This window comes from Pseudomonas sp. TYF_14, from assembly GCF_043105275.1.
GTDB lineage: Bacteria > Pseudomonadota > Gammaproteobacteria > Pseudomonadales > Pseudomonadaceae > Aquipseudomonas > Aquipseudomonas alloputida.
Window position 1 is genome coordinate 1 of sequence record NZ_JBICLK010000019.1, and the last position, 57,671, is coordinate 57,671.

Sequence of the window (57,671 nt, forward strand, 5' to 3'; positions counted from 1 at the left end):
ATCATCCGGCCCCTGCGCTACGCTCCGGGGTTCCCTCGCTCCGGGCTTGCTCCCGGGAGGACCGCGCTGCAGGCCCCATCCTGGGGCCCAGCGCTTGACGGGCATCCATGCCCGTCACCTCCCTTCGCAAGCCCTGCGCTCGGCCTCCTGAAGTCGCAATCCGCGGCGCCTGGGCTATCGCGCGCTTAGAAGCAAAATCAAAAGCCGAAGCGAGAGCGAGAGCGAGAGCGAGAGCGAGAGCATCGGGATCTTGCCTTGATTTTAGCTCAATGCCCCGCCGATGCCGGGCCCGCCTTAGCGGTAAAGGGCGGCTTGGCGAACCACACCAGCAGAATCAACCCGGCAAACACCCAGCTCATCAAGGTGAAGTAATCCACCGTCGACATCATGTAAGCCTGCCCGTTGAGTATCTGCTCCAGCTGCGCATAACTCTGCGGGCTGGCCCCGCCCAACTGCTCAAGGGTATGCCGCGTCGTCGGGTCGAACTGGCTGATGTGCTCGCTCAGGTAGGCATGGTGCTGATCCGCCCGACGAATCCAGATCCAGGTGGTCAACGAAGCCGCAAAACTCCCGCCCAAGGTTCGCAGAAAAGTCGCCAGCCCCGAACCGTCGGCAATCTGGTGCGGCGGCAGATCGGACAGCAGAATGCTCAACGTCGGCATGAAGAACAACGCCACGCCAATCCCCATGAACAACTGCACCAAGGCCACGTGCTGGAAGTCCACCTCGCTGGTGAAACCGGCACGCATGTAGCAACTGGTGCCGATCGCCAGGAACGCCAACCCAGCCAGCACCCGCAAGTCGAACCGGTGCGCATATTTGCCCACGAACGGCGACATGATCACCGGCAGCAAACCGATCGGCGCCACCGCCAGGCCTGCCCAGGTCGCGGTATATCCCATCTGCGTCTGCAACCACTGCGGCAGGATCAGGTTGATACCGAAGAACCCGGCATAGCCCCCGACCAGCACAATGGTGCCAATGCGGAAGTTGCGGTGCACAAACAGGCGCAAGTTGACCACCGGGTGCCGGTCGGTCAGCTCCCAGATCACGAACACCGCCAGGAACACCACCGAAATCAGGCTGCCGACAATGATGAACGACGATTCGAACCAGTCCAGATCGTTGCCCTTGTCCAGCACTACCTGCAAGGCACCGACGCCGATAATCAGGGTCAGCAGGCCAATGTAATCCATCGGCTGGCGGCTGGTGACCACCGGGCGCGTGCGCATCTGCTGGCGCACCACGGCAGCAGCGAACAGCCCGATGGGCACATTGATGAAGAAGATCCATGGCCAGCTGTAGCTATCGGTAATCCAGCCCCCAAGAATCGGCCCGGCAATCGGCGCCACCACCGTGACCATCGCCAGCAGCGCCAGTGCCATCCCCCGTTTTGCCGGGGGGTAGACAGCAATCAGCAGGGTCTGGGTCATCGGATAAAGCGGTCCGGCGACCACGCCCTGCAAGACACGAAAGCCCACCAGCTCGGGCATCGACTGGGCAATACCGCACAGGAACGACGCCAGCACGAACAGCAGCGTGGCCCAGATGAACAGCTTCACTTCACCAAAGCGCCGGCTCAGCCAGCCGGTCAGCGGCAAGGCGATAGCGTTGCTGACCGCGAACGAGGTGATGACCCAAGTGCCTTGCTCGTAGCTCACCCCCAGGTTGCCGGAAATGGTCGGCAGGGCTACGTTGGCGATGGTGGTGTCCAGCACCTGCATGAACGTCGCGAGCGACAGGCCGATAGTGGTCAGCAGCAGACTCGGCGGCGTGAACTGGGCAGCGGCGTTGTTGCTCATCGTTGCGCCGTCTTGCCGGTTGCGCTGTTCTCGTGAATCAGCCGGGCGATCAGGTTGTCGGCTTCCATCAGCTGGTGGTCATACACCTGGGTGGTGTAGCTGGCCTTCTGCGGTGGCTGCTGGGCCAGGGTCGGGCCGCTCTGGTCATGCAGGTCGACTTCAACCACGGTGGACAGGCCGATACGTAGCGGGTGGTCCTTGAGCTGGTCGGGGCTGAGGTGGATGCGCACGGGTACTCGCTGGACAATCTTGATCCAGTTGCCGGTGGCGTTCTGCGCCGGCAGCAAGGCAAAGGCGCTGCCGGTGCCCGCACCAAGGCTGTCGACCGTGCCGCTGTACTTGACCTCACTGCCGTACACATCAGCGGTGATTTCCACCGGCTGGCCGATGCGCATCTCTCGCAGCTGGGTTTCCTTGAAGTTGGCATCGATCCACACCTGATCCAGCGGGATGACCGCCATGGTCGCGGTGCCCGGCTGCAGGCGCTGGCCCAACTGGACGGTACGCTTGGCGACGTAGCCGGTGACCGGCGCGACCAACGTGGTGCGGGCGTGGTCGAGGTAGGCCTGGCGCAGGTCGGCAGCTGCAGCCATGACATCGGGGTGCGAGGACACCACGGTGTCGTCGACCAGCGCGCTGCTGGTGCTGAGCTGTTGCCGCGCGCTGTTGACGGCAGCCTGGGCAACGCTCAGGTCGTCACGGGCGTGGGACAGTTCTTCTGCGGCAATCGCACCGCTGTCAGCCAGCACCTTGCGCCGGTTGAAGTCCTGTTGCGCCTTGCGCAGTTCGGCTTGGCGCGTTTCCAGTTGAGCCTTCAGCGAGTCGACGTTGCTGTAAAGCCCGCGCACCTGCCGCACGCTGCGTGCCAGCTTGGCTTCGGCGGACTGCAAGGCCACTTCGCTGTCGGCCGGGTCGAATTGCAGCAATACCTGGCCGGCATGGACCAGGTCGCCGTCATCGGCCCCGATGCTGGTAACGGTGCCAGCGACCAGCGGGGTGATTTCCACCACGTTGCCGTTGACGTAGGCATCGTCGGTGCTTTCGTGCCAACGCCCGACAATGCTGTACCAGGCCCAGGTGCCGACCCCGGCAAGGATCAGCAGCAACAGCAGGCCAAGCAGCCAAGCCTTGCGCTTGCGCGACGGCTCAGGCGCGACGGAGGGAGTCGGGGTGTCTGTGGGAGTGGCCATGACAATACCTTGGATAATTCGTTACAGGGTTCAACGGTCGCCGAAGCGGCGGATCGTCAACGGGTCGCCAGCACTGAGCAGCACCTTGGCCAGCAGGCCTTCCAGGGTCTTGAGCTCTTCAGGTGCCAGCACGCCGCACAACTCGTTCATGGCGGCGGCGCCGATTTCCGGCAGGCGGTTGGCCAGGCGCTGGCCGTCGGCGGTGAGTGCCAGGCGCACCTGCCTACGGTCGTCGGCGCAGCGGTTGCGCACGATCAGCTCCTTCTGCTCGAGGCGGTCGAGCATGCGGGTCATCGAACCGCTGTCCAGGCCCAGGTAACGGCACAGTTCGGCCGGGGTATCCACCTGGTACTGGGTGACGATGATCAGCACTTTGAACTGCGCGGCGGTGACGCCCTCTGACTCCAGGTGCCAGTCAAGAATGCGGTCTTTGAGGATCGCTGCGCGGCCAAGCAACATGCCGATGGCGCAGGTCTGAAAGTTTTCGGGGGAGAAATGGGCCATCGTTGACTGCTCAGTTAAGTGTGTAGAAATATTACTGCTTAGGCAGTTAATGTCAAAGCCTTCATTAGGCAGCTATGAAATATTCGTGTTTTCTGCCGGTCCCACCGCCCCCGCAGGCGCGCCCTGCGGCCCATCGCGACACACAAGGCCGCCCCTGCCAGGGCCTGCGTAAGGGCGGTTAACGTGCTCGCAGGCCCAGCGCCTCCACCGCCCCGCAAGCAATGGCCATTCCCACCAGCTCTGCGAGGCTGCCCGCCTGCAACCGCTTCATCACCCGGCCTCGGTAAAGGTCCACGGTCTTGACGCTGATGCCCAACTGCTCGGCAATCTCGCGGTTGTTCAACCCTTGGGCCAGCGGTACGAAGACGTCTCGCTCACGCGGCGTCAGGCCGTCGATGCGCGCCTGCACCAAGGCCAGCGCCTGATCGCCCTGTCGCGCCAGCCCGGCGTGCTCCAGCGCAGCCTGAACGCTGTCGAGCAGCAACTGGTCGTTGTAGGGTTTTTCGATGAAGTCGCAGGCGCCGGCCTTGAACGCCCGCACCACGATCGGCACATCGGCATGACCGCTGACGAAGATCACCGGCACCATCAGGCCACGCTCGCGCATCGCCTGCTGCACAGCCAGCCCGCCCAGCCCCGGCATGCGCACATCCAACAGCACACACGCGGGCCCATCATCGACGCAGGCGTCGAGAAACGCCTGCCCGCTGGCGAACGGCAAGGCTTGCAGGCCCACCGACTGCAGCAGCCAGACCGTAGAGTCGCGCATACCCTGGTCGTCATCGACCACATACACTTTTGCTTGCAACACTGCCTCCCCTTATTCCCTGCTGACTGCCAGCCGGCAGCACAGTACCAGACCGCCGTTGTCACCCGCCCGCGCCCACAGGCTGCCACCGAAGCCTTCGATCAGGCTGCGGCTCATGCTCAAGCCCAAGCCCAGGCCGTCGGCCTTGCTGGTGGTAAACGGCGTGAAGATTTCATCCAGCCGCTCGGGTGCCACGCCCGGGCCCTGGTCAGCTACCTCGACCAGGACCCCATCGCCATCGCGCGCCGCGCAGAGCAGGATACGTGACGGCCGCTCCCCCTGCTGCTCGCGATTGGCATCGATGGCATTGCGCAGCAGGTTGAGCAGCACCTGCTCCAGCAGCACCCGGTCGGCATACACCAAGGGCAGTTGAGCGCTCATGCGAAGCTCGACCTGCACCTGGTCCCGCGCGGCTTCCCAGGCGCACAGGCGCATGGCTTCGCCGGCCAGCTCGGCCACGTCCAGTGCCTGCAGGCGGCGCGGCCCCTTGCGCAGGAAGGCACGCAGACGGCGGATCACTTCGGCGGCATGGGTGGCCTGCTCGCTGATACGCTGCAGGCCCTGGCCTACCCGCTCGCGCGCCTGGGGGTCACGTTCCAGGCCCTGCAGGTAACGCTGACTGGCGTTGGCATAGTTGACCACCGCGGCCAGTGGCTGATTGATCTCGTGGGCGATGCCCGAGGCCAGCTCGCCCAGGGTAGCGAGGCGGGCACTGTGCGCCAGGCTTTCCTGCGCTTCGATGCGCAAGGTGATGTCGCGGGACACGCTGACCACCTCCACCACCGCACCGGTGTAGGTCTCACGGATCGCCCGGCTGGCGATTTCGAACCAACGGTAGCCTCCTGTCGCCTGGCGTACCCGGCAGGTCATCGTGTGGTAGCCGTCCTGGTCCAGCGCGGCAGCGGCCTGGCGCAGTACCTGACGCCGCTCGCGCGGATGCAGCAGGGTATGTACAGGCATGCCACGCAGCTGCTCGGGCCACAGGCCGAGCAGGCGGTAGGCTGCCGGTGAGGCATCGAGAAAGCGGCCATCGGGGCTGTGCCGGGAAATCAGGTCGGTGGTGTTTTCGATGATCAGCCGATACAGGCGTCGGGCGCGGTTGGCTTCGCGTGCGCCATGGCGCTCTTCACTGGCATCGCGGCAGCGCCCCAGCACCTGTTGGCCCTGGTTGTCCGGCATGAACGTCCACAACACGATGCGTTCGCCGACCTGCACTTCGACATCGCTGATCGCCCGATGCTGACGCAGACAGGCACGCACCAGGGCGGCGCAATTGGCCGGCAGCCAGCGAGCCAGCTCGGGCCCTTCGGCGACCCAGGCCTGCAATGCCGGGTTGAGTGCCAGCGGGTTTGCATCACTAGCCAGCAACAGGCTGGGTTGTGGGTCTTTGGCAAGCAAGGGGTAAGCAGTGTCATCCACGGTAGGCGGCCTGTTTTTATAGTAGTTTTACTATATTGCTATAGTCGATATTCCTAATACCATAGCGACTCGCGTAAAACTGCGACAGAGGGGGCGGCCCACCGTCCGCCCCCTGCACCCTGAACAGAGCTAACAATCAGCCATCGGGGGCCAGGTGCACAGGCTGCGTCTGCCTCCCTTACAGGATTACCGCATGTCGATCTATGCCCAGGGCCTGATGCCCGCTGCCGTCAACCATGTCGCCCTCACCCCGCTGAGCTTCATCGAACGCACCGCTGCCGTGTACGGCAACTACCCGGCAGTCATCCACGGCGCCATCCGCCGCAACTGGCAAGAAACCTACCAACGCTGCCGGCGCCTGGCCAGCGCCCTGGCCGGCCGTGGCATTGGCCGTGGCAACACCGTGGCAGTGATGCTGCCCAACACCCCGACCATGCTCGAGGCGCACTTCGGCGTACCCATGACCGGTGCCGTGCTCAATACCCTGAACGTGCGCCTGGATGCCGAGGCCATCGCCTTCATGCTGCAGCATGGCGAGGCCAAGGTGCTGATCACCGACCGCGAGTTCCATGCGGTCATCGAAGGCGCTCTGGCACTGCTTGAACACCCGCCGCTGGTGGTTGATGTGGATGACCCGGAGTACGGCGAAGGCCGCGCGGTCAGCCAGCTGGACTATGAGGCCCTGCTCAACGAGGGCGACCCGGAATTTGCCTGGGAATGGCCCGATGACGAGTGGCAGGCCATTTCGCTGAACTACACCTCCGGCACCACCGGCAACCCCAAGGGCGTTGTCTACCACCACCGCGGCGCCTACCTGAACGCACTGGGCAACCAGATGACCTGGGCCATGGGCCACCGCCCGGTGTACCTGTGGACGTTGCCAATGTTCCACTGCAACGGCTGGTGCTACCCCTGGACCATCACCGCCCTGGCCGGCACCCATGTGTTCCTGCGCCGGGTCGACCCGCAGAAGATCCTGACCCTGATCCGCGAGCACAAAGTCAGCCACCTGTGCGGTGCGCCGATCGTGCTCAACGCGCTGGTCAACATGCCCGAGGCGGCCAAGGCAGCCATCGAGCACCCGGTGCAGGCCATGGTCGCCGGCGCCGCACCACCGGCCAAGGTTATCGGCGCCGTGGAGCAAATGGGCATCAAGGTCACCCACACCTATGGCCTGACCGAGGTCTACGGCCCGGTGACCGTGTGTGCCTGGCATGACGAATGGGATGCGCTTTCGCTGGAAGAGCGTGCGCGGATCAAGTCTCGCCAAGGCGTGCGCTACCCGACCCTCGACGGCCTGATGGTCGCCGACCCGCAAACCCTTCAGCCAGTACCCCGCGACGGCGATACCCTGGGCGAAATCTTCATGCGCGGCAACACGGTGATGAAGGGCTACCTGAAGAACCCTGAAGCCACCGCCGAGGCCTTCCGTGGCGGCTGGTTCCACACCGGCGACCTGGCCGTGTGGCATGCCGACGGCTATATCGAGATCAAGGACCGGCTCAAGGACATCATCATTTCCGGTGGCGAGAACATCTCCACCATCGAGGTCGAAGACGCCCTGTACAAGCACCCGGCAGTACTGGAAGCCGCCGTGGTGGCACGCCCGGATGAAAAATGGGGCGAAACCCCGTGCGCCTTCGTTGCCTTAAAGCCAGGCCGGGAGGACACCCGTGAAGCCGACATCACCAGTTGGTGCCGCGAGCACCTGGCCGGGTTCAAGGTGCCGAAGACCGTGGTGTTCGGCGAGCTGCCCAAGACCTCGACCGGCAAGATCCAGAAGTACGTGCTGCGCGACCGGGCCAAAGCCCTCTGATGCCATAGCCGCTCCCCTTCAGGCGCAGCACACGGCTGCGCCTGAAGATTCAGCGCACGCCCAACCCTCCCTCACTATTGCAAGAGCTGCCGATGACCACCTATTCCGCCCCCCTGCGCGACATGCGCTTCGTCCTGCATGACGTGTTCAACGCTTCTGGCCTGTGGGCCCGACTGCCCGCCCTGGCCGAACGCATCGATGCCGATACTGCCGACGCCATTCTCGAGGAAGCATCCAAAGTCACCGGCCAGCTGATCGCCCCGCTCAGCCGCAACGGTGACGAGCAAGGTGTGTGCTTCGACGCAGGCCAAGTCACCACCCCCGAGGGCTTTCGCGAGGCCTGGAACACCTACCGCGAAGGCGGCTGGGTCGGCTTGGGCGGCAACCCGGAATACGGCGGCATGGGCATGCCAAAGATGCTCGGCGTGCTGTTCGAGGAGATGCTCTACGCGGCTGACTGCAGCTTCAGCCTGTATTCGGCATTGAGCGCAGGCAGCTGCCTGGCGATCGATGCCCACGCCAGCGAAGCGCTCAAGGCCACTTACCTGCCACCGCTGTACGAAGGCCGCTGGGCCGGCACCATGTGCCTGACCGAACCCCATGCCGGCACTGACCTTGGGCTGATCCGCACCCGCGCCGAGCCTCAGGCCGATGGCAGCGTGCGCATCAGTGGCAGCAAGATCTTCATTACCGGCGGCGAGCAGGACCTGACCGAGAACATCGTCCACCTGGTGCTGGCCAAAATGCCGGATGCGCCCGCCGGTGCCAAAGGTATATCGCTGTTCCTGGTGCCCAAATTCCTGGTCGAGGCCGATGGCCGTCTGGGCGCGCGTAACGCTGTCCATTGTGGCTCGATCGAACACAAGATGGGCATCAAGGCCTCGGCGACCTGTGTCATGAACTTTGATGGTGCCATCGGTTACCTGGTGGGCGAGCCGAACAAGGGCCTGGCGGCGATGTTCACCATGATGAACTACGAGCGCCTGTCCATCGGCATACAGGGCATCGGTTGTGCCGAAGCCTCCTACCAGAGCGCCGCCCGCTACGCCAACGAGCGCCTGCAGAGCCGCGCAGCGACTGGCCCGCAGGCACACGACAAGGCGGCCGACCCGATCATCCACCATGGTGATGTTCGGCGCATGCTGCTGACCATGCGCACCCTCACCGAAGCAGGTCGGGCGTTCGCCGTCTACGTTGGCCAGCAACTGGACGTGGCACGCTATGCCGAAGACGCTGGCGAGCGCGAGCATGCCCAGCGCCTGGTGGCACTGCTGACACCGGTGGCCAAGGCATTCTTCACTGATAACGGCCTGGAAAGCTGCGTGCTTGGCCAGCAGGTGTATGGCGGTCATGGCTACATCCGCGAATGGGGCCAGGAGCAACGGGTGCGGGACGTGCGCATTGCACAGATCTATGAGGGCACCAACGGCATCCAGGCCCTTGATCTGCTGGGGCGCAAGGTGTTGGCTGACGGTGGCCAGGCGTTGGCCAGCTTTGCCAGCGAAGTGCGCGCCTTCAGTGTAGATGCGCCCTTGCACCGCGAGGCCCTGCAGGCGAGCCTGGCGCGGCTGGAGGCCACCAGCAGCTGGTTGCGGGCGCAGGCTGGCGAGGATGCCAACCTGGTGAGCGCGGTAGCGGTTGAGTACCTGCAGCTGTTCGGGCTGACGGCCTATGCGTACATGTGGGCGCGGATGGCGGCGGTGGCGCTGGCCAAACGTGATGAGGACGACGCGTTTCATGGCGCGAAGCTTGCCTGTGCGGCGTTCTATTTCCAGCGGGTCTTGCCGCGGGGGTTGGGGCTGGAGGCGAGCATTCGGGCCGGTAGTGGCAGCCTTTATGGGCTAGAGGCCACACAGTTCTGACCGGTGGGTTGCCGACGCGCTTGTTGCAAGGGCAGCCGTGTGCTGCGAAGAGGCCTGCAAACACTGACCTCTTCGCAGCACCAGACTGCCCCGGAAGCGATTGCAGGCATCGTTTTTTGCCCGCGAAGGGTTCTCAAACACTGAAAAACCGTGGCTAATCCGACGAAAAACCGGCACAACTGATAGTCATTCGCCATTACATTGGTTCTCGGGAGCCCTCCCGCAAGGGTAGAATGCGCAAAACCCGGAGCCGCAATGAACCACGACCGCCTCAATCCCAACCCAGACGATGCCATCACCGACGCCGCAGCGCATTGGTGCATGCGCCTTCACGCCGAAGATTGCACGCAGGCCGAGCGTGAAGCATTCGCTGACTGGTTGGCGGCCGACCCGCGGCATGCCGAAGAATATCAGGCGATGCTGGAAATCTGGCAAACCGCCGACCTGCTCCCGCGCAGCGCCACCGTCATCGACTTCAACCCACCCGCCAGACACGCCGCCCGCCCTCGCAACTGGCGGCCGCTGGCGTCTGCTGCGGCCATCGCCCTGGCGGTGCTGCCGCTGGCTGGCTGGATGGGGTGGGAACAGGGCTGGTTGCCCAACCACTATCAGCACTTCGAAGCCGGTGACCGCATGCAGACCGTGGAGCTCAGCGACGGCAGCACGGTACAGCTCAACCTCCACACCGAACTCACCTTCCTCAACTACAAGGACCAACGCCAGGTCACGCTCAAGCGCGGCGAGGCGTTCTTCAAGGTGCGACACGACAGCAGCCACCCGTTCATCGTGCGTGCCGGCAGTGGCCAGACCCGGGTCACCGGCACCCAGTTCAACGTGTGGAAGTACCAGGACCAGGTGAAGGTCACCCTGGTGGAAGGTTCAGTGCTGGTGTCCAGTGAGGGCAGTGCCGGTGGCTACCGCCTTGGCCCTGGCATGCAGGCCAGCTACCACAAGGGCGACTTCGAGCCGCAGCTGGAGCAAAGCGACGACTATGGCAACAGCCTGGCATGGCGCAGCGGCAAGCTGGTGCTCGACAACCTGAGCCTGGAACAGGCGCTGCCGGTGATCAACCGCTACCTCGACGCCCCGCTGCTACTGGCCGATGCCAGCACCGGCCGCATTCGCATCAGCGGCATCTACAACACCCGGGAAGTGGGGCGCCTGGTCAACAACCTGCCCAAAGTCCTGCCGGTCTACCTGACCCGCAGCAAGGACGGCAGCACCGTGCTCAATCGCATCTCGCCGCCGCCCGGCAAGGGCTGACGCCCTCCCCGCCTTACAAGGTCATCGCTGCCAACCAGCCGAACGCCATCAACGGCAGGTTGTAATGGATGAAGGTGGGCACCACGGTGTCCCAGATGTGGTGGTGCTGGCCATCCACGTTCAGGCCCGAGGTCGGGCCCAGGGTCGAGTCCGAGGCCGGCGAACCTGCATCGCCCAACGCACCGGCAGTACCGATGATGCACACCGTAGCCAACGGGTCGAAGCCCAGTTGCACGCACAGTGGCACGAAGATCGCGGCCAGGATCGGCACGGTGGAGAACGACGAGCCGATCCCCATGGTCACCAAAAGGCCTACCAGCAGCATCAGCAAGGCACCGACGCCCTTGCTGTGGTCGATCCACTGCGCCGAGGTTTCCACCAGGCTCTTCACCTCACCGGTGGCCTTCATCACCTCGGCAAAGCCGGACGCGGTAATCATGATGAAGCCGATCATGGCCATCATCTTCATGCCTTCGGTGAACAGATCGTCGGTCTCTTTCCACTTGACGATGCCCGACAGCGAGAAGATCAGGAAACCGACCATGGCACCGATGATCATCGAGTCCAGCAACAGCTGGACAATGAAGGCTGCAGCGATGGCCAGCCCGGCCACCAGCAAGGTCAACGGGTTGTACTGCACGCTCACCTGCTCCACCTGCTGGATGCGCGCCAGGTCATAGTCACGTTTCTTGCGGTAGCTGATGAACACCGCCACCAGCAGGCCGACGAGCATGCCGGCAGCCGGGATGGCCATGGCGTGGGTGACGTTGACGCCGCTTACATCGACACCCGCGCGGGCAACATTGGCCAACAGGATCTCGTTGAGGAAGATGTTACCGAAGCCCACCGGCAGGAACATGTACGGGGTGATCAGGCCAAAGGTGATCACACAGGCGATCAGCCGGCGGTCGATACGCAGGCGCGTCAGCACGTACAACAGAGGGGGTACCAGCAGCGGGATGAACGCAATGTGGATGGGCAGGATGTTCTGGGACGACACGGCCACCACCAGCATAAGGCCGATCATCAGCCATTTGACCTTGCCGCCCTTGGCGTCGTCCTGCCGGTCGATCATGGCCAGGGCGCGGTCGGCCAGCGCATGGGCCAGGCCAGACTTGGCGATTGCCACGGCAAAGGCACCCAGCAGTGCATAGGACAAAGCCACCGTGGCACCACCGCCGAGGCCACCGTTGAAGGCCTTGAGCGTGCCTTCGATGCCCAGGCCGCCCACCAGCCCACCGGCCAGGGCGCCGATGATCAGGGCGATGACCACGTGCACGCGGGACAGGCTGAGTATCAGCATGATGCCGACCGCGGCGATCACTGCATTCATGGTTGGCTTACCTCATTACGACAGAAAAAAGCGCGAACTCTGAAGCAGTGGGCGGCAGAAGTCAAAAGCGCCTTGATGCGGGGCGTTAGTGGCGGTCAAATTTAAATTGAATGTTTGAATAAAGAAAAAACGGCAGGGGCCGATATTGAGGGAGGCAGCGAGGTGCCTGGCCGCAGCGCTTTGGCACCTCCCGGCCCCACCGCAGATAAAGCCATAACCCTTAATGCCAAAAAAGGGATCCGCCCCCATGCCTTTGCGACAACTTTCCATCCAGTGGAAGATCACCCTGCTCGCCGGTCTCTGTCTGGCCGCTATCGTCACCTTGCTCGTCGGCCTGTCGCTGTACCGCATGGATCACAGTTCGGACCTGGTCAAGGCCAGCAGCATGCAGATGCTGACCGAGGCGGCGCAGTCGCGTATCGAGTCACAAGGTGAAGTGCAAGCGCTGAACATTCGCCGCCAGTTCATGGATGCCTACCAGTACGGCGCCGGCTTCGCCCGTCAGGTGCTGTTCCTGCGCGAGCAGGCCGAAAAGCGCTTTCTCGATGCCTTCGACCTGCGCGAGGACATGACCCGCCAGGTGCGCGCCGCACTGCAAGCCAACCCCGACCTGCTCGGCCTGTCACTGGTGTTCGAGCCCAATGCCCTGGACAACAAGGACAGCCTGTTTGCCGGCAAGGCAGAATTGGGCAGCAACGAAACCGGGCGCTTTGCCCTGTACTGGTCGCAGCCACGCGCTGGCCAGCTGACCTCGATGGCCCTGCCCGAACATGACATGGCCAACACCGAGATCGGCCCCAGCGGCCAGCCGGCCAACACCTGGTGGGTATGCCCACGCACCTCCGGCAAGGTGTGTGTGGTGGAGCCCTACTTCTACGACATCGACGGCCAGCAGGTACTGATGACCAGCATCGTGTTCCCGCTGGCGGTCAACGGCAAGATCATTGCCACCCTGTCCATCGACATCAACCTCAATAGCCTGCAGGCACTGAGCCAGGAGGCCAGCCGCAGCCTCTACGAAGGCCGCACCACGGTCGGCATTCTGACCCCGGTCGGCCTGCTGGCCGGCTACAGCGCCGATGCCAGCAAGCTGGCCCAGCGCTTCGACCAGGTCGACCCGACCAAAGGCGCCGAGCTGGTGCGCAAGCTGGCCGATGGCAAGCTGACCACCCTTCACGACCGGCAGCGCTTGAAGGTGCTGGCGGCATTCCGGCCAATCCCGGACGCCCAGCCCTGGGGCGTGTTGCTGGATGTGCCGGAAAACGCCCTGACCGGGCCGGCCGAAACCCTGAAGCAGGAACTTGACGCGCTCAATACCAGCGGCACCTTGCTGGAACTGAGCCTGGGCCTGGCCGCCGCCATTGTCGGCCTGCTGCTGGTATGGCTGATGGCCCGCGGCGTTACCCGGCCGATCCTCGGCGTGGCCGCCATGCTCAAGGACATTGCCAGCGGCGAAGGCGACCTGACCCGTCGCCTGACCTACCAGAAACAGGACGAACTGGGCGAACTGGCCAGCTGGTTCAACCGCTTCCTCGACAAGTTGCAGCCAACCATCGCCGAGGTCAAACGCTCGGTGCAGGCCGCCCGAGGCACGGCCGACCAGTCCTCGGCGATTGCCACCGAAACCAGCGCCGGCATGGAGCAGCAGTACCGCCAGGTCGACCAGGTAGCCACCGCCTCCCATGAAATGAGCGCCACCGCCCAGGACGTTGCCCGCAGCGCCGCCCAGGCTGCGCAGGCGGCGCGCGATGCCGACCAGGCCACCCGCGAGGGCTTGGCGGTAATCGACCGCACCACCAGCAGCATCGGAGCCCTGGCCGCCAACATGAGCGACACCATGGCCGAAATAGAAGGCCTGGCGCAGAACAGCGAGAAGATCGGCTCGGTACTGGAAGTGATCCGCTCGATCGCCGAACAGACCAACCTGCTGGCGCTCAACGCTGCCATCGAAGCTGCCCGCGCCGGAGAGGCCGGCCGTGGCTTTGCCGTGGTCGCCGATGAGGTGCGCAACCTGGCCCAGCGCACTCAGGAGTCGGTGGAAGAAACCCGTCAGGTCATCGAAGCCCTGCAGAACGGCACCCGCGAAGTGGTCGGCGCCATGGACCACAGCCACCGCCAGGCCCAAGGTGGCGTGGAGCAGGTCGGCCAAGCCGTCACGGCATTGCAGCGCATTGGCCAGGCGGTGACGGTGATCACCGACATGAACCTGCAGATCGCCTCTGCCGCCGAGGAGCAAAGCGCGGTAGCCGAGGAAATCAACAGCAACGTGGCGACCATTCGTGATGTCACTGAATCCCTGTCTGGCCAGGCCAACGAGTCGGCGCGGGTCAGCCAGTCGCTGAACAGCCTGGCCAACCAGCAGCAAGCGCTGATGGACCAGTTCCGCATCTGAAGCGAACGGGGCCACGCCAGTGGCCCTGAAACTGACAAAACCTCGTCGTCTACACTTGCCCCCACCGCCAAGGCGTGGCGAACGACGAGGTTTACATGAAGAGATTTCCAGCGCTGCTGGCCGGGCTGCTGTTGACGGTGGGCCTGGCCAGCACGGACAGCGCCGCATCGGCAGAACAGCCTGCGCCTATCCATTTTGGTGCCATCGGCTGGGAAAGCGGCGCCCTCACCACCGAGATCCTGCGCCTGATCGTGGAGCGCGGCTACGGCTACCGCACCGACAGCCTGCCTGGCAGCACGGTCAGCATGGAGGTGGCCCTGGCGCGCAATGACCTGCAAGTGATCGCCGAGGAATGGGCCGGGCGCAGCCCTGCCTGGGTCAAGGCCGAACAGGCCGGCCAGGTATTCGCACTGGGCGATACGGTCAAAAATGCAGAGGAAGGTTGGTGGGTACCGGCCTATGTGATCGAGGGCGATGCCGCACGCAACCTGAAGCCCGTGGCGCCTGAGCTGCACAGTGTCGAGGACCTCAAGCGTTACCCGCAGGTATTTTCTGACCCCGAATCGCCCGGTAAAGGGCGTTTTCTCAACAGCCCAAGCGGCTGGACGTCTGAAACCGTCAACAGCCAAAAGCTCAAGGCCTATGGCCTGGATGGCCTTTACAACAACTTCCGCAGTGGCTCCGGCGCCGCGATGGACGCCGAGATCGGTTCGGCAATCCGGCGCGGCAAACCTGTGCTGTTCTACTACTGGAACCCGACCCCGCTGATGGGGCGCTACAAGCTCATCCGGCTGGAAGAACCCCCGTTCGATGCCCAGGCCTGGGCCACCCTCACCGACCCCGCCAACCCCAACCCGAAAGGCAGCCGCTCGCTGCCGGCAAAATTGTCGATTGGCGTGTCAAAAGCCTTTCGCGAAAACTACCCAGACCTGGTCAACGTGTTCGAACAGGTAGACCTGCCCATCGATCGCCTGAACAAGGCCCTGGCCGTCATGAGCGAAAAACGCACGCCCCCGCGCGAAGCCGCCCTCACCTTCCTGCGCGATAACCGCGAGGTGTGGAAAGCCTGGCTGCCGGCGGACATCGCCGCCAAGGTCGAGGCCAGCCTGTGAGCAGCGGTTTCCCGCAGACCCTGCAGTTTTCCTTTGCCGACAGCATCAACCGCCTGGTCGACGGGTTGGTATTGAACTACGGCGACCACCTGCGCAGTTTTTCTGACCAGTTGCTGCAACTGCTGGTCGGCCTGGAGAACCTGTTGCGTCTGTTGCCTTGGTGGCTGTTGTTGTTGCTGGTAGGTCTGCTGGCCTGGCACGCCAGCCGCAGCCTGCTGCGCAGCGCCGTGCTGGTCGCGCTGCTGGCCTTGATCGGTATGCTCGGGCTCTGGGACAAGTTGCTGCAGACCCTGGCCCTGGTGCTGGTCAGTACCGGCCTGTGCGTACTGGTGGGTGTACCGCTGGGCATCCTGCTGGCCGCCCGGCCACTGGCCAGGCGGCTGCTGTTGCCGGTCCTCGATGTGATGCAGACGCTACCTGCGTTCGTTTACCTGATCCCGGTGCTGATGCTGTTTGGCCTGGGCAAGGTGCCTGCCGTGTTCGCCACGCTGATCTACGCCCTGCCGCCGCTGGTGCGGTTGACCGAACTGGGCCTGAGCCAGATCGACCCCTCATTGCTGCAGGCCGCACACGGCCTTGGCGCAAGCCGCTGGCAGCGGTTGCGGCGCATCGCCCTGCCCCTGGCGCTACCAAGCATCATGGCCGGGCTCAACCAGTCGGTCATGATGGCCTTGTCGATGGTGGTCGTGGCGTCGATGATCGGCGCCCGTGGATTGGGTGAAGATGTGCTGGCGGGAATCCAGACCTTGAATGTTGGCCAAGGGATGGAGGCCGGGCTGGCAATTGTCGCCCTGGCCATGGTGATCGACCGGATCAGCCAGGCCTATGGGCGTAGCAGTCGCTGAGCCGTATCGGCAAGGCCTGGAAGCAGCCTTGTGCTGCGAGAGGGCCGGGCCTGACAATACGCCTCTGTCAGCTGAGAACCGGACCTCAACCGCATGTCCCTGAAAGCCCTGCGCACCTTGGTGACCATCGCCCGCCACGGCACCTTTGCCCGCGCCGCCGACCTGCTCAGCCTCACCCCCTCGGCGGTCAGCCTGCACATCAAAACCCTCGAAGACGAACTGAAGGTGACCTTGTTCGACCGTAGCCGCAGGCAGGTGGTACTGACCGAAGCCGGCCAGTTGGCGGTGGCCCGCGCCGAAAGCCTTCTGGCTGCCTATGACGAACTGGCCGATGCCCTGGCCAGCGGCCCAAGCCTGCGCGGCCGCTTGCGCCTGGGGGCGATCCACACGGTGCTGGCGCGGCGTTTGCCCAAGGCGCTGGTGTGGATCAAGGCCCATCACCCGCAGCTACACATCAGCGTGGCCTCGGGCATGTCGGCGGAGCTGGCGCGGCGCGTGGAAGACGGTGAGCTCGATGCAGCGATCACCACCGAACCGGTCAGCCCTTACCCGCAGAACCTGGACTTCACACCGCTGTTCGAGGACCGTTTCTGGGCCATTGCCAGCCCTGAGCTGGCCGGGTATAGCGTGCCGCAGTTGCTGGCCAGCCAGCCATTCCTGCGCTTCGACAAGCGTGCCTGGGCCGGCCGGCAGATCGAGCAGGAACTACGCCGCCAGCAGGTGCAGGTGAGCGAACTGATGGAACTGGACAGCCAGGAAGCCCTGGCGCGCATGGCGGTGATGGGCCTGGGCGTGGCAGTCATCCCCATGGCGGATGACGACCTGCAACGCTTGCCACCCGCCACCTGCCTGCCGTTTGGCGAGCCGCAGCTGACCCGGCGGGTGGTGTTGCTGGAGCATGAAAAAAGCCAGCGGCGGCATTTGAGTGCGGTGTTGAAGACCGCCCTGGAAGCCTGACACCAGGCTACTCCAAAGCGCGATCTGCACCCACCAACATGCATTTTTCCTCAACGGTCACTCAAGAAAACAACGTTTTTACAGATTGATCCGCCCCCGTAGTCTGTGCACGTACCCGACCACGGAATGCTGACCATGCTGCACTTGCTGCTGACCACCCTGCTCCCCATCATCCTGCTGATAGCGCTGGGTACCTTCCTGCGCCTTCGCGGTTTTCTTGCCGAGAGCTTCTGGCCTGGCGCCGAGCGCCTGAGCTACTACGTCCTGCTGCCGTCGCTGTTCCTCCATGGCCTGGCCACTGCCAACCTCGATGGCATACCGGTGCTGGGCATGGCCGGCGCACTGATGCTCTCGACCCTGGCCGGTGCCGTATTGCTGATGCTGTATCAGGGCGCGGCGAACCATGAGGGTGCCGACTTCACTTCGGTGTTTCAGGGCGGTATCCGCTTCAACAACTACATCGGTGCCACCCTGGCTGCGGGCATCTACGGCAGCGCCGGGATTGCCCTGGCGGCGGTGGCCAACGCTGCCATCGTGCCCTTGGTCAACCTGCTCTGCGTACTGGTGTTTGCCCGCTTCAGCGCCCGTCACAGTTCGCCCGCCACGGTGCTTCGGGCGATCTTCGCCAACCCGTTGATCGTCGGCTGCGCAGGGGGGCTGGTGCTACGGGCCACGGGGCTGGGCTTGCCGGCCGGTATCGACGCCACGGTCAAGGCCTTGGGCCAGGCCGCGCTGCCGCTGGGCCTGCTGTGTGTCGGCGCTGCCCTGGGGGGCGCCAGCCTCGGCCAGCAGGTACGGCCGCTGATGGCAGCATCGGCGTTCAAGTTCCTGGTCATGCCACTGACCACCTGGGGCGTTTGCCGGCTGTTCGGCCTGAGTGGCCAGGCAGCGGTGGTGGCGGTGTTGTTCCAGGCGCTGCCAACCGCTTCGTCGTCTTATGTCATGGCCCGGCAAATGGGCGGCAATGCGCCACTGATGGCCACCCTCATCGCCCTGCAGACCGTGGCTGCGGCCGCCACCCTGCCTTTGGTATTAATGCTTACGCTTGGCTAGACTGAAATTCTGCCCACTGCCTGGTAATGTGCCCATGCGCCTTCACTTGATGCTGATCGGCTTGACCTCGGCCCTGCTCGCAGGCCCCCTGTACGCCGCTGACCCGGCCAAGGCCGCCGTTGCCGAGGACAAGGCCGCAGTGCTTGAAGAAAAGGTCGTCGAAGATGCGCCGCCCCCCAGGAAGGCAGAGAAACTGACCCCAGGCGAAACGCAGGCAGTGGACCCGGCTGGCCAGGCGCCGCTGGATGACAGCATCACCTGTCTGGCACGTACCATCTACTGGGAAGCCAAGGGCGCCGACGCCAAAGACATGACCGCGGTGGCCAGTGTGGTGCTCAACCGCCTGGGCCACGATGGCTTTCCCGATACCATCTGCGCGGTAGTCAAACAGGGGGTGGAGACCAAGGCCTGTCAGTTCTCATGGTGGTGTGACGGGCGCCCGGACCAGGTCGAGGAACCGCAACGCTACGACGTTGCCAAAGAGATCGCACGCAAGGCACTGAACCAGCAGTTGAAAGACCCCACCGGCGGCGCATTGTACTTTCACGACCGCACGGTGCGCCCCGACTGGGCGAAGGCTTATCGCAAGACCGCGCAGACCACCCACTTCCTGTTCTACAAGCCGAACCAGACGTTGGCCCATTGACGCGCAAACGGCTGACAACGCTGGCCCGATGCGAATGATTGGCAACTGACCGCACTTTTCCACCGGCCAGGGGTCTACTCCCTCTTTTGCCGCCAGTAACGATTGCCGGCGTTTTCATTGCCTTGCACGACCTCGGGCCAAAAGCCCCGGGCTTGTGTAGGATGAGCAGCGCACACCACGACGCTGCCAGTCATAGGGAGATCCACATGCGCGTCCTGACATCCGTTGTCGCCTTGTCACTGGGCCTGGTCGTTTCGACCGGGGCGCTGGCAGCCACCGGCGAAGAGGCGCAGTTGATCGATTCGATCAATGTCTACCGCAGCAAGGCCCAGCCCTGCGGTGGCGAGGCGTCGTTGGAACTGCCGCCGCTCAACAGCGACACACGCCTTGCGCTGTCGCCAGAGGGCACCCGCGACCTGCAACAGGCCATGACCCGCGCCGCCTACCCCATGGTCAGCGTCCAGGCCATCAGCCTGTCGGGGCCACGCGACGCACGCGCCGCCATGCATGCCATCGAGGAAAGCTTCTGCCAGGTGGTGCTCGACCCGCAATTCGTCGATATCGGCGTCAGCCAGGAGGGCCGCGACTGGCGCATCGTGCTGGCACGGCCGCTGCTCAGCGGCCGCCTGGGCGACTGGCAGGCCGAGGGACAGAAGGTGCTGCAGGAGGTCAACGCCGCGCGCAAGGTGCCACGGCAATGCGGCGGCCAGCCGTTTGCCGCCGCCCCGCCACTAAGCTGGAGCACAGTGCTGGCCGGGGTCGCCGCCAACCACACTCGGGCCATGGCCAACCAGAACTTCTTCGACCACATCGACAAAGATGGCCGCACACCCGGTGACCGGGCGGAACTGGCCGGGTACCTGTACCAGCAGATCGGCGAAAATATCACCGCCGGGCGTGACACCGCGCAAAAGGTCGTCAACGGCTGGCTGGACAGCCCAGGGCACTGCGCCACGCTGATGAATCCGGACTTCCGTGAACTGGGCGCTGCCTATGCGATAGACCCCAAGAGCGATGCAGGGATCTACTGGACAGGGTTGTTCGGGACGCCGCAGTAGATCACGTGAGCGGGTAATGACCTGCACGCAACTGCAGGGCCGTACACCCAAACCGACGCCGCACGCACTTGCCAAGGTAGCTGGCATCACCCAGGCCCACCTCATCGGCAATCTGCGCCAGGCTGTGGCTGGAGTTGAGCAAACGCCAGCGCGCCTGCTGCAAGCGCATCTCCAGCCACCAGGCCTTGGTGCTCATACCGTGGCTGGCCTGGAACTGCCGGTCCAGTTGACGCCGGCTGATGCCCAGTTCTGCGGCCAGCTGCTCCACGGCCAACGGCGTGCCCAGGTGATGGCGCATCAGTGCTTGCGCCCGCTGCACCTGGCGCCCCTGACCAGCACCCAGCTCCAGCGAGCGCAAGGCGTGACGGCTGTCGCGGGTCTCGTCCACCAGCATGTCAGCCAGCCCTTTGAGCGCACGGGTTCGCCCGCAAGCGCGTGACAGTAGTGCAACGGCCAGATCTATGGCGGCGGTGCCACCGGCGCACGTGATGCGGTTGCCATCGATGCAGTACAACTGCTCGCGCAACAGCTGCAACTGCGGAAACGCAGCACGAAACTCGGCTTCGTGACGCCAGTGCACCACCACTTTGTGCCCCTGCAGCAGGCCGCAGGCAGCCAGCAGGAAGGCGCCATTGTCGACCCCCACCAGCTTGACACCCGCCTTGGCGGCCTGCCTGAGCAACGCCTGGTAACGTGGCGCCAGCGCCGCGGTGGCCATGGCACTGCGACCGCCGAACACCACCAGGTAGTCGAATAGGTCAAGGTCGAGCTGATCGGCAATGGCCTCGACCTGCAGCACCGCGCCACTGCTCGACGGTACCGGCTCGAGGCTGAGCCCCGCCACCATCCAGCTGCAATAGCGTTGTTGGCTGTAGTCCTCGTCGTCGGCGCTGAAGCGCAATTTGTCGAGAAAGGCGCCAAACGGCAGCAAGGCAAAATCCGGTAACGGCATGATCAGCAAGCGGATGTCGGGCGGCATGAAACCACGTCCAGAAAAGACCCTTTTATGACCAGATAATACTCTTTCAGCGTGAGCGTTGCGCCATAGACTGTCGCCCTCTCTCGACCAAGGCAGTTTTCAACATGGCACTGGACACCTGGCTCATCTACCTGCTGGCCAGCATCGGCCTGTCGCTGACCCCGGGGCCCAACAGCCTGTTGGCGTTGACCCATGGCGCGCTCTATGGCGCACGGCGAACGCTGTTCACCATCGTGGGCGGGGTCTTGGGTTTCAGCGCCCTCATCGCCTTGACCATGTTCGGCCTCAGCGCACTGCTCCAAACCTCGGCGGCAGTGCTGAGCGTCCTGAAGTGGGTGGGTGGGGCTTATTTGATCTGGCTGGGCATTCAACTATGGCGCAGTCCAGGCCTGCAGCTGGAACTGACCGCGCACAGCGCGCGGCTGGGCAATGCCGGGCTGTTTCGCCAGGGCCTGCTTTCGGCCATGGCGAACCCCAAGGTGCTGCTGTTCTATGGTGCCTTCCTGCCGCAGTTCATCGACCCACAGCGAGGGCTGGTGCTGCAATTTGCGGTGATGGCCGCGACCTTTGCCAGCGTCGAGTTTCTGGTCGAATACCTGCTGGCGCGCCTGGCGTTTCGCATTCGGCCATGGCTGGCCAAGGGTGGCAAAGGTTTCAATCGCTGCTGCGGGAGCCTGTTTGCCTTGATTGGTTTGGCGCTGCCGCTTGGCCGATAGCGGGCCCGCGAACACGGGCGAAGCCCGTGCCCTGCACCGCGTAACGGTTCAACCCCGGCGTGCTTTGAGTAGAAACACAACCAGCGCCACACCCGGCAACCCCGCCCCCACCAGTGCCACGCCTTGCCAGCCAAACTGGCTGAACAGCGCACTGGCCACCGCCGACCCCAGCGCCCCGCCGAGGAAGATGCTGGTCATGTACACCGCATTCAGCCGCCCGCGGCTGGCCGGGTCCAGTGCGTACACTTCACGCTGGCCGATGACCATGTTCATCTGCACCGCAAAGTCCAGCAACACGCCGGTAAGGCCCAGGCCAATCACGCTGTAACCCGGCACTGTCAGCCCCAGCAACAAGGCCGCCGGCGCCAGCAAAAGCGCCAGCAGCGAAGCGGCGCGGGCATGCCCGGCATCGGCCAGGCGGCCGGCCAAGGGCGCAGCTACGGCGCCCACCGCGCCGACAAGGGCGAACACGGCGATCTGGCTTTGTGACAGGCCATGCTCCCCGGCAAGCGCCATCGGCACTGCCGTCCAGTAAAGGCTGAACGCTGCAAACATCAATGCCTGGTACAACGAACGCTGACGCAACAGTGGATAACGACGCAGCAGTGTGAGCAGCGACAGCATTAGCCCGGTATAGCTGGCTTTGTGCTCGGGCCGCCGCTGCGGCAAGGTCAATGACAGCAACAGGATGATCGCCAGCATTACCCCGGCGGCGCCAATGAACACCGCACGCCAGCCGAAGTGGTCGGCCACCACGCTCGACAGCGGTCGCGCCAGCAGGATGCCCAGCAACAAGCCGCCCATGATGTTACCGACCACACGACCACGCTGCTGTTCCGGCGCCAGATGCGCCGCCAGCGGGATGAGCATCTGCACCGACACCGAACTGAAGCCGATCAGCAGTGCGTAACCCAGGAACAGCTGCCCCTGGCCACTGCTGCTGGTGCCTGCCAGCAGTAGACTGACGCAGGCCAGGACCGCGGTGGCCACCATCAGGCGGCGGTTCTCCAGCAGGTCGGCCAGCGGTACCAGCAATAACAGGCCCAGGGCATAGCCCAGCTGAGTGAGGGAAACGATCAGGCTGGCATGCTCGGTGGACAGCCCCAGGTCCGGGGCGATCAGCCCGACGATGGGCTGGGCGTAGTAGATGTTGGCGACGATCGCGCCGCAGCAGAACGCCAGCAGCACTACCAGAGCCCGGCTCAGGCTGGCGGCTGCCGGTTGCGCTGTCGCAAGGGAGGGGTTCATGCGAAGTTCCTCGACAAGGGTGGGGTATATGCCGGCCACCTTACCCATGGACGTCAGCACCGAGAATCCGGCGGTGGCGCAATGCGGCTTTGCGCACTGCGCAACACTAGTGACCGTGTATGAGCAAATTTTCGCAAAAGTCGATGAATGCGTTTACCCGCCGTGAGCCCCGGTGGTTGGGCATATACAGGGCGTTGATGCTGCTATTGGCTGCGCCAGGACTGGCCTGCCAGTCGGGGAATATTCGCTGCAGGCGCCCTGCCAACACATCCTCGCGTACCAGCCAGTCGGCCAGCAGTGCGATACCACTGCCTGCCAGTGCCGTTTCACGCAACATGTCGGCATTGGCGCTGCGCAGTGGCCCACTTACGTCCAGTTCCAGGCTGTCCTGGCCACAGGTCAGGCGCCAGGGGCGCGCTTTCTGACCATAGCGAAAACGCAGGCAGGCATGGTCAAGCAACTCCTGGGGATGCTGCAGTGGCTCACGCCCGGCCAGGTAGGCCGGGCTGGCCACCAGCCAACGCTCAAAACCGCCGAGCCGGCGGCACACCAACTCGTCATTGGGCGAGGGGTCACCCAGGCGAATCGACAGGTCATAGCGCCCGTCAAGCAAGTCGTCCAGCCGGTCACTGAGGTCGATGTCCAGTTCCAGCGCCGGGTGCTGCGCCAGGAACGGCCCCAGGTGCGGGGCGATGACCCGCCGGCCGAACTCCACTGGCAGGCTCAGGCGCAGTACACCCACAGGCTCCTCGCCGCGATCGGCGATGCTGGCATCCGCCTCGTCCAGTGCTTCAAAAATGCCCCGTGCCCGCTGGTAGTAACGGGCGCCGGCCTCGGTCAGGCTGACCTGGCGCGTCGAGCGGTTGAGCAAGGTGGCGCCCAGCGACGCTTCCAGGGCATCGACCAGACGTGTCACCGACGATGTCGCCAGCCCTAGCCTGCGCGCGGCAGCAGAAAAGCCTTGGGCATCGACAGTGGCCACGAACATTTTCATCGCCAGCAGCTTGTCCATGTTCAGCCCGTCTTCCAAAACTCGGAAAGTTCTTACAAACAGCCGGGCGGGTCAAGCCGCGCGCGCCAAGGCGATTGCGTCCATAGTGGAATCCACCCATTTCCAAGGAGGCTTACCATGACCCTGAACAACCTGCTGACCGCCCTGCCGCCCTGCGACCCCGCCAGCGCCGAACGTGTCGACGAACTGCTCAGCCGCCCTGGCATCCGCGTGGAGCGTATCGTCTCCAGCGGGCAGGCCAGCCCACCCGGCTTCTGGTACGACCAGGCCGAAGGCGAGTGGATCATGTTGCTCAGTGGTGCTGCCGCCCTGCGTTTCGAGCACGAGCACCACACCCGCCTGCTGGCGCCGGGCGATTGTCTGGACATCCCCCCGCACGACCGCCACCGCGTGGAATGGACCGCGCCCGGCACGGCCACCATCTGGCTCGCGGTGTTCTATAGCAGCAGCACCCCATGGCCTGCCTGAAGGGGCCATGCCTGCCCGTGCACAAGGCGCAGTTGTCCCGTCGCCGTGCAAGGTTGGGCTTACGACCAAAGCATGAATACAAATCGAAGACACGTCATAAACGCCTCGTTCAATGCGTTTTTCAGCACCTTATCTATACTTTTGGCCACATCTTCGTAGTTTCAGCCCTGCGACAATCAGCCTCGCTCAATTATGTACCAACTTGTTAATTAGCAAGCTAAGGGCTTAAACTGCGCGCATTCCACCTGCTGAGATCCCTGGCATGAAAGAAACACCGCGCGCCTCTGGCGCCACAAACTTCATCCTGGTCGGCCTGGGCGTGATCATCGCCCTGCTCGGCCTCCTCCTCGCTGCCGGCGGCGTCAAGCTCGCCGGTCTGGGCGGTTCCTGGTACTTCCTGATCGGCGGCTTGGCCATGGCCATCGCCGGTGTCCTCATTGCTCGCCGCAAGAAGGCGGGCGCCTGGCTGTATGCCGTGTTCCTGGTCGGTACTGCCATCTGGGCACTGATCGATGCGGGCCTGGTGTTCTGGCCGCTGTTCTCGCGCCTGTTCATGTTCGGCGCAATCGGCATGGTCGTGGCGCTGGTCTACCCGCTGCTGGCGCGTGCCAACGGCGCCAGCGCCGGCCGCGGTGCCTACGGCGTCGCCGGGGTAATGGCCGTGGTACTGGTGGTCGCGGTCGGCAACATGTTCGTTGCTCACCCAAGCGTCGCGCCCACCGGCAAAGGCCCGGGCATGACCCCGGTCGAAACCGGCAAGGAACAGAAAGACTGGGCCCACTACGGCAACACCGAAGGTGGCAGCCGCTTCGCCGCGCTTGACCAGATCAACCGGGACAACGTCAACAAGCTGAAAGTGGCCTGGACCTACCAAACCGGCGACGTTGCAATCAGTGACGGCAACGGTGCCGAAGACCAGCTCACCCCGCTGCAGATCGGCAGCAAGGTGTTCATCTGCACCCCGCACAACAACCTGATCGCACTCGATGCCGACACCGGCAAAGAGTTGTGGAAGAACGAAATCAACGCCCAGTCCAAGGTCTGGCAGCGTTGCCGTGGCATGGCCTACTTCGACGCCACTGCCGCCATCGCCCAGCCAACCCAGCCGAACAGCTCGCCGATCACCGGCGTTAGCGTAGCGGCCGGTGCCAACTGCCAGCGTCGCCTGCTGACCAACACCATCGACGGCCGCCTGATTGCCGTCGACGCCGACACCGGCGAGTTCTGCCAGGGCTTCGGCAACAACGGCCAGGTCGACCTCAAGGCAGGCCTGGGTGATGTCCCGGACTCCTACTACCAGCTGTCCTCGGCACCGCTGATGGCCGGCACTACCGTAGTGGTCGGCGGCCGTGTTGCCGACAACGTCCAGACCGACATGCCAGGCGGCGTGATCCGTGGTTTTGACGTGATCACCGGTGAAATGCGCTGGGCCTTCGACCCGGGCAACCCGGAAGACCGCCAGGCTCCGCAGGGCGACAAGACCTACGTGCGCAGCACCCCGAACAGCTGGGCACCGATGTCCTACGACCCGGCAATGAACACCGTGTTCCTGCCGATGGGCTCGTCCTCCACCGACATCTACGGCGTTGAGCGCAGCAAACTGGACCACACTTACGGCGCTTCGGTGCTGGCTTTGGACGCCACCACCGGCAACCAGAAATGGGTGTTCCAGACCGTGCACAACGACCTCTGGGACTTCGACCTGCCCATGCAGCCAAGCCTGATCGACTTCACCAAGGACGACGGCCAGTCGGTGCCTGCGGTGGTGATCGGCACCAAGGCCGGGCAGATCTACGTGCTCGACCGCGCCACTGGCAAGCCGCTGACCCAGGTCGACGAAGTACCGGTCAAGCCAAGCAACATCCCGAACGAGCCGTACGCCCCTACCCAGCCCAAGTCAGTGGGCATGCCGCAGATCGGCGCGCAGACCCTGACCGAATCGGACATGTGGGGTGCCACCCCGTATGACCAGCTGCTGTGCCGCATCGACTTCAAGAAGATGCGTTACGACGGCCTGTACACCGCGCCGGGTACCGACCTGTCGCTGAGCTTCCCGGGTTCGCTGGGTGGCATGAACTGGGGCAGCATTTCTACCGACCCGGTACATGGCTTCATCTTCGTCAACGACATGCGTCTGGGCCTGTGGATCCAGATGATTCCTTCGCAGAACAAAGGTGGTGCAGCATCCGGTGGCGAAGCACTGAACACTGGCATGGGCGCGGTACCGCTCAAGGGCACCCCGTATGCCGTGAACAAGAACCGCTTCCTGTCGGTCGCCGGCATTCCATGCCAGGCACCGCCGTTTGGCACCCTGACCGCCATCGACATGAAGACCCGCCAGGTGGCCTGGCAGGTCCCGGTGGGTACCGTTGAAGACACCGGCCCGCTCGGCATCCGCATGCACCTGCCGATCAAGATCGGCCTGCCAACGCTGGGCGGCACCTTGTCTACCCAGGGCGGCCTGGTGTTCATCGCCGGTACCCAGGACTTCTACCTGCGTGCCTACGACAGCAGCAACGGTAACGAAATCTGGAAGGCTCGCCTGCCAGTAGGCAGTCAGGGCGGCCCGATGACCTACGTCTCGCCGAAGACCGGCAAGCAGTACGTGGTGATCACTGCTGGCGGCGCCCGCCAGTCGACTGACCGTGGCGACTATGTGATTTCTTACGCTCTGCCGTAAAACCGCGTCGCCTGCTTCGCGGGCAAGCCCGCTCCTACAAGGCCCCTGTAGGAGCGGGCTTGCCCGCGAATGCCCCTCAAAGACAACCCGAGATTCTGTAATGCCATCCGCAATTCGCATCACCCCCACCCTGCTGCTGGCCCTGGCCAGCACCACTGCCCTTGCCAGCGACGATCTCATGACCCGCAGCACCCTGACCGGTGACTGGGGCGGCCTGCGCCATCAACTCGAAGAAGACGGCGTCAAGATCACCGGCGACTACAGCGGTGAAACCGCCTACAACGCCCACGGTGGCCTGCACCGTTCGGCGCGCTATTCGCAGAACGTCAAGCTGGGCGTGCAGTTCGACCTGTCGAAACTGTACGGCCTGGACAACGGCGGCAAGGTCCAGCTGACCATCAACGACCGTCGCGGTAACAGCGCCTCGGAAGACCTGGTCGGCAACCGCCTGCCAATCCAGGAAAACTACGGTGGCCTGTACACCCGCCTGACCGAGCTGAGCTACGAGCGCACACTGTTCACCCCGGCGCTCAACGTCAAGCTGGGCTACATGGCCATGGGCAACGACCTCGGCGGCCTGGACAGCGGCATCCTGTGCAATTTCATGAACGCCGGCTTCTGCGGCCACCCGCTGAACATGTCGGGCGGCAGTGGCTGGACCAATTACCCCAACGCCCACCTCGGCGTGCGCGTGAAGTACGACCTGTCACCTGCCTGGCAGTTGCGCGTGGCGGCGTTCAACGTCGACCCCGAAAGCAACGGCAACTCCAGCCGCGCCTGGCACCTGGGGCCCAAGCACACCACCGGCACCGTGGTACCGGTAGAACTGGTATACAAGCTGCAGGGTGAACTGCCAGGCGAGTACAAGCTTGGTTACTACTACGACAGCTCTGATGTGAAACGCATCGGCAGCGATGATGAAGTGTCCGGCCGAGGTGGCCATTACCTGCTGGTCGACCAGGCGGTGTGGAACGACCAGGCCTCCCCAGGCCGAAGCCTGCACGCCTTCGGCCAGTACTCGGCGTCGAGCAAGGCCGCTTCGCCGTTCACCAAGTGGTATGGCGCCGGCGTGGTGCTGTACAAGCCGTTCGAAGGCCGCCCGAAGGATACCGTGGCACTGGGTTACGGCCGCGCCGTACCCAACCCGCGTAGCCGCGATGTGCTGGAAGATGCCGCGTTCAACGCGGGCCAGCAGTTCCCGGACATCGACAGCGCCGAACAGTTGATCGAACTGAGCTACGGCTACCAGGCCACGCCATGGCTGAACCTGCGCCCGGACGTGCAATACATCATCGAGCCAGGGGCGTTCTCGGGCAAAGACATCGACAACGCACTCGTGGTCGGCCTGCAGGTCAAGGCGACCTTCTGAACCGCCGGGGCCGCACTGCGGCCCCATCCGCCGGCGCAACCCTCAAGCCTGTTTGAGGTAGTCCACCAGCCTCAGCAGCATGGCATCACAGCCGCGCAACTGCTCGACACTGACAAACTCATCCGGCTTGTGGCCCTGGTCCATGCTGCCAGGGCCGCACACCACGGTGGGGATGCCCGCCTGGTCGAACAAGCCACCTTCGGTACCAAACGCTACCGTGCCGAACGTATCCGAACCGCTGAGTAGCGCCACCAACCGCGCAGCCTCGCTGTCTTCCGGTGTCGCCAGCCCCGGATAGGCACTCAGCGGCGCCAGGCGAATGGCGCTGGCGGTATTGACCTTGCGCATACGCGGCAGCAACTCGGCTTCAGCATAGGTTTGCAACTGGTCGGCGACCGCCTGCGCCTCGAACCCGGGGAGCGCACGCACTTCGAAATCGAACTCGCACTCGTCCGGCACGATGTTCAGCGCCCTGCCCCCTTTGATCACGCCGGCCTGCACCGTGGAGAACGGTGGATCGAAGCGCTCGTCGTGATGAACCGGCAGTGCCAGGGCCTCGCCGATTTCACCCAACTTGCCAATCAGTTTCGCCGCATACTCGATGGCGTTCACCCCATACGGCGCGTACGCCGAATGGCACGCTGCGCCCTGCACCTGGCAACGCATTGCCAGCTTGCCCTTGTGCCCCAGTACCGGTTTGAGTTCGGTGGGTTCACCGATCAGGCACAGCCGTGGTTTACACGGGCGCTGTTGGAGGGCAGCCAGCATCGAGCGCACGCCCAAACAACCGACTTCTTCGTCATAGGAAAACGCCAGGTGTACCGGCATGCGCAACGGCTGCGCGAGAAACGCGGGCACAGCAGCCAACACCGAGGCGATAAAGCCTTTCATGTCGGCCGTGCCGCGGCCATACAGGCGGCCGTCACGCTCACTCAGGGCAAACGGCTCGACTGTCCAGGCCTGGCCATCCACCGGCACCACATCGGTATGCCCAGACAGCACCACACCACCAACATCCCTGGGGCCGACAGTGGCGAACAGGTTGGCCTTGGTGCCCTCCGGGTTATGGAACAGCTCGCACTCCACCCCCAGCTCGGCCAGGTAATCACGGATAAAACCGATCAGCGCCAGGTTGGAGTCGCGGCTCACCGTGGCAAAGCCGATCAGCCGGGCCAGCAGCGCGCGACTGGCAAATTCACTCATCGCCCGGCACCCCATAGCTTGGCGCGGCGGTCGGGTTGAGGGCGCGGGTGACGTAATCCTGCATCTGCGGGCGATAGGCTTGCCACAGGCCATCGAGCACGCCGATCGGGTCGCTGTCGGCCCAATCGACGCGCAGGTCCACCAGCGGCCAGGTCAGCTCGCCAGCAATCTTCAGCGCCGCCGAGTGCACGGGCCCGGCTTCGCCACCCGCTGCCATCGCCGCGTGCATGGCTGCCAGCAGGCGGTCGGCCAGGTGGCCGCCGGCCTGTTCAAAAGCCAGCACCATGGCTTCGATCACCTGGGTCGAGGACAGCAGGTTGCCAGCCGCCGCGCATTGTTCGCCGGCCATTGCATGGTGTGTGCCCAGTGCTTCCCGCCCGGTGAACAGGGCCACCTGGCCGTGGCTGTCGATCACCGTGACCTGGCGGTACTCGCTCCAGCCATTGGCACTGAGCACCCTGTCCAGCGCAGCGGCGGGCGGCAACTGGCAATGCTCCAGGGCATCGAGAATCTGCGGGCCCAGCGCCGGCAGGGTGATGTTCTGGGTCGAGACTGCGCCCACACCGGCACGCACCCAGGGGCAACGAGCACCCACGGCGATGCTCGACGAGCTGATGGCGATACCGACCTGGCCGGTTTCCTGGCAACGACCAATGATGGAGAACGTCATGTCATGGTTCCTGTTGTGCTGTGCGATACACGGCATTCTGAGTGGAACCTTCGGGCGGGCGAAACGACCTTTTTCCGAGGGGGTAGGCAGGAAAAAACTATGCTCTAGGGCCCGCTCTCTGCACCCGCTCGAAAAACCACGCCACCCACCCGGCCAACCTGCCCCACAGGCCAGAAAACTCAAGGCCTTCGCCGTTTTATCGGCAAGTACCAGCTAAATACTATTTTCGCCATTTCCACGGCATCCCTAGTCTGGCTCCAGGCAACGGCGGTCCTCCAAACCGACCTGACAAAAACCGCCTGAACAAGGGCTCGGACATGACACTGAACAACCTCGAAATCGACACCCTCGTCGTCGGCGCCGGCCAGGCCGGCGTGGCCATGAGCGAACACCTGAGCAAGCTTGGCGTGCCGCACCTGGTACTGGAGCGCAACCGCATCGCGCAGGCCTGGCGTACCGGCCGCTGGGACTCGCTGGTCGCCAACGGCCCGGCCTGGCACGACCGCTTCCCGGGGCTGGAATTCAACCTCGACGCCGATGCATTCGCCGGCAAGGACCAGGTGGCCGACTACTTCGAGCAGTACGTACGCAAGTACAACCTGCCCGTGCGCACCGGCATTGAAGTGAAGCGCGTGGTGCGTAACAGCGACCGCCCTGGCTTCACCATCGACACCAGTGAAGGCGTGATTCGCGCCAATCGCGTAGTCGCCGCCACCGGCCCGTTCCAGAAACCGGTGATCCCGGCCATCGCGCCGAAAGACAGCAACCTGCACCAGATTCATTCCGCCGCTTACTTCAACCCAGAGCAGTTGCCTGAAGGCGCGGTACTGGTGGTCGGTGCCGGCTCTTCCGGCGTGCAGATTGCCGAAGAGCTGATGCGCGCCGGACGCCAGGTGTACCTGTCGGTCGGCGCCCACGACCGCCCGCCGCGTGCCTACCGCAACCGCGACTTCTGCTGGTGGCTGGGCGTGCTGGGCGAGTGGGACGCGGAAATTGCCAAGCCCGGTCGCGAGCATGTGACCATCGCGGTCAGTGGCGCCCGTGGTGGCCACACCGTGGACTTCCGTGCCCTCGCCCACCAGGGCATGACCCTGGTCGGCCTGACCCAGTCGTTCGAAAACGGCGTCGCGCGCTTCCAGGACAACCTGGTCGAGAACATCAATCGCGGCGACGACAACTACCTGGCCCTGCTGGATGCGGCCGATGCCTACATCGAACGCAACGGCCTGGACCTGCCGGAAGAGCCCGAAGCGCGCCAGCGACTGGCCGACCCGGAGTGCATGCGCAACCCGCTGCAGCAGCTGGACCTGGCCAAGGCCGGCGTCAGCAGCATCATATGGGCCACCGGTTACGGCGTGGACTTCAGCTGGCTGCAGGTAGACACCTTCGATGCCAACGGCAAGCCCCAGCACCAGCGTGGTGTGGCCCGTGAACCTGGCGTGTACTTCCTCGGCCTGCCGTGGTTGTCGCGCCGTGGTTCATCGTTCATCTGGGGGGTGTGGCACGACGCCAAGCACGTCGCCGGCCACATCGCCACACAACGCACCTACACCGCCTACCGCGACCGCGAGCAACGCGCAGCGGATGAGCAGCAAACCGCCAAGATCAGCAATGTCAGCACCCTCGGAGCCCACTGATGCCTACCCATACTCGCATCCGCATGTTCAACACAAAGGAAACCTACCCCAACCAGACCCTGGACAACGACTTGTGTCAGGCCGTGCGGGCGGGCAATACCATCTACGTGCGCGGCCAGGTCGGTACCGACTTCGAAGGCAAGCTGGTGGGCCTGGGTGACCCGCGCGCACAAACCGAACAGGCGATGAAGAACGTCAAGCAACTGCTTGAAGAAGCCGGCTCGGACCTGTCGCACATCGTCAAGACCACCACCTACATCACCGACCCGCGCTTCCGCGAGCCGGTGTACAAGGAGGTGGGCAAGTGGCTCAAGGGCGTGTTCCCGATTTCCACCGGGTTGGTGGTGGCCGGGTTGGCCCAGGCCGAGTGGCTGATGGAGATCGACGTGATCGCCGTGGTTCCCGATCAGCAATGACCGCAGGCCTGAATGGCGGGTGGTGACTGCCACCTGCCGTCCAGCCACGCCTGGGTGCCCCCGGGCCGCGAAAAGCGGCCCCGGCGCTTTGAGCTAGAAGCCCAAGGTTGCCGATAACAGGTAAGTACGCGGCGTGGAAAGGGTCAACCCCGGCTCACTGTCATCCGACGCCCCCGCCGAGCTCCAGTAGCGATCATCGAGCACATTCTCGACACTGGCCCGCAAGGTAACCTCGGTGGCGTCCACCTTGAAGGCGTAACGTGCGCCCAGGTCATAACGCTCCCAGCCATCGATGCGCTTGCTGTTGTTCTGGTCCAGGTACTGGGAACTTGAGTGAATGCCGCGCGCTGTGAAGGTCAGGCCGTTCACCCCTGGCACGTCCCACTCAGCCCCCAGATTGACGTTGTATTCGGGCGTGGCCGGCGCGCGGTTGCCATCGTAGGCACCGCCGACGGTGTCGGTCAGCTCGCTGTCGATATACATCACCCCACCCAGCACCCGCACGCCCTGCACCGGCTCACCGAACACACTCAGCTCGATGCCGCGGTTGTCACGCTTGCCATTGGGGCCGAACACCCGCGAGGTGGGGTTGGTCTCGTAGGCCGGCTGGCGAATGCGGAAGGCGCTGGCGGTAAAGGCCACCTGGCCGAGGTCGTACTTGGCCCCCACCTCGATCTGGCGGCTGGTGAACGGCGGGAAGATCTGGTCTTCGTTGATCGAGGTCGATGGGGCGATCTTGCCTTGGCTCAGGCCCTCCATGTAATTGGCATACAACGAGAGCTGGTCGGTGACCTTGAGCAGTACGCCCCCAGAAGGCGAGACCTTTTCTTCGTCATAGCCGGTATCGCCTTTGATGCCGTCGCTCCAGTCATCCACCTGCACCCGTTGCCAGCGCGCACCCAGAGTCAACAGCAGGCGGTCGTCAAAAAAGCCAAGGGTATCGGCCAGGGCCACGCCGGAGAAGCGGTTTTCCGTGTAGACCTCGGGGTCGAGGCGGGTTGGCGTACCGGGTGTCGGTGCGGCCACCGGGTCGTAGAGGTTGCTCGGCGCCGAGGCATAGCGCGCCCCGCCGTTGGTGAAGTCCATGTAGTAATAGGTGGCGGCCAGGTTCAGCTCGTGGCTCACCGGCCCGGTATGGAACCAGTGACGTAAACCAGCCATGGCGGTGCGCACCGACTCGTCCCGGGTAAAGTCACGCGGCTGCACGGTAAAGTCGCCGGCATCGTTGGTGATCGACACGTTATGGCGCAGGAAGTCATGGTTGCTCTTGCGTGCGCCAACCGCACCATAGGCCAGCAGCGATTCGCTGATATCGTACTCGGCGTTCAGCGCACCGAAGGTGTCGTTGGTACGCGCCTTGCTCCAGGCCTGGGCGTAGTTGTGGCGTACGTCATTGGCATTGGGCACCTTGGCATTGGCACCGACCAGCACACGCTCCTGCGGGGCGTCAGTGTCGCGTTCGGTGTGGCCAAGGTCTGCCGAGAGACGCAGGCGCTCGCCTCGAAAATCCAGGCCCAGCACCGCCATTTCGCGGTCGACGCGCTGGTGGTCCCATTCGGTATCACCGGCCTGCTTCACGCCATTGAAGCGCACGCCGAACTGCTGGCCTTCACCAAAGCGACGGCCGATGTCCACTGCGCCGCCAGCCTGGCCGGCCGAGGCGTAGCTGCCGGTGAATTCGGTGATCGGCTTGTCAGCGGCTCGCTTGGGCTGCACGTTGATACCGCCGCCCACGCTGCCACGCGGTGAAATGCCGTTGATCAACTGGCTGGGGCCTTTGATGATGTCGACCCGGTCGGCCATTTCCATGTCGATCGAATAGGTCGGCAAGATGCCATAGAGACCGTTGTAGGCCACATCACTGTTGAACAGGCTGAAGCCGCGAATGGTGAACTGCTCGAAACGCCCGCCCGCCGGGTTGGTAGCACGCACTGAAGGGTCACTGGCAATCAGCTCGCCCAAGGTGCGCGCCTGTTGGTTCTTGACCAGGTCGCTGGTGTAGCTGGTGATGCTGAACGGGGTTTCCATGAAGTCGCGCGAACCGAGCAAACCTTGTGCCCCTTGGCGTGCCACTTGGCCACCGGCATACGGCTGCGCTTCGTTGCCTGCGGCCAGGCCGCCGACGATGCGGGTGGGGGCGATTTCAAGCGCGCCACTGGCCTGAGGGGCTGGCATCAGGGTGAAGGCCCCCTCACCCACTGGTAGCGCCTGCAGGCCGCTACTGCGCAGCAACTGGTTGAAGCCTTCATCGACACTGTAACGACCGGACAAGCCGTTACTTTGCCGGCCCTCTACCAATGCCGGGTCCAGCGAAAGGCTGACACCGGCCTGGTCGGCGAAATGGGTCAAAGCGGCACCCAGGCTGGCTGGCGCCACCTGGAACGTACGCCGGGCCGGCTCATCGGCCCAGGCGGGTGCACACAACAGCAGGCTCATCGCGAACAATGGATGTGCTGCGCGCGCCAGTGGGCGCAGGCGGCAAGATTTTACTGCAGGCATTGAACAAGGCTCCCCTTTTATTTTCTCCTACCGGTAATGACCGGCGAGTGAAAAAAAGGGGACAGTCTCATGATCGATTTTCTCGTGCGGTCAGGCTCACCCAATAACGCGTGCGGGTCTGCACCTGCAACGGCAGGCTGGCGGCGAGCAGGGCCAACACCCGGTCGGTGTCGTCAAGGCGGAACGTGCCGGTAACACGCAAGCGCTCCAGTTCTGGTGCCCAGCGCAGTACGCCGGGGCGATACCTGCGCAGTTCGTGCAGCAACTCGCCCAGCGGTCGGTCGTCCAGCCGTAGCGCACCTTCGCGCCAGCCCAGTTGCCATGCGTCGAACGCTTTGACAGGGCCAACGCCGGCCGCCTGCAAACTGGCCTGTTGGCCGTCCTGTAGCATCACGGCTGGACCCCGCAACGGCTGCAGGCTGACCGCCCCCTTGATCGCCGACACCCGGCAGGCCTCATCAAGCAGGCGCAGGCACGCCTCGCCCTCACTGAGCACCACCCGGCCGTAAGGCACCTGCAAGGTGAGGCTCAGGTTAGCGGGCACGCTCACGGCCACTTCACCGCGCAGCAGTGCCACGCGGCCTGCACCCAGCTCGATATCGACCGCACTGTCGGTGTTCAACTGCAACAAGGTGCCGTCGCTCAGCAGTGCCTGCCTGCGCTCCCCGACTGCGGTGCGCATGTCGGCGGTCCAGGCATCCAGCGGCAGCTCACGGCTCACCAGCCAGGCCACCGGCAACAACGCCGTCACACCCAGGGCTTGTTTGAGCAATGCCCGACGACCGGCATCCGGACGATCCAGGGCGGCCATCGCCAATGCGCCGGGCAACCCGGCAAATCGCGCTCGCAGCAGTGATGCCTTTTGCCAGGCGTCTTCGTGCAGGTGACTGCTGGCGCGCCATTGCGCCAGACGCTGCAGGTCAGATTCGCTTGCGTCGCCAGAATCCAGTAATGCCAGCCAACGGGCTGCAGCACGCAGCGCCTCGCGGGTTTCTGGGGTGTGGGGGCTCATTGCAACTCGGCCAACAGGCAATGTTCGTAAGCCTGCGCCATGTAGCGTTTCACTGAGCGCTGGCAGACGCCCAGGCGCTGGCCAATTTCGGCGTAGCCCAAGCCTTCCAGCTGGCTCCAGAGAAAGGCCTTGCGTATCGCCGGCTTGAGGCCGTCGAGCAATTCATCCAGTGCTTGCAGGGTTTCGAGCAGTACCCAGCGCTGTTCTGGCGACGGCACGTGTTGCTCGGGCAACTGCGCCAACGCATCAAGGTAGGCCTGCTCCAGGCTACGTCGCTGGTGGAAGTTGCTGAGCAAACGCTTGCCCACAGTCAGCAGGTAGGCACGCGGTTCGCGTATGTCTGCCAGCGGCTGGGCGCTGGCCAGAATGCGCAGAAAAGTATCCTGGCTGAGGTCGGCGGCATCCCAGGCATTGCCCATACGCCGGCGCAGCCAGGCTTCAAGCCAGCCGCGATGCTCCCGGTACAGGGCAGGCAGGCCAGGCTCCGGTGGCGGCGCGGCGTCGATCATGAGGAGGGTCCTGCGGCGGAGTAAATAAGATTAATTCTAATTTACATCACACCACAGAACCAAGCGGTTTGTTACCGGTCAGGCAATGGCTTCATCGACCAGCACTTGTGCTTCCTCCACCAGACGCTGCAAATGCGCCTCGTCGATGAAGCTTTCGGCGTAGATCTTGTAGATGTCTTCAGTACCCGACGGGCGCGCGGCGAACCAGCCATTGGCCGTCATCACCTTAAGCCCGCCAATCGCCTGGCCATTGCCTGGGGCGTGGCTGAGGATCTGCACGATCGGCTCACCGGCCAGCTCTGTCGACTTCACCTGCTCCGGCGCCAGCTTGCTCAGCAACGCCTTCTGCCGCGCATCGGCCTTGGCCTCGACACGGGTGGCGAACGGCTTGCCCAGCGCCTCGGTCAGGTCGGCATAAGCCTGGCTCGGGTTACGCCCGGTACGGGCGGTCATTTCGGCGGCCAGCAAGGCCGGGATCAACCCGTCCTTGTCGGTGGCCCACACCGAGCCATCGCGACGCAGGAACGAAGCCCCTGCACTTTCTTCGCCACCAAAACCGAGCGAACCGTCGAACAGGCCCTGGGCGAAGAACTTGAAGCCCACCGGCACCTCATACAGATCGCGGCCCAGCCGTTGGGTAACGCGGTCGATCAGGCCGCTGGAGACCACGGTCTTGCCCACGGCGGCGTCACTGCGCCACTGCGGGCGGTGGCGGAACAGGTAGTCGATGGCCACGGCGAGGTAGTTGTTGGGTTGCAGCAGGCCGTCAGGGGTGACGATGCCGTGGCGGTCGTGGTCCGGGTCGCAGGCGAAGGCCACGTCAAAGCGCTCGCGCAGACCTATCAGGCCCTGCATGGCATACGGCGAGGAAGGGTCCATGCGGATCTGACCATCCCAGTCGACGGTCATGAAGCGGAAGGTCGGGTCGACCTCGGTGTTCACCACTTCCAGGTCCAGCTGGTAGTGCTTGGCAATTGCCGACCAGTAGCGTACCCCTGCCCCGCCCAGCGGGTCGACGCCCAGGCGCAGCCCAGCGCCACGGATGACATCGAAATCGATGACGTTTTCCAGGTCGGCCACATAGTTGCTGACGTAGTCGTGGCGGTGGGTGGTCGGCGCCTGCAGCGCCTGGGCATGGTCCATGCGCTTGACGCCCGCCAGATTAGCCGCCAGCAGCTCGTTGGCCTTGCCCTCGATCCACTTGGTCACGTCGCTGTCGGCCGGGCCGCCGTTGGGTGGGTTGTACTTGAAGCCACCGCTTTGCGGCGGGTTGTGCGACGGGGTGATGACGATACCGTCAGCCAGGCCCTGCGTGCGGCCGCGGTTGTGGCAGAGGATGGCGTGAGAAACCGCCGGCGTAGGCGTGTATTCGTCATCCTTGGACAGCATCACCTGCACGCCGTTGGCGGCCAGCACTTCCAGGGCGCTGGCGGTCGCCGGCGCTGACAGGGCGTGGGTATCGGCGCCAATGAACAGCGGGCCATCGATGCCTTTTTCCTGGCGGTACAGGCAGATCGCCTGGCTAATGGCCAGGACGTGATACTCGTTGAAACTCAATTCAAGCGAACTGCCCCGGTGCCCCGAGGTGCCGAAGGCCACGCGCTGGGCCGCCACGGTAGCGTCTGGGCGGCCCGTGTAATAGGCGGTAAGCAGCCGGGGAATATCGACCAGCACGCTGGCCGGAGCCGGCTTGCCTGCCAAAGGACTGAGCGTCATGCAAAAACCTCGAGTTCAACGGATGTTGGTGTTGGAACGTGCAGTGTACTGAGAGTTGCAATGCCGTGCGATGGGGGCATCAAAGAAACCCCAGGCCCTGCAGGGTATTGCGCATCCCGCCCAACCCTATGACGGTCTAGAGTACAAGCCATACCCCTTGTGAACGAGGCTCCATGGCTTTCCATCGTCTGACCCGCACCCACCCTCGCCTGAGCCTCGCCGCTGCAGTCGGCCTCGCTGGCGCCTGGCTGATCCCCGCCGGTGATACCGTGCAGCACATCCTCGCTGGCTGGAACCTGGGGGTGTGGCTGTACCTGCTGCTGGTGCTCTACCTGAGCTGGACAGCCAGCCCGGAAAAGGTCCGCAAGGTCGCCGGCGTCGAAGACGAGAACGCCGGCCTGGTCCTGCTGACCGTGTGCATCGCCGCCATCGCCAGCCTTGCCGCGGTCACCCTGCAACTGGTCTCCAGCCGCGGCCTGCAAGGCACGGCCCTGGCCGTGCACTATCTTTACACCGGCCTGACCGTCGCCGGTTCCTGGCTGCTGATCGGCTGCATATTCACCCTGCACTACGCCCGCCTGTTCTATACCGGGCAAAACCACGAACCCCCACTACGCTTCGCTGATGGCGAGCGCAACCCGGATTACTGGGACTTCCACTACTTCTCGTTCACCATCAGCGTGGCGGTGCAAACCTCAGACGTGGGCGTCGCCGGGCGTGGGTTGCGGCGGGTGGTGCTGGCGCATTCGCTGGTGGGCTTCGTGTTCAATACGGCGATTCTGGGGTTCACTATCAACATCGCCGCCGGATTGCTGGGCTAAGCAAGCCGCTCGTCTGAAAAACCTGCGCGTCGAACGTCCGCGAAAGTCACCAAATCCGAAGGTTACCTGGCACCTTGCGGCCGGGAAAACGTTTGCCATGCAGCCAGCCGTCACACTGCGCCCATGACAAGGGTGTGACCAGCGTCATGCATTCGCACATTTGTCGTACTTGCAAGCGAAAATTGCGCCTAGCAGGTGCTATCTTTAGTTTCCCGGCGGCCGCATCGATGTGGCCACCCGCTCATCACGTCCAGGTACGGACAAGGAGGCTGGCATGAACAAGATGACGTTCCCCAACGCCTGCCAGGTGATGCGCTGGCATTTCCATCCGTTGGGCTTCGAGGCCAGCATGGATGCGCCACGCAGCATGGTCGCGCGGCTGTTCGACCGCGCCAGCGGTGAAACCCTGCTGGCGATTGCGGGTATCCCCTGTGCAGCGATCATGGCCGCCGCCGATGTAGAGCGCATCATCGAGGCCGTCGAGGCGGAAATGGATGCCTTCATACCCGCCTTTACCTTGCGCGATGCAGTCTAGCCCGCAGCAGTGAGTTCCGGGCCCATGGCCTGCAACTTGCTCATGAACTGCTCGGCCGGCACGGGCTGGCCCAGCAGGTAGCCCTGCAACGAATCACACCCCAGACGGGTCAGGAAGTCCTGCTGCTTGTCGGTTTCAACCCCCTCGGCAACGATACGCAGGCCCAACGCCTGGCCCAGTGCGACGATTGCCGAAACAATCGCTGCATCGTCACTGTCCTGCTCCAGATCGCGTACGAAGCCGCGGTCGATTTTCAGCTCGTTGGCTGGCAGGCGTTTGAGGTACATCAGGCTGGAATAGCCCGTACCAAAGTCATCAATGGACAAGTCCACGCCCATGTCGGACAGGCGCTGCAGCACGGTCAGGCTGGCATCGGCATCGTGCATGGCGGTGGTTTCGGTAATTTCCAGTGTCAGGCAGTTGGCTGGCAAGCCGTTCTGCTGCAGGGCGCGGGCCACGCTGTCGACCAGACCGGTATGGCAGAACTGGATGGCCGACAGGTTCACCGCCATGCGCCAGCCATGGTGCCGCTGGTCCAGCCACTGACGCATCTGACGGCAGGCCTCAGTGAGTACCCACTCACCAATGGGGATGATCAGCCCGGTCTTTTCCGCCAGGCCGATGAAGCGGTCAGGCAGCAGCAGGCCCTGCTGCGGGTGCTCCCAGCGCAGCAACGCTTCGGCACCGATCGGTTGGCAGGCCTGGGCGTCGAACTTGGGCTGGTAATGCAAGCGGAACTGGCGCTGCTCCAGCGCCAGGCGCAAGTCCTGCAGCAGCTGCAACTGCTGGCGCGCATTGCTGTTCATCGACACATCGAAGAAGCTGTAACCGTTCTTGCCGGCGCTCTTGGCATGGTACATGGCAGCGTCGGCGTTACGCAGCAGCTCGTGCTGGTCCTGGCCGTTGCCCGGATACAGGACGATGCCCAGGCTCGCCGACAGTTGCAGGTCGTGCTCGGCCACGCGGAAAGGCCGGGACACCAGGTTGACCTGCTTGACCGCCACGTCCATGGCATCGTTCGGCTCCTGCAGTTCCACCAGCAGCACGAATTCGTCGCCGCCAATCCGAGCCAGCGTGTCCTGGCTGTGCAGGTGGCCGCGCAGGCGGGCCGCCACTGCCTTGAGCAGAAGGTCTCCAATATGATGGCCAAAGGCATCGTTGACGGGTTTGAAACCGTCCAGATCAATGAACATCAGGGCAAAACAGCCGCCCTGCTCCGCCACTTTGGCGATGGCCTGTTCGATGCGATCGGCCAGCAGGGTACGGTTGGGCAGATCGGTGAGGGTGTCGTGCAAGGCCAGTTGGGTCAGTTCCTGGTTGGCCAAGGTCAGCGAACGGGCCAACTCGGCTGTACGTGCCTCGAGACGCGCGTCCAGCACCGAAGTCAGCAAAGCCACTGCCAGTACTGCCAGCGTGGTGATCAGCACTAGGTAAACCAGGCTGTCCCCCTGCAACCCGCCGCCCAGCGCGCCGCAAAAGCTGCCCTCGGGGAAGTTCGCCGCTGCCATGCCGGTGTAATGCATGCCCACGATGGCAACGCCCATGACCACCGCCGCCAGGCCGCGGATCTGCCGTACATAGGGGGTGTGTCTGCGCAGGCGGAACGCGATCCACAATGCCGCCGCCGAGGCGCCTACGGCAATCAGCAGCGAAGCACCGAACAACGTCGGGTCGTAATCGATGCCCGGCAGCATGCGCAGGGCAGCCATGCCGGTGTAGTGCATGCAAGCGATACCGGCGCCCATGATCAGCGCGCCAAACCCCAACTGCAGCGCTGGCAGGCTCGGCTGGCTGACCAGCCACAAGGCAAAGCCCGAGGACAGCACAGCGATCAGCAGCGAGAACGCGGTCAGGGCCAGGTCGTACCCCAAGTCGATGGGCAAGCTGAAGGCAAGCATGCCAATGAAGTGCATCGACCACACGCCGATGCCCATGGCCAACGCACCGCCGCCCATCCACAGGCAGGCAGCGCGGCCCTTGGCCGTGGCGATGCGGCCGGTCAGGTCAAGGGCGGTATAGGATGCCAGGATCGCCACGCACAGCGAAATCAACACCAGCGAAGAGGAGTAGCTACCGGTCAGCATTGAGAGTTCCAGCGCCGGGAAAGGGGGCCCGGCAAAAGCTGACGATTGTACTCAAGCTTAAGCGAAACGCACGGGGTTTTTGCGAATGGGAATGGATCCAATAACCCCAGCGCCCCGCCCTTGCGCGTGGTCAATTCTGCTCGGCAAACGCCTGCTCTGCATCCCAGCCGCCGCCCAACGCAGCCACCAGTTGCACACTGGCCACCAGGCGCCCTTGCAGCAGGTTCAGCACGCTGCGCTCGTTGCTCAGCGCCGTGGTTTGCACGTTGACCACATCCAGATAGCCGATCAGCCCGGCGCGGTACTGGTTCTCGGTCAGGCGCAACGACTCGCGGGCAGCATCAAGCGCCTCTTGGCGCACCACGGCTTCATCGCCATACACCTTCAGCTGAACCAGCAGGTTTTCCACTTCCCTGAAACCGTCCAGCACGGTCTGGCGGTACTGCGCCACCGTCTGGTCATACACGGCCACCGTGCGGTCGACCTCGGCGCTGCGTTTGCCGGCGTCGAACAGGGTCAGCGCCAGCTGCGGGCCTACCGACCAGTAGCGGTTGGGCAGCTCGATCCAGTTGCTGAAGCTGCTGCTGGAATAACCGCCACTCATGCTCAGGCTGAGGTCCGGGAAATAGGCTGCCCGCGACACCCCGATGTTGGCGTTGGCCGCCATCACGTTGCGTTCGGCTGCAGCGATGTCCGGGCGCCGCTCCAGCAGCTGCGAAGGCAGCGAAACCGGTATTTGCGGCAACGCGGGAATCGCCTTGCTGTCGGCCAGGGCGAAGTCGGCCGGAGCCTTGCCCAGCAGCACGGCGATGGCGTTTTCGAACTGCGCACGCTGCCAGATCAGGTCAATCAGGTCAGCCTGGGTACTTTTGAGCTGCGTACGGGCCTGGGCCACGGCATCCGGGCCGGCGACACCGGCGCGGTACTGGTTTTCGTTCATTCGCAGCGAGCGCTCATAAGCCGCCACGGTGGCTTCCAGCAAGCGCTTCTGCTCATCGATCACCCGCAATTGCAGGTAGTTCTGCACCAGTTCCGACTGTTGGCTCAAGCGGATCGACGCAAGGTCGGCGAAACTGGCTTCGGCACTGGCCTCGTTGGCATTCAGGGTTTCGCGCAGCTTGCCCCACAGGTCGATCTCCCAGCTCACGCCCAACTGCGCGTTGTAGGTGTTGCGAATGCCGCTGCTGTTATTGGACAGGCTGGAACTGGAGCTGCCGGTGCCCTGCGCCGAGCGGTTCTTGCTGGTGCTCAGGTCCAGGCTGGGGAACAGCGCCGCACGGCTGCTGCGCACCAGCGCCTGGGCCTGGCGATACTGGGCTTCTGATTGCGCCACGGTCTGGTTGCTGCGGTTGAGCTCTTCGACCAGCGCATTGAGCCCGGCATCGCCGTAGATTTCCCACCAGGAGCCGCGGGCGATGGCGTCGGACGGCGAGGCCTGGGTCCAGCCTTCGGCGTGCTTGAACTGCGCCGCCGTGCTGTTCAGCTCGGGGCGGTGGTAGTCCGGGCTCAGGGTACAGGCACTGAGCAAGGCCACGCACAACCCGGCACCAAGCAGGCGCGAGCCACGGCCACGGGTCAGTGCCTGCAGGGCACGGTGAAGTGGGGTCTGGGCAAAAGTCATAGCGGGGTTTCCAGAGCGGCGTCGGTGCGCACGCCGCGCCAACGGTTGAAACGGTGGCGCAGGCGGTCCAGGTACAGGTAAACCACCGGCGTCGTATAAAGGGTGAGGATCTGGCTGAACACCAGGCCACCGATGATGGTCAGGCCCAGCGGCTGACGCATTTCTGCGCCTTCAGCCTGGCTCAGCAGCAACGGCAATGCGCCAAGGATCGCCGCCAGGGTGGTCATCAGGATCGGCCGCAGGCGCAGCAGGCAGGCCCGGCGGATCGACTCTTCCGGCGAAAAGCCCTGATGGCGCTCCAGCTGCAAGGCCAGGTCGATCATCAGGATGGCATTCTTTTTCACCACCCCGATCAACAGGAACAGCCCCAGCAACGAGATCAGGCTGAACTCGCCACCGGTTACGTACAGCGCCAGCAAGGCACCGACGCCCGCCGAAGGCAGTGTCGATAGAATGGTCAGCGGGTGAATGTAGCTTTCATACAGAATGCCCAGCACCAGGTACACCAGCAGCAGTGCGCCAAGGATCATGAATGGCTGGCCCTGCTGGGTCTGGGCAAAGGCATCGGCAGTGCCGCCGAGCTTGGCAATCACCTCCTCGGGCAGGCCCAGTTTGGCCACCGCGCGCTCCAGTGCCGCCATGGCCTGGTCGGGGCTGTAGCCCTCGGCGACGTCGAAGGCGATGTCTTCCGAAGCGAACTGGCCTTCGTGGCTGACCCGGTCGTTGGCCAGGCTGTTCTCGTAGTGGGCGATGGTCGACAGCGGCACCCGGGCGCCGTCGGCGGTGATCACCTGCACTTGCTCCAGCGTGCTCGGGTCCCAGGCGTATTTGGGGTTGATCTCCAGCACCACCTGGTACTGGTTGAGGCTGTCGTAGATGGTGGAGATCTGCCGCTGGCTGTAGGCGTTGTTCAGTACTGCGGTGACCATGTCCATGTCGATGCCCAGGCGCTTGGCCTGGTCACGGTCGACCACCAGCGTCACCTGTTGGGTACCGGCACCATCGCGGGCGTCGATGGCGGTCAGCTCAGGCAGTGCACGCAGCGCCGCGACCACCTTGGGAAACCATTCGCGCAACGCCGCCAGGTCGCCGCTTTGCAGGGTATACAGGTACTGAGAAGAGGTCTGGTCACGCCCACCACCCCCCAGTTGCAGGTCCTGGTCAGCCATCAGGAACAGGCGCCCGCCGGGCACCTTGGGCAGTTCCTTGCGCAGGCGCTCGATCACCTTCTGCGCGTCGATCTTGCGCTCGCTGATCGGTTTCAGGCGCACCAGCACAAAGGCGTTGTTGGTACCGCTGTTGCCACCGATGAAACCGGCGACGCTCTGTACTGCCGGGTCGGCCAGCAAGGCGCGGCGGTAGATTTCCATCTTCGGCTGCATCACCGTGAACGACAGGCCGTCGTCACCCCGGATGAAGCCCATCAACTGGCCGGTATCCTGCTGGGGCATCAGCGTCTTGGGCACCACCACGTACAGGGCGATGTTGATGCCGATGGTGGCCAGCAGGCTGAGCAGGGTCAGCCGCTTGTGGCGCAGGGCCCAGCCCAGGCTGTGGTCATAGGCAGCAACCATGCGCTGATGCAGCGTGTCGCTCCAGCGCTGCAGGCGTGTCTGCTGGGCCTGGTGCGGCTTGAGCCAGCGGGCGCAGAGCATCGGTGTAAGGGTGAGCGACACCACCAGCGAGACGATGATCGCCGCCGCTAGGGTGATGGAAAACTCCTGGAACAGGTTGCGCACGATGCCGCCCATGAACAGGATGGAGACGAACACCGCCACCAGCGACACGTTCATCGACAGCAAGGTGAAGCCCACTTCCTTGGCGCCCAGGTAGGCCGCCTTCATCGGCGGCTGGCCGTTCTCGATATGCCTGGAGATGTTTTCCAGCACCACGATGGCATCGTCCACCACCAGCCCGGTGGCAAGGATCAGCGCCATCAGCGACAGGTTGTTGAGCGAGAAACCGCACACGTACATGACTGCGAACGTGCCCACCAGCGATACCGGCACCGCCAGGCTGGGGATCAGCGAGGCGCGCAGGCTGCCGAGGAACAGGTAGACCACCAGGATCACCAGCACCACGGCGATCAGCAGGGTGTGCTCGGCCTCTTTGAGGGTGGCCTTGATCACGGGCGAGCGGTCCATGGCCACGTTCAGTTGCACGCTGGCAGGCAGCAACGACTGCAGTGCCGGTAGCTGCGCCTTGATCTGGTCGACCGTTTCGATGATGTTGGCGCCGGTCTGGCGGTTGACCACCAGCAGCACCGCTGCCTGGTCGTTGAAGAAGCCGCTGTTGTAACGGTTTTCAACGCCGTCGGTGACGGTCGCCACGTCAGACAGGCGCAGAATGGTGCCGTTCTGTTGGCGAATCACCACCGGCTCGTAATCCTTGGCGCTTTCCAACTGGTCGTTGGCCCGCACCTGCCAGTTGCGCTCGGCGTCTTCGACAAAGCCCATGGGCCGGCGCTGGTTGGCGTTGGATACTGCGGTGCGCACTTCGTCCAGCGACAGGTTGTACTGGTTGAGCAGTTGCGGCTCGACGGCAATGCGCACGGCCGGCAGCGAACTGCCACCGATCTGCACCTCCCCTACCCCCGACACCTGAGCCAGGCTCTGTGAAAGGATGGTGTCGGCCAGGTCATACAGCTGGCCTTTCTGCAACACATCCGAAGTCAGCGACAGCACCATGATCGGCGCCTGCGACGGGTTGATCTTCTTGTAGGTGGGCATGCTGCGCATGCCACTGGGCAGCAGGTTGCGGGTAGCGTTGATCGCCGCTTGAACCTCACGGGCTGCGCCATCGATGTCACGGCCCAACTCGAAGCCGATGACTACCCGTGTCGAACCCTGGTTGGAGCTGCTGGTGAGCGTGGTGACGCCGGCGATGCTGCCCAGCTTGCGCTCCAGCGGTGTGGCCACGGTGGACGCCATGACCTCGGGGCTGGCACCAGACAGGTTCGCCGACACCACGATCACCGGGAAGTCCATTTGCGGCAGAGGCGCCACCGGCAGCAAGCCAAAGCTGACCCCGCCCAGCAGCATGATCGCCAGGCTCAACAGCATGGTCGCCACCGGGCGACGAATGAAAGGCCCGGACAGGTTCATGCCTGGGCCTGCTTCACGTCAGTGGCCGGGCGCAGGCGGCGGGCCAGGCGATCGAAGTACAGGTAGATGACCGGAGTGGTGAACAGCGTCAGCACCTGGCTGACCAGCAACCCGCCGACCATCACCAGGCCCAGTGGCTGGCGCAGCTCGGCGCCCGAACCGGTGGCAAGCATCAGCGGCACCGCACCAAACAGCGCGGCCAGGGTGGTCATCAGGATCGGCCGGAAGCGCAGCAACGCCGCCTGGTAGATGGCATCGCGCGGGCTCATGCCCTGATTGCGCTCGGCCTCCAGGGCGAAGTCGATCATCATGATCGCGTTCTTCTTGACAATACCGATCAGCAGGATGATGCCGATGATGGCGATCATGCCCAGGTCGTTACCGCTGATGAGCAAGGCCAGCAAGGCACCGACCGCCGCCGACGGCAGGGTCGAGAGGATGGTGATCGGGTGGATGTAGCTTTCGTACAGCACCCCCAGCACGATGTACATGGTCACCACCGCCGCCAGAATCAGCAGCAGGGTACTCGACAGCGACGCCTGGAAGGCCTCCGCCGCACCCTGGAAGCGGGTCTGCACACCCAGCGGCATGCCGATGTCCTTCTGCACCTGCTCGATCACCTGCACGGCTTCGCCCAGCGACGCGCCGTGGGCCAGGTTGAACGACAAGGTCACCGCCGGGAACTGGCCGATGTGGGAAATAGCCAGCTGCGCTTGACGCTGCTCGATCCGCGCCAGCGCCGAAAGGCGCACCTGGCCGCCATCGGTGGCCTTGACGTGGATCGACTCCAGCGCTTGCGGGCCGATCGTGGCGGCGTCCCTGGACTGCAACACCACGCGGTACTGGCTGGCCTGGGTGTAGATGGTCGAGATCTGCCGTTGGCCGAAGGCGTCGTACAGGGCATTGGTGATCTGCGAGACGCTGATCCCCAGGCGGCTGGCCATGTCACGGTCGATTACCAGGTACACCTGCAAGCCCTTGTCCTGCAGGTCGCTGGCCACATCGGCCAGTTCCGGGCGCTGCTGCAGCGCCTGCACCAGCTTGCCGCTCCACTGCGCCAGCAGGTCGGCGTCCGGCGACGACAGGCTGAACTGGTACTGGGTCCGGCTGACCCGGTCCTCGATGCTGAGGTCTTGCACCGGCTGCATGAACAGGCGGATGCCCACCAGCCGGTCGACCTGCGGCTGCAGGCGGCTGATCACTTCGCTGGCGCTGACATCGCGCTCGCCGTGGGGCTTGAGGTTGATCAGCAGGCGACCACTGTTGAGCGTGGCGTTGTCGCCGTCTACGCCAATGTAGGACGACAGGCTCTGCACGGCCGGGTCTTGCAGGATGACCTTGCTCAGGGCCTGCTGACGTTCGCTCATGGCAGCGAACGAGGTGGACTGCGGCGCTTCGGAAATACCCTGGATCACCCCGGTATCCTGCACCGGGAAGAAGCCCTTGGGCACGACCATGTACAGGAACACCGTGAGCACCAGGCTGGCCACCGCCACCAGCAAGGTCAGCGGCTGATGCTTGAGCACCCACTGCAGGGCACTGCCGTAGTGCTGGATCAGCCAGTCGATCCAGGCGCCACTGGCGCGGTAGAAGCGGCCTTGTTCTTCTTCCTTGGGCTCGCGCTTGAGCAGACGCGCGCACATCATCGGCGTCAGGGTCAGGGACACCACCAGGGAAATCAGAATGGCCACTGCCAGCGTGATGGCGAACTCGCGGAACAGGCGACCGACCACGTCCGCCATGAACAGCAACGGGATCAGGACCGCAATCAGCGAGAAGGTCAGCGAAATCAGGGTGAAGCCAATCTGTCGGGCGCCCTTGAGTGCCGCCTGCATGGGCGTCTCGCCCTCTTCGATATGCCGGGAGATGTTCTCCAGCATGACTATGGCATCATCGACCACAAAGCCGGTGGCGATGGTCAGGGCCATGAGTGTCAGATTGTTGACCGAGAACCCGGCCAGGTACATGACCCCGAACGTCCCGATCAGCGACAGTGGCACGGCAATCGACGGAATGAGGGTGGCGCTGAAACGGCGCAGGAAAACGAAGGTGACCATCACCACCAGAACGATGGCGATCAGCAGTTCGTGCTGCACGTCCTTGACCGCAGCGCGGATGGTCTGGGTGCGGTCGGTCAGCACCGATACATCGAGGCCCGCCGGCAGGTTGTCGGTGATCGACGGCAGCAAGCCCTTGATGCGGTCGACCACTTCGATCACGTTGGCGCCCGGCTGACGCTGGATGTTCAGCAGCACTGCATGGTTCTCGTTCGCCCAGGCGGCCAGCCGCTCGTTCTCGGCGCCGTCGACGATTTCGGCCACATCCTTCAGGCGCAGCGGCGCACCGTTGTTGTAGGCCAGGATCAGGTTGGCGTACTCCTCGGGAGAGCGCAGCTGGTCGTTGGCATCGAGCATCGACACCCGGGTCGGGCCGTCGAAGTTGCCTTTGGGCTGGTTGACGTTGGAGGCACCGATCAGCGTGCGCACGTCATCCAGATTCAAGCCATTGGCCGCCAGGGCGTCGACGTTGACCTTGATGCGTACCGCCTGGCGCTGGCCACCGGCAATGCTGACCATGCCCACGCCGCTGATTTGCGCAAGCTTTTGCGCCACGCGGGTATCGACCAGGTCGTTGAGCTTGGGCAGCGGCATGGTCTTGCTGGAGATGGCCAGGGTCAGCACCGGGGTGTCGGCCGGGTTGACCTTGTTGTACACCGGCGGTGCCGGCAGGTCACTGGGCAGCAGGTTGCTGGCGGCGTTGATCGCGGCCTGCACCTGTTGCTCGGCAACGTCCATGTTCATGTCGAGGTTGAAACGCAAGGTCAGCACCGACGCACCGCCAGAACTGGTCGAGGCCATCTGTTCCAGGCCCGGCATCTGGCCGAACTGGCGTTCCAGCGGCGCGGTGACGGCGCTGGTCATCACCTGCGGGCTGGCGCCGGGGTACAGGGTCATGACGCGAATGGTCGGGTAATCCACCTGCGGCAAGGCGGAAACCGGCAGCAACTTGTAGGCGATCAGGCCGGCCAGCACGATGGCCAGCATGCTCAGCGTGGTGGCGACCGGGCGCAGGATGAACAGGCGCGAGAGGTTCATGCGCCCGCCTTGCCTGCTGCGTTGCCGGGTTGTGCTTCACCTGTTTGCGCCGCGCCCTTGGCTTCCTGCCCTTGCAGGTGCTGGCCCGGGCTAGTCGGCACTTGCGAGCTGTCTTCGACCACTTCCACCTTGGTGCCTTCGCGCAGGCGGTCGGTGCCTTCCAGCACCAGACGGTCGCCGGCCTTCAAGCCGTCGAGAATGACGCTGTTCTCGCCATCGCTGGCACCCACCTTCAGCTTGCGGACATTGACGGTGCTCTGCTCATTGACCACATAGGCGAAGGTGCCATCGTTGCCAAACTGGATGGCCGCGGCCGGGGCCATGACCACCTGTTTGAGGGTGTCGGCCAGCAAGCGCACGTTGACGAACTGGTTGGGGAACAGGGCCAGGTCCTTGTTCTCGAAACGGCCTTTGAACTTAAGCGTGCCGGTGGTGGTGTCGATCTGGTTGTCGATGCTGCCCAGCACACCGGTGGATTGCAGCTTGCTGTCACCGCGGTCCCAGGCCTCGACCGGCAGGCTGGCGCCACTGCGGTAGCGCTCCAGCACAGTGCTCAGTTCGGTTTCCGGCAGGGTGAAGGCGACGTTGATCGGCTCGGTCTGGGTGATCACCACCAGCGCGGTGGTGTCGTTGGCGGCCACCAGGTTGCCCAGATCGAGCTGGCGCAGGCCCACACGGCCACTGATGGGCGCACGGATCTGGGTGAAATCGAGGTTCAGGCGGGCGTCGTTGACCTGTGCCTGATTGGTCTTGACCAGCCCCTGGAACTGCGCAACCTGGGCTTCGGCGGTGTCCAGTGTTTGCTTGGCGATGCTGTCTTCAGCGTACAGGCCTTTATAGCGGGCCAGGTCGACCTGAGCGTTCTTCAACTGTGCCTGGTTCTGCGCCAAGGTGCCTTCGGCCTGCTGCAGGGCGATGCGATAAGGGCGCGGGTCGATTTCGGCCAGCAGGTCGCCAGCCTTGACGCGCTGGCCTTCCTTGAAGTGGATTTTCACCAGTTCGCCAGCCACGCGGCTGCGCACATTGACCGTATTGGTCGCGGTAACCGTGCCCAAGGCTTTGTAGTAGAGGGGGAAGTCGCCTATCCGCACCGGCACGACGCGTACGGGTACCGGGTCGCTGGAGCCGCCAAAACCTGGGCGGCCACCGATCATGCCCATGCCCTTGCCACCGCGCACGCCACCGGCTTCTTTATGCGCAGGCGTCGCTGCGGGCCACAGCCACCAGGCTAGTGCAGCCACCAGCAGCAGGATCAGCAGGCCGACGAGCCAGCGACGAAGGGAACGGGAATTGGACGCTTGCATGGGTTGAACGAACCTTGTTCGGAATGACGACTTGAGGAGGATGAACGATAAGCACTGCCATCGTTTTAGCAAAGGGCCTTTACCAGAGGTTTACCTTTGCCTGACGTTGCCAAGAGGCGGAATTTTAAATGAAAACGGCCCGGAACGTGTTCCGGGCCGTTACAGGGTGTTGCTTGGAGCGGTGGCGGGCCTGAAGGTTCGGTTGCCTGGTCTGGCCCTTTCGCGGGTGAACCCGCTCCTACGGGGATGTCACAGCCTTTGAAAACTGTGCCGCACGTTGTAGGAGCGGGTTTACCCGCGAAGAGGCCAGCACAGGCTACAGACGCCCGCCCTGCCCCACGCAATCCTTACTTCAGTACAGCCAGCGCCGCCTCGTAGTTCGGCTCGTCAGCAATTTCGCCAACCAGTTCGCTGTGCAGCACCTTGTCGTTCTCGTCCAGCACCACCACGGCGCGGGCGGCCAGGCCGGCCAGCGGGCCGTCGGCGATGGCTACGCCGTAGTTCTCGAGGAACTCGCGGCCACGCAGGGTCGACAGGTTCTTCACATTGTCCAGCCCTTCGGCGCCGCAGAAACGTGCCTGGGCGAACGGCAGGTCAGCCGAGATGCACAGCACCACGGTGTTGGCAACGTCGTTGGCCTGGGCGTTGAACTTGCGCACCGAGGTGGCGCAGGTCGGGGTATCGACGCTTGGGAAGATATTCAGCACCTTGCGCTTGCCGGCGTAGTCTTTCAGCGACTTGTCAGCCAGGCCTTCACCTACCAGGGAGAAAGCCGGAGCCTGGGCGCCGGCCTGTGGCAGGTTGCCGTTGACCTGGACCGGGTTGCCTTTGAGAGTCACTTGAGCCATGACGAAATCCTTATGCGGGGTTTGAAAAGGACACTGAGTTAAGCATGAAGGCAGCCGGGTGCCTATGGGGGCAGGTGAAATTGTTCCATTGCCGGACGATTTTTGTGGACAAAAAATGCCGATAGCCGCGGTTATGGCCAGTTGCCTCACCGCTGCCGAACGCCCATCCCGACCTCTCCATACAATTCCTACACCTCTATCGGAAGTTTCGCTACCAAGCTCACCTTGTACATCTTTAGCGTACTGATTTACTGGATGACGAAAGCTATTTCTTGCAGTTCCAATCGAGGAGTTAATGGCATGAACCGCCCCGCTGGTTCGCTCCGGCGCCACCTGTGCTCGACGTTGCTGATTTTGTTATGTCTGCTGGGTGTGTTTCCTCTGGACGTGATCCTCCCATCATTCCCTGCGCTCTCAGATGAGTTTCGGGTCGACACAAAACAGATTGCGTACTCAGTGAGCTTTTTTGCTGTTGGTGTGGCCATGGCGCAAATCGTGATCGGCCCACTGTCGGATGGCATCGGGCGCAAGCGTTTGTTGCTCGCTGGGTTGAGCGTATCCATTGTGGGGGCGCTCGGTTGCGTATTTTCAACTCATTATGAAACGTTCATGGCCTTTCGCTTGGTGCAGGCCCTGGGTTGCGGCAGCCTCGTGCTAGGCCAGGCGCTTGTGCAGGACCTCTACAGCGGTACACAACGCAATGCCATGCGCATCCTGTTAACAAGCGCGAGCGGGTTGTTCATCTCCCTGTCACCGCTGGCAGGTGCCTTTCTTCAACAGTCCTTTGGCTGGGAGGCCAGCTTTACGGTATTCGTGATCATCGCTGCAATCGTTTCACTTTTATCGTGTGTGCTGCTCCATGACACACCTGCGTCGCATGACCGGGCGCCAAGCATGTCCAGTTATCGGGTGATGCTGCGAGACACGGACTATCTCGCGCATTCCATGCTCTCCAGCCTCGCCTTTGCCTGCCATTTTTCCTTTATCGTCATAGCACCCTTGCTGCTGATGGGCAGGCTGGAGCTGACGGCCTATCAATTCTCTCTGGTCTTTATCGGCTATGGGTTGGCATACATCGTCGGCGGCATGGCTGCGGCCTACCTGAACAGTCGCGTAAGCCCGCAAACTCAAATAAAAGCAGGCTTGCTGCTTATAAGTACTGCGGGCATCACCCTTTTGATGTGGGAATGGGTGGCAGGTTTATCTGTGCTGGGGGCTCTACTGCCGATGATTGTCTGTACCACCGGGACAACCCTGGTACGCCCCGCCGCAACGACCCAGGCTTTGGCGCGCTATCCGCGTCAGGCAGGTGCGGCAGCGTCGCTCAATACGACATTGCTGTTCGCCGGTGCCGGTTTCACGAGCAGTGTGGTCGCAGGTTTGGAAAGCGAGCTACCGGCCGGCTTGGGCGTGCTGTTCGTGGTGGCCAGCCTGTGCGGAGGGTGGCTGCTTGCATGCACCAAGGATGATGGAATGCAACGCTGCTGAAACCTTGATCAGGCAAAAAAATACCCGGGTGGCGACAAGCGACCCGGGCATTCTTGAATGAAACGGGTGAATCAGCTTACAAGGCCGTACACCACCGAAGTCAGCGCAACCAGGCCGACCACAACGACGAACACGTTGGAGGCCGCACCGCTGTACTTGCGCATCGATGGCACACGGCGAATGGCGTACATCGGCATCAGGAACAACAGCACCGCGAGAATCGGGCCGCCGAGCGACTCGATCATGCCGAGAATGCTCGGGTTGAGCGTGGCGACGATCCAGCACACCACCAGCATCAGTGCGGCAACCACGCGGTCCAGGGCCTTGGCGCCTGGGCGCGCACCGGTCTTGGCGATGATGCCCTTCAGGCCTTCGCTGGCGCCGATGTAGTGGCCGAGGAACGACTTGGCGATGGCCACGAAGGCGATCAACGGCGCAGCGAACGCGATGGTCGGGTTGCTGAAGTGGTTGGCCAGGTACGACAGGATCGACAGGTTCTGCGCCTTGGCTTCGGCCAGCTGGGCGCTGCTCAGGGTGAGCACGCAGCTGAACACGAAGAACAGCACCATCACCACCATCAACAGGTGGGCACGACGCAGGATCTGGCCGCTGCGCTCGTCGGCGTGCGCGCCGTAACGGCGCTTCTGGTCGACGGCAAAGGCCGAGATGATCGGCGAATGGTTGAACGAGAACACCATCACCGGAATGGCCAGCCACAGGGTGTGCAGGAAGGCCGAGGCCGGCGGCACCTCTGTGGCGCTGTCGAGAATGCCACCGGTCCAGTGCGGCACCAGGTACAGGCCCAGCAACGCCAGAGCGACGATGAACGGGTAGACCAGCAGGCTCATGACCTTGACCGTGGCCTGCTCCCCGCAGCGCACGATGGCCAGCAGACCGAGGATCAGCACGAATGACAGGATTGCCCGTGGCGGCGGCTGCATGTGCAGCTGGTGCTCCATGAAGCTGGACACGGTGTTGGTCAGCGCCACGCTGTAGATAAGCAGGATCGGGAAGATGGCGAAGAAGTACAGCACGGTGATCGAGGCACCGGCGGTGATGCCGAAATGCTCCTTGACCACTTCGGTGATGTCGCTGCCATCGCGCCCGGAAAGGACGAAACGGGTCAGCCCGCGATGGGCGAAATAGGTCATCGGAAAGGCCAGCACGGCCAGGATCAGCAGCGGCCAGAAGCCGCCAAGGCCGGCGTTGATCGGCAGGAACAGTGTCCCGGCGCCGATGGCTGTGCCGAACAGGCCCAGCATCCAGGTGGTGTCGTGACGCGCCCAGATGCCGAGGGCGGCGGGGGTCGATTCTGCAAAGCGTTGTTCAACGCTTGGGGCCTGCTCATTCATTCCGGGTGAAGCTCCACTCGCAAGACTGCAACAGGCTGAGAATGGCGAAATAGACGTTTCGCCCAACTCAACCGGAAAAGAGGGGCGCGATTGTGCACGGAAAGGTTGCACTTGCGAAGCCCTTTTCCGAGGAGCGGTTGCACTTGTCTTTACAAGCGGAAGGCATTGCTGGTGTCGATCGGTGGAATGTAGCGGCCTGGGCGCCTGTGGGGCAGCCTCTGGGGGCCGCTCCCACAAAGTCCAACCGCGCCCCACAGGAGGGGCCGCAGTTGGCCCGTTGGCGAGTTACTTCTGAACGGCAGCGAACGCTTCGGCAACCCGTTGCAGGTTGGCCGGGCGCAGGCCGGACATGCACACACGGCCGCTGTCGATCAGGTACACGCCGAACTCGTCACGCAGGCGACGTACCTGCTCGACGCTAAAGCCGGTGTAGCTGAACATGCCGCGCTGGCGCAGGAAGAACTGGAAGTCCTGGCCCGGCAGCAGCACGGCCAGGGCATCGACCAGCGCCTGGCGCATGTCGAGAATACGCTTGCGCATCACTTCGACTTCTTCGGCCCACTGGGCATTCAGGCCAGCATCGCTCAGTACGCCGGCAACCAGCTGGGCGCCGAAGTTGGGCGGGCTGGAGTAGTTGCGGCGCACGGTGGCCTTCAGCTGGCCAAGCACGCTCTGGGCAGTGGCCTCGTCATCGCACACCACCGACAGGCCGCCCACCCGCTCGCCATACAGCGAGAAGATTTTCGAGAAGGAGTTGCTGACCAGGCACGGCACGCCGGCACGGGCCATTTCGCGGATGGCGTAGGCATCTTCCACCAGACCTTCGGCGAAGCCTTGATAAGCGATGTCGAGGAACGGGATCAGCTGGCGTGCCTTGACCACTTCGACCACTTGTTGCCACTGGTGCTGCTGCAGATCGGCACCGGTAGGGTTGTGGCAGCACGGGTGCAGCAGTACCACGCTGTTGGCCGGCAGGCTCTGCAAGGTGGCCAGCATGCCGTCGAAGTCCACGCCACGGGTGGCCTGGTCAAAGTACGGATAGGTGTGCACCTTGAAGCCTGCACCTTCGAAGATGGCGCGGTGGTTGTCCCAGGTCGGGTTGCTGACCCAGACTTCGGACTGCGGGAAGTAGCGCTTGAGGAAATCGGCACCGACTTTCAGGGCGCCGGAGCCACCCACGGTCTGTACGGTGGCCACACGACCGCCGGTCACGGCCGGGTGATCAGCACCGAACAGCAGCGCCTGGATGGCTTGGCGGTAGCTGGCCAGGCCTTCCATTGGCAGGTACAGGGAGGCTTCGTGGTCCTGACCGGCAATGCGTTTTTCCACCGCATCCACCGCCGCCAGTTGCGGCACCACGCCGGCCTCATCGTAGTACAGGCCAATACTCAGGTTGACCTTGTCGGCGCGCGGGTCGGCCTTGAAGGTTTCCATCAACGAGAGGATCGGGTCGCCGGCATAGGCATCGACATGTTTGAACACAGCGTGCAGCTCCTTGGATCAGGACGGTACGGAAAGTCAGTGTTGAGCATACCCGGAGTGCGGGTTCAGGAACATCCACTATTGTGCAAGGTTGTCTATGCAACATTGCATGACCGGGATGAGGGCTGGCTTTTTCGCGGGTAAACCCGCGAAGGGGCCAAATCAGCCAAGCAGCTCTTTCAGGCCTTTCAACTCCTGCTCGGTCACCGCCACCCCCTCCTCCTCGGCCACCTCGCGCTCACGGTAGCGCCGCTCGCCTGGCATGCGCGTCAGCCCCACCGCCTGCATGTGCTCCACCAGCTCGCGGCTGCGCTGGGCAAACCGCTGGCCTTCGGCCTTGCCCGGGTCGATGACGATGATCAACTGCCCGGTCCATGGCGTTTTCGCCCCCGGATGCCCGGACCAATCGAACTCCCAGGAGAAATGACCGCCGGTCAGCGCCGCCGCCAGCAGCTCGACCATCATCGACAACGCCGAGCCCTTGTGCCCGCCAAATGGCAGCAAGGCCCCGCCTTCCAGGATCGCCTTCGGGTCGGTAGTCGGCTGGCCATCGGCATCTACCCCCATGCCCTCCGGCAATTGCTGGCCAGCACGTGCGGCAATCTGCACATCGCCATGGGCCATGGCACTGGTGGCCATGTCGAAAACGATCGGGTCATGCTCGGCGCAAGGCGCAGCGAAAGCGATGGGGTTGGTACCGAACAGCGGCTTGCGTGCACCATGCGGCACCACGCAGGTCATGCTGTTGACCACGCTGAGGGCTACCAGGCCCTCTTCGGCGAACGGCTCGACATCCGGCCACAACGCAGCGAAATGGTGCGAGTTGTGGATCGCCAGCACGGCAATGCCTGCGCTGCGCGCCTTCGCCACCAACAGCTCACGGGCCGCCGCCAGTGCCGGCTGGGCAAAACCGCCCGCAGCATCGACGCGCACATAGCCGGCGGCCACGTCGCTGACCTGTGGCGTGGCCTGGCCATCGACCCAGCCGCTGGCCAAGGTCGAGACATAACCGGGCATGCGGAACACCCCATGGCTATGGGCGCCATCGCGCTGGGCGCTGGCGCAGTTGTGGGCCAGCACCCGGGCCACGGCCTCGCTGCACCCATGGCGCTGGAAAATGGCCTGCAACAGGCTTTGCAGCTCGGTAAAAGGCACGCGCACAACGGTGCTGGTGGAAGGTGCGGACATCTGAAGCTCCTTGTTGATTTTGGAATGGCTACAGCGTTGCAACGACAAAAACTTTCCTTCATGTGACAGCAATCTGTCAAATGTTGACTTGATGACAGAAAACATTCATTTTCTTCCCAAGCCTCACCCCTGGAGCCGCAGCATGAGCCAACTGATCAAGCAACGCCTGGAAAACAGCCTCGAAGGGGCCGCTGCCTCGGGTCGCAAGATCGCCACCTACATGCTTGCCAACCTGCACGAACTGCCGTTCCAGACCTCGGCCAGCATTGCCGCCAAGCTGGGCGTCAGCGAATCCAGCGTCGGGCGCTACTGTCGCTCACTGGGTTATGCCCACCTCAAGGCGCTTAAGCAAGACCTGCAGAACGATCTGGGCGATGGCCCGTGGCTGGTGGGTGATCGCTTGCAAGATTACCGCCAGAACCAGGACGCCAGCGACAACGCCGGCAGCCTGGAGCTGGAAATCGCCGCCCTGGTGCGCGTACACGAATACCGCCAGAGCCCCGCCTGGCACAACGTGGCGCAACGCCTGGCGAGCAAGCCGCGGGTGTTCATCGC

Annotated in this window: 44 protein-coding genes (1 of these 44 running past the window's edge); 20 read left to right on the forward strand and 24 right to left on the reverse strand. The window is 63.7% G+C overall.

Features of this window, described 5'->3' with window-relative positions:
• Window positions 1-266: 266 nt before the first annotated feature.
• The 5 genes from ACF8O8_RS05500 to ACF8O8_RS05520 form a co-directional block, all read right to left on the reverse strand.
• Window positions 267-1,802 carry a DHA2 family efflux MFS transporter permease subunit gene (locus tag ACF8O8_RS05500; RefSeq protein ID WP_004575310.1) on the reverse strand — a complete coding sequence of 512 codons (1,536 nt, stop codon included), beginning with the start codon at window positions 1,800-1,802 and terminating at the stop codon, window positions 267-269.
• A complete protein-coding gene (locus tag ACF8O8_RS05505; RefSeq protein WP_010954404.1) occupies window positions 1,799-2,992 on the reverse strand; it encodes an HlyD family secretion protein in 1,194 nt (397 codons plus the stop codon). The genes ACF8O8_RS05500 and ACF8O8_RS05505 overlap by 4 nt, the downstream gene beginning before the upstream one ends.
• A 30-nt stretch (window positions 2,993-3,022) precedes the next feature.
• The gene (locus ACF8O8_RS05510) at window positions 3,023-3,496 is read right to left on the reverse strand and encodes a MarR family winged helix-turn-helix transcriptional regulator (protein ID WP_010954405.1); all 474 of its coding nucleotides are present in this window, start codon (window positions 3,494-3,496) and stop codon (window positions 3,023-3,025) included.
• Window positions 3,497-3,674: 178 nt separating this feature from the next.
• On the reverse strand, window positions 3,675-4,307 hold the full coding sequence (locus tag ACF8O8_RS05515) for a response regulator transcription factor (protein ID WP_010954406.1): 633 nt from the start codon (window positions 4,305-4,307) through the stop codon (window positions 3,675-3,677).
• Between the two features lie 9 nt (window positions 4,308-4,316).
• Window positions 4,317-5,723 carry a sensor histidine kinase gene (locus ACF8O8_RS05520; protein WP_392509350.1) on the reverse strand — a complete coding sequence of 469 codons (1,407 nt, stop codon included), beginning with the start codon at window positions 5,721-5,723 and terminating at the stop codon, window positions 4,317-4,319.
• A gap of 193 nt (window positions 5,724-5,916) precedes the next feature.
• On the opposite strand from ACF8O8_RS05520, the gene ACF8O8_RS05525 reads away from it, so the two are divergent.
• The 3 genes from ACF8O8_RS05525 (at window position 5,917) to ACF8O8_RS05535 (ending at window position 10,664) form a co-directional block, all read left to right on the forward strand.
• Window positions 5,917-7,539 carry an acyl-CoA synthetase gene (locus ACF8O8_RS05525; RefSeq protein WP_392509351.1) on the forward strand — a complete coding sequence of 541 codons (1,623 nt, stop codon included), beginning with the start codon at window positions 5,917-5,919 and terminating at the stop codon, window positions 7,537-7,539.
• Between the two features lie 92 nt (window positions 7,540-7,631).
• The gene (locus tag ACF8O8_RS05530; protein WP_350297993.1) at window positions 7,632-9,401 is read left to right on the forward strand and encodes an acyl-CoA dehydrogenase C-terminal domain-containing protein; all 1,770 of its coding nucleotides are present in this window, start codon (window positions 7,632-7,634) and stop codon (window positions 9,399-9,401) included.
• A 255-nt stretch (window positions 9,402-9,656) separates the two neighbouring features.
• A complete protein-coding gene (locus ACF8O8_RS05535) occupies window positions 9,657-10,664 on the forward strand; it encodes a FecR family protein (RefSeq protein WP_010954410.1) in 1,008 nt (335 codons plus the stop codon).
• A gap of 13 nt (window positions 10,665-10,677) precedes the next feature.
• On the opposite strand, the gene ACF8O8_RS05540 is transcribed toward ACF8O8_RS05535, so the two are convergent.
• Complete coding sequence (locus ACF8O8_RS05540; RefSeq protein WP_392509352.1) at window positions 10,678-11,997, reverse strand: Na+/H+ antiporter family protein; 1,320 nt, start codon at window positions 11,995-11,997, stop codon at window positions 10,678-10,680.
• Window positions 11,998-12,244: 247 nt separating this feature from the next.
• On the opposite strand from ACF8O8_RS05540, the gene ACF8O8_RS05545 reads away from it, so the two are divergent.
• From ACF8O8_RS05545 to ACF8O8_RS05575, 7 genes are all read left to right on the forward strand, one after another.
• Window positions 12,245-14,389, forward strand: coding sequence for a methyl-accepting chemotaxis protein (locus ACF8O8_RS05545; RefSeq protein ID WP_392509353.1), 2,145 nt, complete (start codon window positions 12,245-12,247; stop codon window positions 14,387-14,389).
• A 95-nt stretch (window positions 14,390-14,484) separates the two neighbouring features.
• Window positions 14,485-15,501 carry an ABC transporter substrate-binding protein gene (locus ACF8O8_RS05550; RefSeq protein ID WP_392509354.1) on the forward strand — a complete coding sequence of 339 codons (1,017 nt, stop codon included), beginning with the start codon at window positions 14,485-14,487 and terminating at the stop codon, window positions 15,499-15,501.
• A complete protein-coding gene (locus ACF8O8_RS05555; protein WP_003247791.1) occupies window positions 15,498-16,346 on the forward strand; it encodes a proline/glycine betaine ABC transporter permease in 849 nt (282 codons plus the stop codon). Before ACF8O8_RS05550 ends, ACF8O8_RS05555 begins: the two co-directional genes overlap by 4 nt.
• A gap of 93 nt (window positions 16,347-16,439) precedes the next feature.
• Window positions 16,440-17,303, forward strand: coding sequence for a LysR family transcriptional regulator (locus ACF8O8_RS05560; protein WP_003247790.1), 864 nt, complete (start codon window positions 16,440-16,442; stop codon window positions 17,301-17,303).
• 135 nt (window positions 17,304-17,438) lie between these two features.
• Window positions 17,439-18,356 carry an AEC family transporter gene (locus ACF8O8_RS05565; RefSeq protein ID WP_049587120.1) on the forward strand — a complete coding sequence of 306 codons (918 nt, stop codon included), beginning with the start codon at window positions 17,439-17,441 and terminating at the stop codon, window positions 18,354-18,356.
• 34 nt (window positions 18,357-18,390) lie between these two features.
• Entirely contained in the window at window positions 18,391-19,002 is a 612-nt protein-coding gene (locus tag ACF8O8_RS05570; protein ID WP_049587121.1) for a cell wall hydrolase, read from the forward strand.
• A 206-nt stretch (window positions 19,003-19,208) separates the two neighbouring features.
• Window positions 19,209-20,060, forward strand: coding sequence for a CAP domain-containing protein (locus ACF8O8_RS05575; RefSeq protein WP_010954417.1), 852 nt, complete (start codon window positions 19,209-19,211; stop codon window positions 20,058-20,060).
• A gap of 1 nt (window position 20,061) precedes the next feature.
• On the opposite strand, the gene ACF8O8_RS05580 is transcribed toward ACF8O8_RS05575, so the two are convergent.
• Window positions 20,062-21,039, reverse strand: a complete 978-nt coding sequence (locus ACF8O8_RS05580; protein WP_392509355.1) for a GlxA family transcriptional regulator — start codon at window positions 21,037-21,039, stop codon at window positions 20,062-20,064.
• Between the two features lie 104 nt (window positions 21,040-21,143).
• On the opposite strand from ACF8O8_RS05580, the gene ACF8O8_RS05585 reads away from it, so the two are divergent.
• On the forward strand, window positions 21,144-21,755 hold the full coding sequence (locus ACF8O8_RS05585; RefSeq protein WP_010954419.1) for a LysE family translocator: 612 nt from the start codon (window positions 21,144-21,146) through the stop codon (window positions 21,753-21,755).
• Between the two features lie 48 nt (window positions 21,756-21,803).
• Here ACF8O8_RS05585 and ACF8O8_RS05590 read toward each other — a convergent pair whose 3' ends face one another.
• Both ACF8O8_RS05590 and ACF8O8_RS05595 read right to left on the reverse strand, forming a co-directional pair.
• Window positions 21,804-23,003 carry an MFS transporter gene (locus ACF8O8_RS05590; RefSeq protein ID WP_350297996.1) on the reverse strand — a complete coding sequence of 400 codons (1,200 nt, stop codon included), beginning with the start codon at window positions 23,001-23,003 and terminating at the stop codon, window positions 21,804-21,806.
• A gap of 106 nt (window positions 23,004-23,109) precedes the next feature.
• Entirely contained in the window at window positions 23,110-24,015 is a 906-nt protein-coding gene (locus ACF8O8_RS05595) for a LysR family transcriptional regulator (RefSeq protein WP_392509356.1), read from the reverse strand.
• 117 nt (window positions 24,016-24,132) lie between these two features.
• On the opposite strand from ACF8O8_RS05595, the gene ACF8O8_RS05600 reads away from it, so the two are divergent.
• The 3 genes from ACF8O8_RS05600 to ACF8O8_RS05610 all read left to right on the forward strand — a co-directional run bounded on the left by ACF8O8_RS05600 (window position 24,133) and on the right by ACF8O8_RS05610 (window position 28,532).
• Window positions 24,133-24,483 carry a cupin domain-containing protein gene (locus ACF8O8_RS05600; RefSeq protein WP_003247774.1) on the forward strand — a complete coding sequence of 117 codons (351 nt, stop codon included), beginning with the start codon at window positions 24,133-24,135 and terminating at the stop codon, window positions 24,481-24,483.
• 262 nt (window positions 24,484-24,745) lie between these two features.
• Window positions 24,746-27,163 carry a glucose/quinate/shikimate family membrane-bound PQQ-dependent dehydrogenase gene (locus ACF8O8_RS05605; RefSeq protein ID WP_392509357.1) on the forward strand — a complete coding sequence of 806 codons (2,418 nt, stop codon included), beginning with the start codon at window positions 24,746-24,748 and terminating at the stop codon, window positions 27,161-27,163.
• 100 nt (window positions 27,164-27,263) lie between these two features.
• The gene (locus ACF8O8_RS05610; RefSeq protein ID WP_049587124.1) at window positions 27,264-28,532 is read left to right on the forward strand and encodes a carbohydrate porin; all 1,269 of its coding nucleotides are present in this window, start codon (window positions 27,264-27,266) and stop codon (window positions 28,530-28,532) included.
• Window positions 28,533-28,574: 42 nt separating this feature from the next.
• On the opposite strand, the gene argE is transcribed toward ACF8O8_RS05610, so the two are convergent.
• Both argE and ACF8O8_RS05620 read right to left on the reverse strand, forming a co-directional pair.
• Window positions 28,575-29,735, reverse strand: a complete 1,161-nt coding sequence (argE, locus tag ACF8O8_RS05615) for an acetylornithine deacetylase (protein ID WP_049587126.1) — start codon at window positions 29,733-29,735, stop codon at window positions 28,575-28,577.
• Entirely contained in the window at window positions 29,728-30,405 is a 678-nt protein-coding gene (locus ACF8O8_RS05620) for a DUF1028 domain-containing protein (protein ID WP_392509358.1), read from the reverse strand. Before ACF8O8_RS05620 ends, argE begins: the two co-directional genes overlap by 8 nt.
• A 317-nt stretch (window positions 30,406-30,722) precedes the next feature.
• Here ACF8O8_RS05620 and ACF8O8_RS05625 point away from each other — a divergent pair, with 317 nt between their 5' ends.
• Complete coding sequence (locus ACF8O8_RS05625) at window positions 30,723-32,042, forward strand: NAD(P)/FAD-dependent oxidoreductase (protein WP_010954426.1); 1,320 nt, start codon at window positions 30,723-30,725, stop codon at window positions 32,040-32,042.
• Window positions 32,042-32,458 (forward strand): RidA family protein, encoded by a 417-nt coding sequence (locus ACF8O8_RS05630; protein WP_014590706.1) that lies wholly within the window; start codon window positions 32,042-32,044, stop codon window positions 32,456-32,458. Before ACF8O8_RS05625 ends, ACF8O8_RS05630 begins: the two co-directional genes overlap by 1 nt.
• Before the next feature lie 93 nt (window positions 32,459-32,551).
• Here the strand turns inward: ACF8O8_RS05630 and ACF8O8_RS05635 are convergent, their stop codons facing one another.
• The 4 genes from ACF8O8_RS05635 to pgm form a co-directional block, all read right to left on the reverse strand.
• Window positions 32,552-34,957: a TonB-dependent receptor gene (locus tag ACF8O8_RS05635; RefSeq protein WP_010954428.1), complete on the reverse strand. Its 2,406-nt coding sequence runs from the start codon at window positions 34,955-34,957 to the stop codon at window positions 32,552-32,554.
• 67 nt (window positions 34,958-35,024) lie between these two features.
• Window positions 35,025-35,969, reverse strand: a complete 945-nt coding sequence (locus ACF8O8_RS05640) for a FecR domain-containing protein (protein ID WP_010954429.1) — start codon at window positions 35,967-35,969, stop codon at window positions 35,025-35,027.
• Complete coding sequence (locus ACF8O8_RS05645; protein ID WP_010954430.1) at window positions 35,966-36,478, reverse strand: sigma-70 family RNA polymerase sigma factor; 513 nt, start codon at window positions 36,476-36,478, stop codon at window positions 35,966-35,968. Before ACF8O8_RS05645 ends, ACF8O8_RS05640 begins: the two co-directional genes overlap by 4 nt.
• A gap of 78 nt (window positions 36,479-36,556) precedes the next feature.
• On the reverse strand, window positions 36,557-38,194 hold the full coding sequence (pgm, locus tag ACF8O8_RS05650) for a phosphoglucomutase (alpha-D-glucose-1,6-bisphosphate-dependent) (RefSeq protein ID WP_010954431.1): 1,638 nt from the start codon (window positions 38,192-38,194) through the stop codon (window positions 36,557-36,559).
• 173 nt (window positions 38,195-38,367) lie between these two features.
• Here pgm and ACF8O8_RS05655 point away from each other — a divergent pair, with 173 nt between their 5' ends.
• Both ACF8O8_RS05655 and ACF8O8_RS05660 read left to right on the forward strand, forming a co-directional pair.
• Window positions 38,368-39,015 carry a DUF1345 domain-containing protein gene (locus tag ACF8O8_RS05655; RefSeq protein WP_003247748.1) on the forward strand — a complete coding sequence of 216 codons (648 nt, stop codon included), beginning with the start codon at window positions 38,368-38,370 and terminating at the stop codon, window positions 39,013-39,015.
• A gap of 274 nt (window positions 39,016-39,289) precedes the next feature.
• The gene (locus ACF8O8_RS05660) at window positions 39,290-39,550 is read left to right on the forward strand and encodes a DUF1652 domain-containing protein (RefSeq protein ID WP_003247746.1); all 261 of its coding nucleotides are present in this window, start codon (window positions 39,290-39,292) and stop codon (window positions 39,548-39,550) included.
• On the opposite strand, the gene ACF8O8_RS05665 is transcribed toward ACF8O8_RS05660, so the two are convergent.
• From ACF8O8_RS05665 to tpx, 6 genes are all read right to left on the reverse strand, one after another.
• Entirely contained in the window at window positions 39,547-41,634 is a 2,088-nt protein-coding gene (locus ACF8O8_RS05665; RefSeq protein WP_392509359.1) for a putative bifunctional diguanylate cyclase/phosphodiesterase, read from the reverse strand. The genes ACF8O8_RS05660 and ACF8O8_RS05665 overlap by 4 nt on opposite strands.
• Window positions 41,635-41,764: 130 nt before the next feature.
• Window positions 41,765-43,255, reverse strand: a complete 1,491-nt coding sequence (locus ACF8O8_RS05670) for an efflux transporter outer membrane subunit (protein WP_392509360.1) — start codon at window positions 43,253-43,255, stop codon at window positions 41,765-41,767.
• Complete coding sequence (locus ACF8O8_RS05675) at window positions 43,252-46,359, reverse strand: efflux RND transporter permease subunit (RefSeq protein WP_392509361.1); 3,108 nt, start codon at window positions 46,357-46,359, stop codon at window positions 43,252-43,254. Before ACF8O8_RS05675 ends, ACF8O8_RS05670 begins: the two co-directional genes overlap by 4 nt.
• A complete protein-coding gene (locus ACF8O8_RS05680; protein ID WP_350298002.1) occupies window positions 46,356-49,454 on the reverse strand; it encodes an MdtB/MuxB family multidrug efflux RND transporter permease subunit in 3,099 nt (1,032 codons plus the stop codon). Before ACF8O8_RS05680 ends, ACF8O8_RS05675 begins: the two co-directional genes overlap by 4 nt.
• A complete protein-coding gene (locus tag ACF8O8_RS05685) occupies window positions 49,451-50,758 on the reverse strand; it encodes an MdtA/MuxA family multidrug efflux RND transporter periplasmic adaptor subunit (protein ID WP_010954436.1) in 1,308 nt (435 codons plus the stop codon). Before ACF8O8_RS05685 ends, ACF8O8_RS05680 begins: the two co-directional genes overlap by 4 nt.
• Window positions 50,759-51,105: 347 nt before the next feature.
• Window positions 51,106-51,606: a thiol peroxidase gene (tpx, locus tag ACF8O8_RS05690; RefSeq protein ID WP_010954437.1), complete on the reverse strand. Its 501-nt coding sequence runs from the start codon at window positions 51,604-51,606 to the stop codon at window positions 51,106-51,108.
• Window positions 51,607-51,906: 300 nt separating this feature from the next.
• On the opposite strand from tpx, the gene ACF8O8_RS05695 reads away from it, so the two are divergent.
• A complete protein-coding gene (locus ACF8O8_RS05695; protein ID WP_392509362.1) occupies window positions 51,907-53,094 on the forward strand; it encodes a Bcr/CflA family efflux MFS transporter in 1,188 nt (395 codons plus the stop codon).
• A gap of 71 nt (window positions 53,095-53,165) precedes the next feature.
• Here the strand turns inward: ACF8O8_RS05695 and ACF8O8_RS05700 are convergent, their stop codons facing one another.
• The 3 genes from ACF8O8_RS05700 to ACF8O8_RS05710 form a co-directional block, all read right to left on the reverse strand.
• Window positions 53,166-54,446, reverse strand: coding sequence for a serine/threonine transporter (locus ACF8O8_RS05700; RefSeq protein WP_392509363.1), 1,281 nt, complete (start codon window positions 54,444-54,446; stop codon window positions 53,166-53,168).
• Window positions 54,447-54,731: 285 nt separating this feature from the next.
• On the reverse strand, window positions 54,732-55,928 hold the full coding sequence (locus ACF8O8_RS05705; RefSeq protein WP_003247729.1) for an aromatic amino acid transaminase: 1,197 nt from the start codon (window positions 55,926-55,928) through the stop codon (window positions 54,732-54,734).
• A gap of 162 nt (window positions 55,929-56,090) precedes the next feature.
• Window positions 56,091-57,116 (reverse strand): Ldh family oxidoreductase, encoded by a 1,026-nt coding sequence (locus ACF8O8_RS05710; RefSeq protein WP_049588100.1) that lies wholly within the window; start codon window positions 57,114-57,116, stop codon window positions 56,091-56,093.
• Window positions 57,117-57,258: 142 nt separating this feature from the next.
• Here ACF8O8_RS05710 and ACF8O8_RS05715 point away from each other — a divergent pair, with 142 nt between their 5' ends.
• Window positions 57,259-57,671 carry the 5' end (the start) of a MurR/RpiR family transcriptional regulator gene (locus tag ACF8O8_RS05715; RefSeq protein ID WP_012052078.1) on the forward strand. Its footprint extends 460 nt past the window's final position, so 413 of the gene's 873 nt are visible here — the first part of the coding sequence; it begins with the start codon at window positions 57,259-57,261; its stop codon lies beyond the right edge, outside the window.

What these genes read in the sequence shown, in the direction of transcription:
- ACF8O8_RS05500 (WP_004575310.1), bottom strand. Translation starts at nt 1,802, where the DNA reads ATGAGCAACAACGCCGCTGCCCAGTTCACGCCGCCGAGTCTGCTGCTG.
- ACF8O8_RS05505 (WP_010954404.1), bottom strand. Translation starts at nt 2,992, where the DNA reads ATGGCCACTCCCACAGACACCCCGACTCCCTCCGTCGCGCCTGAGCCG.
- ACF8O8_RS05510 (WP_010954405.1), bottom strand. Translation starts at nt 3,496, where the DNA reads ATGGCCCATTTCTCCCCCGAAAACTTTCAGACCTGCGCCATCGGCATG.
- ACF8O8_RS05525 (WP_392509351.1), top strand. Translation starts at nt 5,917, where the DNA reads ATGTCGATCTATGCCCAGGGCCTGATGCCCGCTGCCGTCAACCATGTC.
- ACF8O8_RS05530 (WP_350297993.1), top strand. Translation starts at nt 7,632, where the DNA reads ATGACCACCTATTCCGCCCCCCTGCGCGACATGCGCTTCGTCCTGCAT.
- ACF8O8_RS05535 (WP_010954410.1), top strand. Translation starts at nt 9,657, where the DNA reads ATGAACCACGACCGCCTCAATCCCAACCCAGACGATGCCATCACCGAC.
- ACF8O8_RS05540 (WP_392509352.1), bottom strand. Translation starts at nt 11,997, where the DNA reads ATGAATGCAGTGATCGCCGCGGTCGGCATCATGCTGATACTCAGCCTG.
- ACF8O8_RS05545 (WP_392509353.1), top strand. Translation starts at nt 12,245, where the DNA reads ATGCCTTTGCGACAACTTTCCATCCAGTGGAAGATCACCCTGCTCGCC.
- ACF8O8_RS05550 (WP_392509354.1), top strand. Translation starts at nt 14,485, where the DNA reads ATGAAGAGATTTCCAGCGCTGCTGGCCGGGCTGCTGTTGACGGTGGGC.
- ACF8O8_RS05560 (WP_003247790.1), top strand. Translation starts at nt 16,440, where the DNA reads ATGTCCCTGAAAGCCCTGCGCACCTTGGTGACCATCGCCCGCCACGGC.
- ACF8O8_RS05565 (WP_049587120.1), top strand. Translation starts at nt 17,439, where the DNA reads ATGCTGCACTTGCTGCTGACCACCCTGCTCCCCATCATCCTGCTGATA.
- ACF8O8_RS05570 (WP_049587121.1), top strand. Translation starts at nt 18,391, where the DNA reads ATGCGCCTTCACTTGATGCTGATCGGCTTGACCTCGGCCCTGCTCGCA.
- ACF8O8_RS05575 (WP_010954417.1), top strand. Translation starts at nt 19,209, where the DNA reads ATGCGCGTCCTGACATCCGTTGTCGCCTTGTCACTGGGCCTGGTCGTT.
- ACF8O8_RS05580 (WP_392509355.1), bottom strand. Translation starts at nt 21,039, where the DNA reads ATGCCGCCCGACATCCGCTTGCTGATCATGCCGTTACCGGATTTTGCC.
- ACF8O8_RS05585 (WP_010954419.1), top strand. Translation starts at nt 21,144, where the DNA reads ATGGCACTGGACACCTGGCTCATCTACCTGCTGGCCAGCATCGGCCTG.
- ACF8O8_RS05590 (WP_350297996.1), bottom strand. Translation starts at nt 23,003, where the DNA reads ATGAACCCCTCCCTTGCGACAGCGCAACCGGCAGCCGCCAGCCTGAGC.
- ACF8O8_RS05595 (WP_392509356.1), bottom strand. Translation starts at nt 24,015, where the DNA reads ATGGACAAGCTGCTGGCGATGAAAATGTTCGTGGCCACTGTCGATGCC.
- ACF8O8_RS05600 (WP_003247774.1), top strand. Translation starts at nt 24,133, where the DNA reads ATGACCCTGAACAACCTGCTGACCGCCCTGCCGCCCTGCGACCCCGCC.
- ACF8O8_RS05605 (WP_392509357.1), top strand. Translation starts at nt 24,746, where the DNA reads ATGAAAGAAACACCGCGCGCCTCTGGCGCCACAAACTTCATCCTGGTC.
- ACF8O8_RS05610 (WP_049587124.1), top strand. Translation starts at nt 27,264, where the DNA reads ATGCCATCCGCAATTCGCATCACCCCCACCCTGCTGCTGGCCCTGGCC.
- argE (WP_049587126.1), bottom strand. Translation starts at nt 29,735, where the DNA reads ATGAGTGAATTTGCCAGTCGCGCGCTGCTGGCCCGGCTGATCGGCTTT.
- ACF8O8_RS05620 (WP_392509358.1), bottom strand. Translation starts at nt 30,405, where the DNA reads ATGACGTTCTCCATCATTGGTCGTTGCCAGGAAACCGGCCAGGTCGGT.
- ACF8O8_RS05625 (WP_010954426.1), top strand. Translation starts at nt 30,723, where the DNA reads ATGACACTGAACAACCTCGAAATCGACACCCTCGTCGTCGGCGCCGGC.
- ACF8O8_RS05630 (WP_014590706.1), top strand. Translation starts at nt 32,042, where the DNA reads ATGCCTACCCATACTCGCATCCGCATGTTCAACACAAAGGAAACCTAC.
- ACF8O8_RS05635 (WP_010954428.1), bottom strand. Translation starts at nt 34,957, where the DNA reads ATGCCTGCAGTAAAATCTTGCCGCCTGCGCCCACTGGCGCGCGCAGCA.
- ACF8O8_RS05640 (WP_010954429.1), bottom strand. Translation starts at nt 35,969, where the DNA reads ATGAGCCCCCACACCCCAGAAACCCGCGAGGCGCTGCGTGCTGCAGCC.
- ACF8O8_RS05645 (WP_010954430.1), bottom strand. Translation starts at nt 36,478, where the DNA reads ATGATCGACGCCGCGCCGCCACCGGAGCCTGGCCTGCCTGCCCTGTAC.
- pgm (WP_010954431.1), bottom strand. Translation starts at nt 38,194, where the DNA reads ATGACGCTCAGTCCTTTGGCAGGCAAGCCGGCTCCGGCCAGCGTGCTG.
- ACF8O8_RS05655 (WP_003247748.1), top strand. Translation starts at nt 38,368, where the DNA reads ATGGCTTTCCATCGTCTGACCCGCACCCACCCTCGCCTGAGCCTCGCC.
- ACF8O8_RS05660 (WP_003247746.1), top strand. Translation starts at nt 39,290, where the DNA reads ATGAACAAGATGACGTTCCCCAACGCCTGCCAGGTGATGCGCTGGCAT.
- ACF8O8_RS05665 (WP_392509359.1), bottom strand. Translation starts at nt 41,634, where the DNA reads ATGCTGACCGGTAGCTACTCCTCTTCGCTGGTGTTGATTTCGCTGTGC.
- ACF8O8_RS05670 (WP_392509360.1), bottom strand. Translation starts at nt 43,255, where the DNA reads ATGACTTTTGCCCAGACCCCACTTCACCGTGCCCTGCAGGCACTGACC.
- ACF8O8_RS05675 (WP_392509361.1), bottom strand. Translation starts at nt 46,359, where the DNA reads ATGAACCTGTCCGGGCCTTTCATTCGTCGCCCGGTGGCGACCATGCTG.
- ACF8O8_RS05680 (WP_350298002.1), bottom strand. Translation starts at nt 49,454, where the DNA reads ATGAACCTCTCGCGCCTGTTCATCCTGCGCCCGGTCGCCACCACGCTG.
- ACF8O8_RS05685 (WP_010954436.1), bottom strand. Translation starts at nt 50,758, where the DNA reads ATGCAAGCGTCCAATTCCCGTTCCCTTCGTCGCTGGCTCGTCGGCCTG.
- tpx (WP_010954437.1), bottom strand. Translation starts at nt 51,606, where the DNA reads ATGGCTCAAGTGACTCTCAAAGGCAACCCGGTCCAGGTCAACGGCAAC.
- ACF8O8_RS05695 (WP_392509362.1), top strand. Translation starts at nt 51,907, where the DNA reads ATGAACCGCCCCGCTGGTTCGCTCCGGCGCCACCTGTGCTCGACGTTG.
- ACF8O8_RS05700 (WP_392509363.1), bottom strand. Translation starts at nt 54,446, where the DNA reads ATGAATGAGCAGGCCCCAAGCGTTGAACAACGCTTTGCAGAATCGACC.
- ACF8O8_RS05710 (WP_049588100.1), bottom strand. Translation starts at nt 57,116, where the DNA reads ATGTCCGCACCTTCCACCAGCACCGTTGTGCGCGTGCCTTTTACCGAG.